The sequence below is a fragment of the Ruegeria sp. YTSA144 genome, from assembly GCF_059610125.1.
Genome location: NZ_JBXWNA010000003.1, coordinates 110053 through 167723, shown reverse-complemented (window position 1 = coordinate 167723; position 57671 = coordinate 110053). Strand labels below are relative to the sequence as shown.

Sequence of the window (57671 nt, the reverse complement as noted above, 5' to 3'; positions counted from 1 at the left end):
CTGCCGCCCATTCCTTGCTGATTTCCTCCGCCTCATTGTGGCTCAGCCCGTCAACACAAGGGCACATGACCATCGCGGTCGGAGCAACCCGGTTGATCCAACAGGCGTCATGCCCCGCACCCGAAATGATATCGGTGTGCGAATAGCCCAGCCGTTCAGCTGCGTTTCGCACGGCCGACACACAAGCATCGTCAAATTTCACCGGATCGAACCCGCCGACTTTCTCGAATTCGATCTGAAGGCCCATCTCGTCAACGATATCCTCGGCAGCCACCCGCAGGCGGTTTTCCATGTCGGTGATCACCTCCAGCTCGGGCGAGCGGAAATCGACCGTAAACACCACCTTGCCCGGGATCACATTGCGTGAGTTCGGGTAGACATCGATATGCCCCGCCGCACCCACCGCATGCGGAGCATGAGACCATGCGATCTCGTCGACCTTCTCCAGGATCCGCGCCATGGCCAGACCGGCATTCTTGCGCATCGGCATCGGTGTCGATCCGGTATGCGCATCCTTGCCCGTTACCGTGATCTGCGTCCAACTCAGCCCCTGACCATGGGTGACGACGCCGATATCTTTGCCTTCGGCTTCAAGGATCGGCCCCTGTTCGATATGCAACTCAAAGAACGCATGCATCTTGCGGGCGCCAACTTCTTCATCACCTCGCCAGCCGATCCGGTTCAACTCATCCCCGAACTTTTTGCCTTCAGCGTCTTCGCGGTTATATGCCCAATCCTGCGTGTGCATCCCTGCAAACACGCCCGACGACAGCATTGCCGGTGCGTAACGTGTGCCTTCTTCATTCGTCCAGTTGGTGGCGACGATCGGATGTTTCGTCTTGATCCCCAGGTCGTTCAGCGTCCGGATCAGTTCCAGGCCGGCCAGAACACCCAGCACACCATCGTATTTACCGCCGGTCGGCTGCGTATCCAGATGCGATCCCACGTAAACCGGCAGCGCGTCCGGGTCGGTGCCTTCGCGGCGGGCGAACATGTTGCCCATCTGGTCAAGCCCCATGGTGCACCCAGCTTCCTCGCACCACTTCTGGAACAGGGCGCGGCCTTCCGCGTCTTCATCCGTCAGGGTCTGGCGATTGTTGCCACCGGCGACACCCGGGCCGATCTTGGCCATCTCCATCAGGCTGTCCCACAACCTGTCGCCATTGATCCTGAGATTCTGCGCCGGAGCTGCCATGTTCATCTTCCCTGTTTGCTTGCGATTTGGCTCGCTTTTGGTGTCTTGATTTGACCATATGGTCAAACTCACGCTATCACGGGTTCGGTATCAGTCAAGAATTTGCGCGGCACGGCTGAAATTTTCAGTGTATTCCGCACCTGTTCGACGAAAAAAGAGACACGTTGAAAACATGCCAAAAGACCGCGCACCGACCCGTATTCAGAAAAAGAACCGCGCCGCGATTCTAGAGGCTGCCCTGAACGTGTTTTCGGCCCACGGGTTTCGCGGTGCAACCGTTGATCAGATCGCGGCAGAAGCAGGTCTGAGCAAGCCGAACCTGTTGTACTATTTCCCATCAAAAGAAGCGATCCACACTGAATTGCTGTCCGGCCTGCTGGATACCTGGCTGGCCCCGCTGCACGACCTGAACGCAAACGGCGATCCGTTGGAGGAAATCCTGGCATACATTCGGCGCAAGTTGCAGATGAGTCAGGAGCTACCACGGGAAAGCCGCCTTTTTGCCAACGAGCTTGTGCAGGGCGCGCCGCGCATTCATGATGCATTGTCCAATGATCTCAAGGCACTGGTCGACGAAAAAATCACGATCCTTACCGGTTGGATGGATCAGGGAAAAATCGCGCGGGTGCATCCCTACCACCTGGTGTTTTCGATCTGGGCCTTGACGCAGCACTATGCCGATTTCGATGTTCAGGTTCGTGCAATTCTGGGCAACGAAGATCCGTTCGAGGGCGCGGAAACCTTTGTTGATACCATGTACCGCAAACTTCTGAGCCCTTGAAAAAAGGGGCCGAAAAAACGGCCCCTTGATGATCTGTCGCAATCCCCTCATTCGGCCGCCTTGGCCATCGGGTTGTTCGGATGCGTCGTCCAGTTCGCATAGGTTGGCTGAACTTCTTTTCCGGTACGGGGGTCAACCTCGCCCGCTGCCATCGGCACCATATCGATGCAGCCTTCGATCGGACAAACATCGACGCAGAGGTTGCAGGCGACGCATTCGTCATCCATTACCTCGAAGACGCGGTCCTCGGACATGGAAATCGCCTGATGGCTGGTGTCTTCACAGGCTGCATAACACCGGCCACACTTGATGCACTGATCCTGATCGATCTTGGCCTTGGCGACGTAGTTGAGGTTCAGATACTGCCAGTCAGTGACATTGGGCACCGCACGTCCGATCACCTCATCAATGCTGGAATAACCTTTCTCATCCATCCATTCCGACAGCCCTGCCGTCAGTTCGTCGATGATCTTGAAGCCATAGGTCATTGCAGCGGTGCACACCTGAACGTTGCCGCAGCCCAGCGAGATGAACTCGGCCGCATCGCGCCATGTGGTGACGCCGCCGATGCCGGAAATGGGCAGGCCTCGCGTCGCCTCGGCCCGTGCGATCTCGGACACCATCGACAATGCAATGGGCTTGACTGCGGGGCCGCAATACCCACCATGGCTGCCTTTGCCGTCAATGGACGGTTCTGGGCTGAACGTATCCAGATTGACGCTGGTGATCGAATTGATGGTGTTGATCAGTGACACCGCATCCGCGCCACCGTTTCTGGCTGCCGCAGCCGGCTTGCGGATGTCAGTGATGTTCGGCGTAAGCTTAACGATGACCGGACGGTCGTAATACTGTTTGCACCAGCGCGTGACCATCTCGATATATTCCGGAACCTGCCCCACGGCCGAGCCCATGCCGCGTTCGCTCATCCCATGCGGACAGCCGAAGTTCAGCTCGATCCCGTCCGCACCGGTTTCGGCCACACGCGGCAGAATGGCCTTCCACGCCTCTTCCTCGCACGGAACCATGATCGACGCGATCAAAGCGCGATCCGGGTAATCGGATTTGACCCGCGCCATTTCCTCGAGGTTCACCTCGAGCGGACGATCCGTGATCAGTTCGATATTGTTCAGGCCCAGCAAACGGCGGTCGGCCCCGTAGATAGCGCCATAACGCGGGCCATTCACGTTCACGACCGGAGGTCCCTCGGATCCCAGCGTTTTCCAGACAACCCCGCCCCACCCGGCTTCGAAGGCGCGGCGCACATTGTATTCCTTGTCCGTCGGCGGCGCAGAGGCCAGCCAGTACGGGTTGGGGCTGGAAATACCCAGAAAGTTTGTCGTCAGATCGGCCATGGCTTCTCCCTTCCCGGCTCAGCCGGTTTTTTTGAATATCATTTCGGTCGGGCGAATACGCCCGGCCTTGAGGTTTTTGACGTAGTTTTGGAACTTTTCGGGCGCCGTTTCGCCCATCATCAGGTGGATACCCAGCGGCGCTGGTCCGGTCTTGGCTATCTTGGCAAACACATCTTCGAAGAACTGGATCGCAAACGCGGTGCGGTCCGTTTCAGCAACCAGCTCAAGACCAGCCGCAGCCGCGGCGTCCTTGTATACATCCGGCGCGTGAACAAAGGAGGTTTCCGGCGATGTGGACCAAGGAAGAGGAAAAGCCAGCGGCTCATCCACCTCTCCGCCCATGACATCGAACAGGGCAAAGGTGCCACCGGTGGCCAGAACCCGTGACACTTCCGCGAACAGCCCCGCTTTGTCTTCGATATTCATGCCCACATGCATCATGACGGCAAGGTCGAACCCGGCATCCGGCACAGGCATGTCCAGCGCACTGCCAACGTGAAAGCTGGTCTTTTCGGAATGCCCGACCAGATCGCTGAGCGCAGTTGCGGTTTCCACGAACTCGGGCGTCAGGTCGACCCCTGTCACCGTTGAATCGTATTTGTCCACTATGTACCGGGATGTGCCTCCGATGCCGCATCCGATATCCAGAACGCGTGTCGCATGGGTCGGCGAAAGCTGCGCAAACAGGTTGTCGGTTGCTAGAACGCCGCCTGTATGGAATTCATCCCCAGCCTTCAGATCCGCAACGGTGGCCGCATCCGGATCGATGCCGCTGGCCTCCAGCGCCGCGCGGACGCGTTCGGTCAGTGCACCGGTGGTATAGTGTTGAGCAACGGCTTGTTCGATCTGGGACATGGGAATACCTCAGCAGCGAAAGGAATGGGGTGAATACCCCACCCTATCACGAAACGAGCGTCGCGTGGATGTCCATTGCCGCGTCCCGACCTTCGGCAACGGCCGTTACGGTCAGGTCTTCGCCACCCGCAGCACAGTCACCACCGGCCCAGACACCAGCCAAGGAGGTTCGGCCAGCCCCGCTGACGGCGATCTTGCCGCCATCCAGCGTCAGGCCTTCGGGTGCGCCCTTCAGCGTCTGACCAATGGCCTTGAGCACCTGATCTGCCGGCAAGCGGATCGTTTCTCCGGTTCCGATGAGCTGACCGTTCTGGCTGGATGTATATTCCAGTTCGATTTCGGCCGCTGCACCATTGCCGTGGATGGCCACTGGCTGAACATTGGTCATGATCCGAACGCCATGCGACGCTGCCAGGTCCTGCTCGTACCGGCTGGCCCCCATGGCGTCGCGGCCACGGCGATAGGCAATCGTGACGTTTTCGGCCCCCAAAAGCTTGGATTCCACAGCGGCATCCACAGCTGTCATGCCTCCGCCGATGACGACCACATTCCGTCCAACGGGCAGATCGGCAAGGTCACTGGCCTGCCGCACGTCCGAGATGAAATCGACCGCGTCCCGCACACCGTCCTTGTCCACCCCGTCTGCACGCAGGGCGTTGACGCCAGCAAGACCAATGGACAGAAACACCGCGTCGTAGTTTTCGACCAGCCCATCCAATGAGATGCTTTCGCCCAAAACCGATCCGGTCTCGATTGAAATCCCTCCGATTTTCAGCAGCCAGTCCACCTCGGCCTGTGCGAAATCGTTGGTCGATTTGTAGGCCGCAATACCGTATTCATTCAGGCCGCCGGGCTTGGGCTTGCTTTCATGGATCACCACATCATGGCCCAGCATGGCCAGCCGGTGGGCGCAGGCCAGACCCGCAGGCCCGGCCCCCACAACCGCAACTGTCTTACCGGTCGAAGGCGCACGTTCGAACGGATGTACACCCGAGGCCATGATTTCATCGGTGGCAAAACGTTGCAGGCGCCCGATTTCAACCGGCTTGCCTTCGGCCGCCTCGCGAACGCAGGCCTCTTCGCACAATGTTTCGGTTGGACAGACCCGAGCGCACATTCCGCCCAGAATGTTCTGTTCCAGGATCGTGCGCCCTGCTGATTGCGGTTGACCGGCCTGAATCTGGCGAATGAACAACGGGATATCGATTTCCGTTGGACAGGCGGTTACGCATGGTGCGTCGTAGCAGAAATAACAGCGATCTGCGGCTACTGCGGCCTCATGCTGGGCAAGCGGCGGATGCAGATCGGTGAAATTCGAGGTCAGCTCATCGCTTGAAAGCCGCCCGGCTACGATACCGGGTGCCATCTGGCCCTGTGCCATCACTCTACTCCCTGTAGATATGTTTGTTATGCTCTCAGCTTGCCACAAATAAATTTTTTATCAATTGGTAAAATTTGCCAAATGGTCAAAAAATGAAAAACCTTGCGAAAACAACTGTGTTTTGGGGCACTTCGCCCGCGGATTAAGCATGAAAAGCGTTGAAACATTGGGTCCAAAGGCAGGATTTGGCCAAGAAAGGGATGTGCGGGGATTGGCAAACAAGGTTCTGTGAGCATGGCTCACCGCCGATTTCACCTTTCGACAGGAACCGGGCCAACCTCGGAAAACCTGCAAAATGACCTTGCTCGCCGCTTCCTTGGCGCGATGAGAGGAATGCCATAGATAACAAGAAATCAAGCTTTCGGCTTTTGACGCCCCACCCCGCTTGCTGTAATCCGGATCAAAGGGTGCCGGTTCCGGCAGCTTTCAGGAATGGGCATAGATGCAGGCAAATTCTCGGAAATTCAACATCGCGGTTGTCGGGCAAAACAACCGTTTGCAATATGAGGCCCTGTTGTTCGCGGCCTCGCTTCGCCATTGTTCGCCCGGGTTCAAAGGCAGGCTGTTTGTCGCCACACCCAACCCGGGCCCGCGCTGGACCCACACCCCCAGCATCCAGGACGAAGACGTTCTGAAGGCCCTGAAACAGTTGGATGCCGAAATCCTGCCCTTCGACTCGCATGTTTTTGGCGAAAGCTACCCTTATGGCAACAAGATCGAGGCTTTGTTGGCCCTGCCGGAAGGGGAACCCTTTGTGTTCTTTGATACGGACACGCTGATCACCGGCGACATCACAAGCGTTCCGTTCGATTTCGACCGCCCCGGAGCGTCATTGAAGGTCGAGGGCACGTGGCCAAAGCCGACGCTGTACGGCCCCGGCTTTGACGGTATCTGGCGGGCGCTTTATGCGCGCTTCGGATTGGATTTCGAAAGCTCGGTGGATCCGGACCAACCCGATGGTTACTGGCGGCGCTACCTTTACTTCAACGCGGGTTACTTCTTTTACAAATGCCCCAGGATGTTCGGTGAACGGTACCTGGACTACGCAAGAACGATCCGGGATGAGAACATTCCCGAACTGACGGGCCAGAACCTTGACCCATGGCTGGATCAGGCGGCCCTGCCACTGGTCATTCATTCTTTCGGCGGCGGGCGGGATGCTTTGCCTGACGGGCTTCTGGATGGGGCCGTCAGCTGCCACTATCGCCTGTTCCCTCTGCTTTATGCCCGCGAAAGCGACCATGTTATCGATGTGCTGGAAACCGTCGTGGCCCCCAACAAGGTCAAAAAAGTGCTCAAGCAATATGACCCGCTGAAAAAGCTGGTTCTTCAGGGCAAAGGCGCAAAAATCCGCGCCCTGTTTGATCAGGACAATCTGCCGCGGCGGGAACAGGCGCTGCGCAATGCGATCAAAAGCAAAGGCCTCTGGTTGCGCTGACAGGATCGTTGTGCGCAGGCGGGCAATGGCCTACAGATTCCGCAAGACAGATACCAACAGGAGATTTTCAAGATGTCTGACGGCCCGACCTACGGTTTCGACACATTGCAAATTCATGCGGGCGCCCGCCCCGACCCGGCGACCGGAGCACGCCAGACACCGATTTATCAGACAACTGCCTATGTGTTCCGTGATGCAGACCATGCAGCGGCCCTGTTCAACCTGCAAGAGGTGGGCTTTATCTATTCCCGCCTGACCAACCCAACCGTCGCCGTTCTTCAGGAACGCGTGGCGACGCTTGAAGGCGGCGTCGGGGCGGTGTGCTGCTCGTCCGGGCATGCGGCACAGATCATGGCGCTGTTCCCGTTGATGGGGCCCGGCTGCAACGTGGTCGCTTCGACCCGATTGTATGGCGGCACGGTCACGCAGTTCAGCCAGACGATCAAACGCTTTGGCTGGTCCGCCAAATTCGTGGACACCGATGATCTGGATGCCGTGAAGGATGCCATCGACGAAAACACCCGCGCCGTGTTCTGCGAGTCCATCGCCAACCCGGGCGGTTATGTGTCTGATATCCGTGCGTTGGCGGATGTTGCTGATGCAGCGGGCATCCCGCTGATCGTCGACAACACCTCGGCCACGCCCTACCTGTGCCGTCCGATCGAGCACGGCGCGACGCTGGTAGTGCATTCAACCACCAAGTACCTGACCGGCAACGGCACCGTCACCGGCGGGTGCATCGTGGATTCTGGCAAGTTCGATTGGTCCGCGAATGACAAATTCCCGTCACTGAGCGAACCCGAGCCAGCCTATCACGGCCTGAAGTTCCACGAGACCTTTGGCCCGCTGGCCTTCACGTTCCACGGTATTGCCATTGGCCTGCGCGATCTGGGTATGACAATGAACCCGCAGGCGGCGCATTACACGCTGATGGGAATCGAAACACTGTCGCTGCGGATGGAGCGTCACGTTGAAAACGCCCAGAAAATCGCTGCGTGGCTGGAAGCGGATGACCGGGTGGAATACGTCACCTATGCGGGATTGCCGTCATCACCTTACAAAGACCGGGTCAAATCGCAGTATCCACGTGGCGCCGGTGCGCTGTTCACCTTTGCGGTGAAGGGCGGTTATGACGCCTGTATCAAACTGGTCAACGCTCTTGAGATTTTCAGCCATGTGGCCAATCTGGGCGATGCCCGCTCGTTGATCATCCATTCGGCCTCGACCACCCACCGTCAACTGACACCGGAGCAGCAAGAGGCTGCCGGGGCAGGTCCGGGTGTCGTGCGGGTATCTATCGGCATCGAAGACGTGAACGACCTGATCGCGGACCTAGATCAGGCCCTCGCCAAGGCCAGCGCCTGACAATGGCCGGGCACGCCACAAACGCACTGGGCCAGCCCATCGGTTTGCCGGTGACGGGTGACTTTCCGCGCCCGACACCGCCTTATACACCGATGGAAGGCCGGTACTGTTCTGTCGTGCCGCTGGATGTGAATCGCCATGCGCCCGGACTTTTCCGGGCGTTTGCAAATGACAAGGATGGCCGCAACTGGACATACCTGCCCTATGGCCCGTTTGACAGTGAGCCGCAGTTTGAAGACTGGGCCCGCGCCAACTGCATGGATGCGGACCCGATGTTTCATACCGTACTGGATGCGGACGAAGTGCCGGTGGGCATGGCCTCATATCTTCGGATCGAACCCGCGGCGGGTGCCATCGAAGTCGGTCACATCCACTTTTCGCCGCTGCTGCAACGCAAGCCGCAATCGACCGAGGTCATGTACCTCATGATGAAACGGGTTTTCGACGAGCTTGGCTATCGCCGGTACGAGTGGAAATGCGATGCACTGAATGCACCGTCACGCAATGCCGCTGAACGGCTGGGGTTTGCTTTCGAAGGGGTGTTTCGGCAGGCGACCCATTACAAGGGCCGCAACAGGGACACGGCATGGTACGCGATCATCGACACTGAATGGCCGCGCATTCGCGATGCATTCGAAGCCTGGCTGTCGCCCGACAATTTTGACAGCACGGGCCAGCAGCGCAAACCGCTGATGGCCCGTGCAAAGGATTGACCCTATTCTGAAATCTCGAATTCCATCGAGACGCTGACGGAAACCGAAACCTCGCCGCCCGCGACGGGAACACCACCCGCATCCGCCATGCTCAGCGCGCGCATTTCTGCCATCGGACGGATACCTGCCGATTGTTCCGAGATCGACTGAACCGGGCCGAGCGTCACGCCCGCGGCCTGTGCCAACTGCTGTGCCTTGGCAGTGGCTTCGCCGACGGCCTTGGCGCGCGCCTGCGCCTCGATCGGTTTGGGATCCTGCACGCCAAAGCTCAGGCCCCCGAAATCATTGGCGCCGCCCTGAATGACCGCGTCCATGACCTTCCCCAGTTGGGTCAGGTCGCGCACACGCACAAACACGCGGTTGGACGCTGTAAAGCCGGTGATTTCAGGCTTCTCGCCATTCTGTCCATGACGACCCGACCAGACGGGCGACAATGAAAGGTCCCGTGTCTGGACGTCACGATCTTCGATACCCATCTCGGTCAGGCGCGCAAGAACTTTGGAAACGGCATCCGACGTCGCCTGCATCGCAGCCGAGGCTTCGGCGTTTTCGTGGGTCACGCCCAGGGTTATCGTCGCCATATCAGGCGCAATCTGCACTGTTCCGGTTGCATCAACGTTGATGCGACGTTCTTCCGCATGAGCGGCCCCGGCAGCCGTAGCCGCCATCATCGCGGCCAGAAAAGCGAATGTCTTCAAGGTTATCACTCCAATTTGTTTTGTACTAAGATGGGTTGGCAGGGCTTGGCCATACAAGAGGAGATACCGCCTTTTTCTTTCCCTCGGCGGGTTCCTGCTTTAATGTCGGCCTGCAAACGCAAAGTCGTTTGCATTGACGTTGATAATTATGGTTCCTCCGGAATATGAAACCCGCCTTTGCGCTGTCTTTTTCTGCGACCGGAATAACACTGCACCACCGTTCCGATGACGACTGGTTTGTCATCGGTACGATTCCGCTGGATGTTCCGGACTTGTCCGGGCAGATGCAGGCGTTGCGGGAAAAAGCATTTGCGCTGGAAAATGATCTAAGCTGCAAGCTCGTGCTGCCAGAAGATCAGGTTCGGTTTCTACAGGTTTCGACTGATGGGTTGCCATCGCAAGACCGGACGGAACGTATCGAAAGTGCTCTGGTCGAAGCCACGCCTTACGCCCTGTCGGAACTGAGTTATGACAGCCAGACCGAAGGCGACACGACCTGTGTTGCTGCCGTGGCGGTTGAAACGCTGGCCGAAGCACGGACCTTTGCCGCAGAACATGGTTTTGTTGTGGTGGCGTTCACCGCCCAAGACAGCAAGGGCGCGTTCCCGCGTGAGGCCTTGTTTCGCGAAACCTCGGACGCTTCCGATCTGTCACACCCGGAAAACCAGCCATCTCCGGTGGAAATGGACGCAGTTGAACAAGCCGATGATTCCGGCCTGCCCACCCATCCGATTGCCGGCACCGCCGCGCCCGAGGCTTTCCGTGCACCCCGGGAAACAGCGAACAATCTTGATACATCTTCAGGGGTAAACCGGTCTGCCATTCCTGTCTTTGCCGCTGTGCTTCTTGTTGGTGGGCTTGTTGGCGTATGGCTGGCATCGGGGTCCGCCCCTGAACAGGATCAGGCGGAACAGAGCCCGGCGCAGATTGCGGTTCCGGCCTCTGAACCAGCAGCAGAGCCCCTGCCTGAACCAGAGCTGGACACGGCTGCGCTGGAAGCCCCGCAACAAGTCGCTCCAAAGCTTGCGACCGATGACGCCGAAGAGCCTGCGAAAGCGGCCTCAGAAACCGAGACCGGCACGCAGCCGGATCTGACTGCAACAGATGCAGCCATTCTGGAGGCCCTCAAGGTTGCCCCCACCGCGGTGGACTCCGTCGCTCGGGATCCCGAGACACTGAAGGATGTCCAGGCCGTTACGGGCGTCAGCACGTCAGCGCCCGCAGCGCCGGAAACACCCGAGACAGTAGAACCGCAGGAATTGTATCTGGCATCGCTCGACAACGCCGATCTGTTCAAGGATGCGGTTGCGCTGCCGCCCGACCCCAGTTTTGACACCGACGCTCCTTTTGAACCCGACGTATCCCCAAACATTGCTGGCACACGATTTGATCTGGATGCGAACGGCCTGGTCGTGCCAACACCGGAAGGCAGCGTGAATCCGGATGGGGTCGTTGTTTATCTGGGACGCCCCTCCAAGGTTCCGCCTGAAACCCCGGTTCGTTTCGAAGAAGAACCGCTGGTTGACGAAGCCGACGACAGATTGGCAGGTATTCGGCCAAAGCCGCGCCCGGCTGACCTGGTCGAGAGTTTCGAGCGCGGTAAGCTGGGTGGCCGGTCATTGGAGGAATTGGCATCCAAGCGACCGAAAGCGCGCCCGGAAAGCCTTCAGACCAAGCCACAGGTCGATGAGGCACCTACGGCCCTGGCTGTCGTAAGGGTCCCGCGCCCCAAGTCCCGCCCAGCCGGATTGACCCCTGCCAAAACATCTGCTTCAAACCGCTCGAATCTGGGGTCTACCGCAGCATTGGATCAGAAATCCGATGACGCAGGATCGTTCCAACCAAAGACCGTCGCACCCAAAATCCCTTCGACCGCGTCGGTCGCACGACAAGCCACGATCGACAACGCAATCAACCTGCGCAGGCTGAACCTGATCGGGGTCTACGGCACGCCAGCCAACAGACGCGCATTGGTGCGACTTCCCAGCGGGCGTTACAAAAAACTGAAAGTCGGAGACCGCCTTGATGGCGGCAAAGTCATCGCGATCAGCGACAGTGAGCTTCGATATCAGAAAAAGGGCCGCAACGTGACCCTTGCGATGCCGCGCAGCTGAAAAACGGCAATCGATCTTCTGACGCACCCACCGTCACATGAAAACGCCGGAGGCAGATGAACTGCCCCCGGCGTGTCAGTGCATTGCAATCAGGCTGCGGAAATCTCGCCGCTTTCGATCTGTTCACGTTCGATGGATTCGAATAGCGCCTGGAAATTTCCTTCGCCGAAACCGTCGTCGCCTTTGCGCTGAATGAACTCGAAGAAGATCGGTCCGATGACGGTTTTCGAGAAAATTTGCAGCAGAATCCGGGTCTCACCACCGTCGACAACGCCTTCACCATCGATCAGGATGCCGTGTTTCATCATCCGGTCCAGCGGCTCTTCGTGGCCGGCCACGCGGGTTTTGGACATCTCGTAGTACGCCTTGTTAGGGCCCGGCATGAATTTCAGGCCGTTTTCCGCAATTGCATCGGTCGAAGCGTAAATGTCGTCACTGCCGACGGCGATATGCTGAATGCCTTCACCTTTGTATTTCTTCAGGTAAGACACGATCTGACCCGTTTCACCACGATCTTCGTTGATCGGAATACGGATGCGGCCACAAGGAGATGTCAGCGCCCGGCTGAAAAGCCCGGTGAACTTGCCCTGAATGTCAAAGAATCGGATTTCGCGAAAGTTGAACAGGTCGCCGTAGAACTTGAACCACTTGTCCATGTTGCCCTTGTAAACGTTGTGCGTCAGGTGATCGAGATAGAAGAAACCCACACCCCGTGGTTTGGATTCTTTGATCCATTCGAATTCCTGATTGTAAGGCGATGTGTCGTAATATTGATCGATGAAATAGATCAACGATCCGCCGATGCCCTTGATCGCAGGTACATTCATGGTCTTGTCAGCGCCGTCGTAAGGCTCCGCACCTTTCGATACCGCATGGTCATAGGCCTTTTGCGCGTCAACAACGCGCCAGCCCATGGATGGCGCGCAAGGGCCGTGCTCGTCCACGAACCTCGCGGCAAAGCTGTCGGGATCCGCGTTCAGGATATAGGTGACATCCCCTTGCTGCCACAGCTCGACGGCGGGTTTTTCCTTGTGGCGGGCCACCAGGTCGAACCCCATCTTTGCAAACAGGTCCCGCAGTTTCTGCGGCTCAGGATGGGCAAACTCGACGAATTCAAACCCATCGGTTCCGGCTGGGTTTTCCTCGCTGATAACAGATTTCGGGGCGTTGTGTGGGAAAGGACCCATGGCGCGTCTCCTTCAAAAACAGGAATTTCTTTGCTGATTCAAAAATATGACTTTTATGACGCTGTTTCTGCGCATTGTTTTCGTGTAAACTGCCAACAGGCGCGCAAAACGCGCATAAAAGTTAATAAAGGCAGGATTTTTCCGCACATGCTGGACGCGACCGACAAGCGATTGCTTTCCGCCCTGCAAAAGGACGCACACCTGACCGCGCACCAGCTGGGCGAAATGCTGAACCTGTCGCCCAGTCAGGCAGGACGCCGCCGCCAGCGGCTTGAGGCCGAAGGGTACATCACCGGGTATGCCGCCCGGCTGGACCCGTTGAAACTGGGTCTGCAAGTGCAAGGTTTTGTTCAAGTCCATCTGGGGACTCATGGCCCTGAACAATCCGCAAGCTTTGCCCGCATGGTCAACACCCGCCCCGAAATTACCAGCGCATGGACGATGACCGGAGAGGCGGATTACCTGCTGCACATCTATTGTGACGATCTTTCCGCGCTCAACAGCTTGCTACATTCGGTCATCCTGCCGCATCCTGCCGTTGCAAGGGTTCAGAGCCAGATCGTAATGGACCAACTGAAACGCGACGCGCCCCTGCCCACCTGAACGGGCCCAAGAGGACATTTATGGACGTTTTCCTATATCAGGCTTCGATCTATCTGGCGGCAGCGGTGATCGCCGTTCCCCTGTCTGCACGGCTGGGGTTGGGATCGGTGCTGGGATACCTGGCCGCCGGGATCATCATTGGCCCTGTTCTCGGGCTTGTCGGCGCGGAAACGGAAAACCTTCAGCACGTTGCCGAATTCGGTGTGGTGATGATGCTGTTCCTGATCGGTCTGGAACTGGAACCGCGCGCCCTGTGGGATATGCGTGACAAATTGCTGGGATTGGGCGGGTTGCAGGTTGCGTTGTCAACGGCTGCAATCGCCGCCGTGGCAATGTACGCCAACCACCCCTGGTCGGTCGCTCTGGCCGTCGGGCTGACCTTGTCGCTTTCATCGACGGCAATCGTTCTTCAGACCCTGTCTGAAAAGGGCCTGATGCAGACAAATGGCGGTCGAGCTACGTTTTCGGTGCTGTTGACACAGGACATTGCGGTCATTCCGATCTTGGCCTTGCTGCCACTTCTGGCCTTACCTGCCATGCCTCATATCGAGTCGGATGGTTCGATCGACCGCGGGGCCAGAGACCTTCACGGTGCGGACCATCACAGCCTTTCTCTGGTCGAAGGTTTGCCGGGTTGGGCCGTCACGCTGGTCACGATCGGCGCAGTTGTGTTTGTCATTCTGGCCGGTGTCTACCTGACCCGCCCGCTGTTTCGCTTCATCCACGCGACCCGCCTGCGCGAGATGTATACCGCCCTGGCGCTTATGATCGTGGTCGGGATTTCCTTCCTGATGACCCTCGTCGGCCTTTCCCCTGCCCTGGGCGCTTTTCTGGCGGGCGTGGTTCTGGCCAGTTCCGAGTTCAGACATGAAATGGAAAGTGACCTTGAGCCATTCAAAGGGCTACTGCTCGGGCTATTCTTCATCACGGTCGGTGCTGGCATCGATGTTGCCTATTTCTTTGATGACCCCCTTGACCTGATCGGTCTGGCGCTTCTTTTGATCCTTGCAAAAGGGATCATCCTGTATCTTGTAGGCAAGGCCTTCAAGTTGCGTGGGCGCGATCACTGGCTGTTCACCCTGGGGCTGGCGCAAGCGGGTGAGTTTGGCTTTGTGCTGCTGGCGTTTTCCACGCAACAGAATGTCATCCCCCCCGACCTGTCCCAAAAACTGCTGATGATCATCGCTTTGACGATGCTGATCACACCGCTTCTGTTCATCATCTACGATCTTCTGTCGCGAAAGATCGGCGACACTTCCAAAGAACCTGTGCCGGACGAAATTGACGAAAAAGGCCCCGTCATCATCGCCGGGATTGGTCGGTTCGGGCAGATTGTAAACCGGCTGGTGCGGGCCAGCGGATTCAAGACGGTCGTGCTGGACCACAACATCGAAACCATTCAGTTGATGCGCCGTTTCGGCGTCAAAGGCTTTCTGGGCGATCCCACTCGCCCCGAGCTGCTGCGCGCTGCGGGGTTGGAAAAAGCGTCGGTCCTTGTCGCCGCCATGGATGACCACAAGCAAGTCACACGGCTCGTCAGTTATGCCAGACGGCAGCGCCCTGACCTGCACATCATCGCCCGCGCCCGCGACCGGACCCATGTGTACGAGCTTTATCAGGCTGGCGCCAACGACATCGTGCGGGAACTGTTCGACAGCTCCTTGCGCGCCGGCCGCTATGTTCTGGAGAATATCGGGCTGAGTGAGTATGAGGCCGCACAAGCGGAACAAACCTTTTATCACCATGACCGGATGTCTGTTCGCGATCTCGCCGAACTATGGGTCCCGGGTCTGCCGACAGCCGAAAACCAGAAATACATCGAGCGCGCCCAGCAGCTGGAAAAGGATCTGGAAACCGCGCTGCTGGAACTGGCTGAAAAACACGCCAAGAAATCCGCCTGACCCAAGCCTGTGCCCGGGTCAGGCAAGGAGTCAACCGTCAGACACTCCTGCCTCGGCAAAGGTGGCCATACCGGAATGGCAGGCCACGGCGCTTTTGAGAATATTGATTGCAAGTGCGCCGCCCGACCCTTCGCCCAGCCGAAGACCAAGGCTCAGCAGCGGTTCCTTGCCCAGCTTCGCCAATACGGCACCGTGCGCGGCCTCGGCGCTTTGGTGGCCCGCCACGGCGTGATCCAGCGCGGTATCCGACAGTCTCCACAGGCAGGCAGCGGCGGCCGAGCAGATGAACCCATCAAGGATCACAGGAATGCGCAATACCCGCGCGGCGGCAATCGCCCCGGCCATCGCTGCGATCTCACGCCCTCCCAGGCAGCGCAGGATTTCAAGGCCATCCTCTGACCTGTGCAACGCTACACCTTCGGCCACAACGCGGGTCTTGTTGGTCAGCCCCGCATCATCGACGCCCGTCCCGCGACCTGTCCAATCGGCCGCGTCACCACCGAACAGCGCGCAGGCAATGGCGGCTGCCGGGGTGGTGTTGCCAATACCCATCTCGCCCACGACCAACAGATCAGCCTGCGGGTCCACGGCCTGCCAGCCGGTGCGCAGCGCATCCAGCAATTCGTCTTCGGTCATGGCCGGTGCCTTGGTGAAATCTGCGGTCGGGTTGTCCAGATCCAGCGCGTGAACATTCATCGCCGCACCGGCCGCCCGCGCCATCTGGTTGATCGCCGCACCACCATGTTCGAAGTTCATCACCATTTGCACGGTCACTTCCGACGGAAAAGCCGAGACCCCCTGTGCGGTGACGCCGTGGTTTCCGGCAAAGACGATGACCTGTGGCGCCGCGATCTGTGGCCGAGCATCTCCTCGCCATCCTGCGTACCAGATTGCCAAATCTTCAAGTCGCCCCAGCGCGCCCGGGGGTTTCGTCAGTTGTCCGTTTCGCTCTGCCGCGCCCTGCGCCGCGGTGGCATCCGGCCCCGGAGCCGCTGCGAGCGCAGCGCGGAACGCGTTCAAATCATTCAGTTCAGGCAACATGAAAGCCTCATTGCATCAGAGTGGTCCTGTGTGTTTAACCGAAGCATTGAATCCAACAAGACCCCGAAAGGCACGGGCGTGCAAAAAAACGACACCAATCCCTTTTCCCTGTGGGATATTCCGCTGGCGCTGGTGCTGCTGACCCGCCTGCCCCTGCCCCGATTGCCCGAACCTGTGTTCAAGCGGCAGGCACAGGCGGCATGGGCCTTCCCCATCGCCGGGCTGGTCGTCGGGGGGATGGCCTGTCTGGTTGGATGGCTGGCAATGGTTTTTCATCTGCCCCCATTTGTTGCCGCGACCTTGTTGGTTGCGACTTTGATCATGATGACGGGCGCGATGCACGAGGACGGTCTTGCCGATACGTTCGACGGGCTCTGGGGCGGATTCACCCCTGAACGTCGACTTGAAATCATGAAAGACAGCCAAATCGGAACCTATGGTGTTCTCGCTTTGGTTTTTTCTCAGCTTGCTCGGGTTTCGGCCGTTGCCACGATTTTGGCAACCGGGTCGATTTGGGCGATTCTGGCAGCCTGCGTGTTCTCACGCGCCCTGATGCCGGTTTTGATGTCATCCCTGCCAAACGCCAGAAAATCGGGGCTGAGCCATTCGGTGGGAACCCCCGGCGCGATTTCGGTCAGCATGTCCTTGGGCCTTGCCGTTCCAATCGCCGTTTTCCTGTGCGGGGGTGCGGCGATCACCGCCATCTTATCTGCTGCCTTGGTTGCAGCCATCTTGGCGCTGACAGCGCGCAAGAAAATCGGCGGCCAGACCGGGGACATACTTGGGGCATCGCAACAACTGGCAGAGATCGCGTTTTTGCTTGCCATCAGCGCGCAGATTTAGGACGCGCCGCCTGTTTCGATCCGCAGTGTCCCACCGCAATGCTTGCAATGCACGGCATCCGGATCATGCCGATACAACCCGCAGCTTGGGCATTTGTGACGTACCTTCTGCGGCATGAAAATCGCCTGCGCCAAACGGACAAACAACGCGACACCCACGACCATTATGAAGACCGAGAACAGCTTCCCGCCAGGGGTGTCCAGCGTGATGTCACCGAAGCCGGTCGTCGTCAGGGTCGCCATGGTGAAATACAGCGCATCTATGTAAGGCGTCTGTACGTCTTCCGGAATGAAGAACACCAAAACCGCCGTAGAGGTGGCAAAGACAAATACCATCAGATTGATTGCTGCAATCACCGCGTCTTCATGGGTGCGAAAAAAGCTGCTGTCGCGTCGCAAGTCCCTGAGCAGATGGTATGAGTGGATCAGGCGCAAGGCCCGCAGAATCCTCAGGAAAGCCAGGTTGCCCGTCAGGAACGGATCCAGAACCAACGACATGATAACGACAATATCCGCCAGTGTATAAATCTGGCGCAGCAACTTCCAGCGGTCTTTTGAAATCCAAAGCCGCGCAGAGAAGTCCAACAATATCAAGAAACCGATCAACTGGCTTGCAAGAACCAACCCGGGACCATGAGGGACGTGAGCCGTCGCGACAAAGAAAACGATTGTCGCAACATCGAACAGGATCAGCGCGTACCGAAACCAGACCGAAATCGGGTCATGCCCGATATACAGATATCTAACTGTCTGCTTCATGTCCGCCCTGTAGCTTGCTGCATCTACAGTGAAATTAGCGGCACTCGCGGAATTCACCAAGCCACGAAAAAAGGCCGCCCCAAACTTGGAGCGGCCCGTTTTATCATAGAGTTCGCTGTCAGGCAGCGCGTGAGGTCAGAACTTCGTCCACCTGTTTGGCGGCGGATACCTCGCCCGCACCAGAAACGGCCGCGACCTCGCGGGTCAGACGTTCCAGGGCAGCTTCGTACAACTGACGCTCGGAATAGCTCTGCTCGCGCTGATCGTCCGTGCGGTGCAGATCGCGGACCACTTCCGCAATCGAGATCAGATCGCCCGAGTTGATTTTCTGCTCATATTCCTGAGCACGGCGCGACCACATGGCGCGTTTGACCTTTGCCTTTCCCTTCAGCGTTTTCATCGCCTGACTGATCACGTCGGGCGAGCTGAGCGACCGCAGACCGGATTCGGTAACCTTGTTGGTCGGCACGCGCAGAGTCATCTTGTCTTTCTCAAATGAGATGACAAACAGCTCCAGAGAGAATCCCGCGACTTCCTGTTCTTCGATCGAGATGATCTGGCCTACGCCGTGGGCGGGGTAGACAACATAGTCGTTCGGGCGGAACTCGAGCTTTTTCGACTTTGTCATTCAGTTTTTTCCTTGCTTACGGACGGGACACGGACAACAAAAACACCACATGCGGGGACTGTTTCAGCCCCGACAGGCGGCGATATTGTCACAAATTCAAATCTCCAAAGTGAGCATACTTTTGGAGCGCATCCCAATCTCGGTCATCATACAAGAACCGAGTATATCACAAAAATACGACACCCGAAAGTTTACCCTGCGGTAAATTTTCATATTCAACCTGTTTTCAACAGGTTGCGCCGTGTTCTTTGCACATCAAACAGGGGTTTGAGCGCGAATCGTTCAACCACCCTCGCCCGGTGCTTCCGAGAAATACTTCTCCATCTTGCCTTCTTCACCGTCGCGTTCTTCCGCATCGGGCAGCGGATCTTTCTTGGTGACGATCACGGGCCACATTTCCGAATACTTGCGATTGAATTCGACCCATTGATCCATGCCCGGTTCAGTATCGGGGCGGATCGCGTCGGCCGGGCATTCCGGTTCGCAAACACCGCAGTCGATGCATTCATCGGGATGGATGACCAACGTGTTCTCACCTTCATAGAAACAGTCCACCGGACATACTTCGACACAGTCGGTATATTTGCAGGCGATACAGTTTTCGGTGACAACATAGGTCATGATCGGATTCCCGTTTGCGGTTTGAGCGTTTAGCTAATTCAGTCTGGCCTACTCTTCAAGATATGATCAGCGATCTTTGGTGCGAGAAAGATCAAGTGAGCGGCGATCTTTCTTGGTCGGGCGACCTTTTCCCTCAAACCCCGGATTTTTGGGCGGGACGTCCTGTTTTTCGGTCATATCGAAATACAGCGTTTGCGCTTCGGGGGCCGGACCACGGCGATCCCCGATTCTTTCGATGCGCACGACGCGGACGATACGGCCCTGAGGAAAGGTCAGAACGTCGCCCGGGGCCACGACCTGCGCCGGTTTCAGCACCCGGTTTCCGTTCAACCTGACATGGCCGGCGCTGACCTGTTTGGCGGCCAGGCTGCGGGTCTTGAAGAACCGCGCCTGCCACAACCATTTGTCAACCCGCAGCCTGGCCTCGGCCATTTCGGATCAGTTACCGTCCTTCAAACCCATCAGCGCAGCAGCAAACGGGTTGTCGGGATCAATCGCCTTTTCCTTTTTCGGAGGCCGTGACGAGAAGGTCTTGGCGCCCTGAGGTTTGCCGCCCTTCTTGCCGTGAGGTTTACCACGGCCATCCTGCGGTTTTCCACGCGGTTTTCCCTTGCCCTGTCCCTGTTCGCGACGCGGGGCCCGGTTGGACTGTCGCTGACGGGCCCAGGTGAAGGTATAGAACACTTCAACCTCGGGTTCGTCAGAAACTGGTTCTGCGGGATGGCTTTCCGCGCCAGCCTCGGCTGCCGCCTCGGTGCTTTCGGTGGCCTCGGCTGCCGCCTCGGCGGGTGCTGCGACCTCTTCTGCCGCGACTTCACTTGCCGGGGCTTCTTCGGCGGTCGGTTTGTCAGCCTCATCTGCCGCAGGTCGTTCGACCGGTGCAGGTTTGACTTTCGGCCGCTCGCCGCGTTCTGCCTTGTATCCCAGCCCCTGCATCAGATCAGCGAACTGATCCAGCGTCATCCCGGTGATCGACAGCATATCGGGTTTGGCTTCGAACCCGCCGCGGCTGTCTTCAGCGCGCAGCATGTCCGCCAAACGTTCCAGCATGTCGATACGGATCGAACGCTCGCCCGCATCGCGGTAGCCACACATGGTGTCATAGCCCTGCGGTGCATCCTTGGCGACCGGCACGGTCACCAATCCCGGAGGCGGTGCTTCGGGGAATTCCTGCAAACCGCTGGACAGCGCCCAAAGCACGAGACGCAGACGAGTGGGGGCCGGTTTCAGCAGCAGCGGCATGAAGATGGTGAACTGGCCAAACCGGATACCATGCTTGCGCAAGGCGCCACGGGCGTCCTGATCAAGATCCTTGACCTCTTGTGCGACCTGTGCGCGGGGCAGGATACCCAGCGCTTCGACCATGCGGAAAGCAAAACCCTTGGCAAGGCCGCTGAGTTCCTCATCGCGGGACAGGTTCAGCAGCGGCTCGAACAGAGCGGCCACCTTGCGGTCGATGAAGTGCTGCAAACGGCGCTGCACTTTCTGCTCGACATCCGGCCCTGCGGCTTCATCAACGAAAACTTCGACCATAGGTTTGAGAGGTTCCGCCCCGGCAACCAGCTTGCCGACGGCGTATTCACCCCACATCAGGCCACCCTGATCTGTGAAATCAATTTCAGTATCGGGCGCATTGTAGAAGCGATCGGCGCGCAGATGGAATTGCGGCGCGAGTGCTTGCAGAGACGCCGATTTCAGAGCTTTCGCCTCGGTTCCCTGCGCGCTTTTGTCCGGGATGAACCGGAACCCTTCCAGACGACCGACGAATTCGCCTTCGACGGTCACTTCACCCTTGTCATTTACTTCGGCCAAAAGGGCCTCCTTCTGCTTGAGCCGGCGCAACAAAACGGATGTGCGCCGATCCACAAATCTTTGCGTGAGACGCTCATGCAGAGCGTCGGACAGTCTGTCTTCTACAGTGCGGGTTTCGTCACGCCAATGTGATTCGTCACGAACCCACCCTTTTCGCTGCGCAACATATGTCCACGTGCGAATATATGCCAATCTTTTAGATAACGCGTCGATATCGCCGTGGGTCTGATCGATCCGTCTGATCTGACGTGCCATGAACTCGTCGGGAATAGTTCCCCGTTCATGCAGATGGCCATAGATCACCTCCAGCAAACTGGCGTGTTCCGCATGGCTGATACCGCGAAAATCAGGGATTCTGCACACATCCCACAGCAACCGGATGGACGGGCCGTCGCCTGCACGGGCGACAACCTCGGTCACTTGCGACAGCGATTTCAACGCGTTCAGGTCGTCGGCAGGGCGGGCCTTGATCAGGTGTTCATCATCCGGGCTGACCTCAAGCGAGTCGATCAGCGCTTCAATCGATCCGAACCGAAGGGCGGCATTCCGCCAGTTCAGCTTTTTCATCGGCGTAAACCGGCTGTCCATGATCGCCTGCGCCACGCCCTCGTCCAGCGGCGGGGCCTCTCCGGTTACGCCGAAGGTGCCATCCGACATCCCGCGACCTGCCCGGCCAGCGATCTGCGCCAGCTCGTTCGGCGCAAGTGGACGCATCCGGCGCCCGTCGAACTTGGACAGGGATGAAAACGCAACGTGGTTCACATCCAGGTTCAACCCCATCCCGATAGCGTCCGTAGCAACCAGGTAGTCAACCTCGCCGTTTTGGTACAGGTCTACCTGTGCATTCCGGGTCCGCGGGCTGAGCGCGCCCATAACCACCGCAGCACCACCTTTCTGGCGGCGCAACAATTCGGCGATGGCATAGACGTTTTCGACCGAGAACCCGACGATGGCGCTGCGCGGGGGCATCCGGCTGATCTTCTTGGAGCCAGAGTAGACCAGTTGCGACATCCGCTCTCGCCGCACGAACTGTGCCTGGGGGACCAGCGCCGCAATGGGGCCACGCATTGTGTCCGAGCCCAGGAACAATGTCTCGTTCGTACCGCGAGACCTGAGCAGACGGTCGGTGAAGACGTGACCCCGTTCCGGATCGGCGCAGAGCTGGATCTCATCGATGGCAACAAAATCAGCGCCCATGCCTTCCGGCATCGCCTCAACCGTGCACACCCAATACTGGGCGCGGGGTGGTACGATCCGTTCCTCGCCGGTAACCAGCGCCACCACCGACGGACCACGGATCGCAACGATCTTGTCATAGACCTCGCGCGCCAGCAGGCGCAGCGGCAGACCGATCACGCCTGTCCGATAGCCCAGCATGCGCTCGATAGCGTAATGGGTTTTGCCGGTGTTGGTCGGGCCAAGTACGGCCACGATTCGGGATGACCCGCTCACATTCGCCCCCTGCCCCGAGCCTTACAGCGCCTTGCCTTCAACCTGAGGCTTCAGCCGATTCACGGCATTGGTTACTTCTTCGTGATGGGGATGTATAGCCAAGGCCCGAGAATAAGCCTCGTAGGCTTTCCGAGGTTCCCCGATAACTTCGAAGATCAGCCCCAGACCGTAAATCGCCTCATAGTGATTTGGATTCAACGTCAGCACATGTTCCAGATCGGCGGCCGCCATACCAAACCGCTCGACTCCGAAAAAGGCAGATGCGCGCAGATGCCAGCCTTCGGCAAAATCAGGCGCGTGATCCGTCAGCGCCGTCAGGTGATCCAGAGCAGCGTCGACATCGCCCTCCTCCAAGGCCTCGCGTCCCCGCTCCAGCAACAGATCAGCCGACGGCGAGCCGGATTGCGACCACAACGCCTGCAACTGCCGATCCAGTGCAATTGCCTGGTCGGGAGTCGACTGTGCCAGCTTTTGCAGCAGTTCATCCTCGTCCCGTGAGTCCGCCTGTTGCGCGAAACAACTGGTGGAAAACGTGACTAGGACAAAAAGTGCCGCAACGGTACCTTTGAGATTGTGAATTGCAATGCTCATAACAATAGTCAGTGTAGCGTTGCGACCGGGGATGTCCATTCACGGCGCACTAACAATATGAGGAAAAGCATGAGCGAGACTCTTGAAAAGGCAGCTGCCGCGCTGAACGAAAAACTGGATGGCGGCGCGTTTGATGACACGGCCAAGTTTGCCATCACCGATCTGGGTTCGATCGTTCTGGACGAAAACGGTGCGCGGGTCAGCGATGAAGAGGCCAATGTCACCATGAGCGCTGACGTAGAAACGTTCGAACAGATCCTCAGCGGTGAACTGAATCCGACCGGCGCGTTCATGTCCGGAAAGCTGAGCATTGATGGCGACATGGGCGTTGCCATGAAGCTTGCCTCGGTGCTGGCCTGATGGAGTTGTCGCCGGCCCCCTTTTTTGAAGACGTGGCCGGCGGACCTGCCGGTGGACAGGCCCATTGGTTGATGACGTCTGACCAAAAACGCATTCGCGTGGGTCACTGGCGTCCGGTTGGTCGCGCCCATGGCACCGTCATGGTGTTTCCCGGACGCACCGAATACATCGAAAAGTATGGCAATACCGCCCAAGAATTCGTGAATCGTGGCTTCGCGGTGCTGGCCGTCGACTGGCGCGGTCAGGGTCTTGCGGATCGGCTGCTGGAAAACCCACGCATCGGCCATGTCGATCATTTCACCGATTACCAGCACGATGTTCAGGCAACCCTGGACCTTGCAGACGCTTTGGATTTGCCGAAGCCGTGGTACGTCGTGGGGCATTCGATGGGCGGCGCCATCGGGTTGCGTGCCGTCATCGAAAAAGGGTGCTTTGCCGCTTGCGCGTTTACGGGCCCGATGTGGGGAATTTTCTTCACTCCGGTGATGAAACCCCTGAGCCGCGTTACGGCCTATTGGGGCACGGCGCTTGGCCTTGGCGAACGCACCCCCCCGACCACAACGCTTGAAAGCTATGTCCTGTCGCAACCTTTCGACGGGAATATGCTGACCCGCGACCCCGACATGTACCGGATGATGCAAGAACAGCTGAATGCGCATCCCGAACTGGCACTTGGTGCCCCCTCAAACCGCTGGCTGCGCGAGTCGCTGGACGAATGTGAATGGTTGATGGAACAGCCCGCGCCGAAGACACCCTGTCTGACTTTTCTGGGCAGCCACGAACAAATCGTCGATCGCAAGGCCATACGGGCACGTATGGCCAATTGGCCGAACGGCACATTGATCGAAATCCCGGACGGGGAACACGAGGTGTTGATGGAAGCACCCGACGTTCGGGGGCCGGTTCTGGACCAGCTTGCCAAGCATTTCCTGGCCAACCAATCAAATGGGGCGTCCAGGCTGGTTTCATCGTAAACCTTTTCACCTTCGGGACTGGCCGCTTGTGATCCGGGCGCGCCAGCCCTAGATGTTTGCAAAAGCAGTCTACAAAAGGTGATCCATGCGCGACCTTCCCTTTCCCGTCCGTGACGCAAACGCAATGGGCGGTGCCGACAATCTGGGCAATCTGCCCGAATGGGATCTGACGGATCTCTACGCATCCGAAGAGGCGCCCGAACTGGCGCGCGACCTGGACTGGCTGGAGGGCGAATGTGCGGCTTTCGCTGCTGACTATGAAGGCAAGCTGGCAGAACTGGACGCCGCGGCCCTTTTGACCTGCGTTCAGCGCAATGAAAAGATCAACTCCATCGCAGGCCGGATCATGTCCTTTGCCGGTTTGCGCTATTATCAGCTGACCACTGACGCAGAGCGGGCCAAGTTCCTGTCGGACATGCAGGAAAAGATCACCGTTTTCACAACGCCTCTGGTGTTTTTCACGCTCGAGATCAACCGGATTGAAGATGATGTGCTTGGGGCGCATTTTGCTGCCAACCCGGATCTCGCCCGATACGAACCCGTGTTCCGCCGCATCCGCGCGATGAAGCCCTATCAGCTGTCTGATGAGCTTGAGAAATTCCTGCACGATCTGGGCGTTGTCGGCGACGCGTGGGAGCGTCTGTTCGACGAAACCATCGCCGGTCTGACGTTCAATGTGGACGGTAATGAACTGAACATCGAAGGCACCCTGAACCTGCTGACCGAACAGGACCGCTCCAAACGCGAGGCTGCGGCGCGCGAACTGGCCCGCGTGTTTCAGGAGAACATCAAAACATTTGCCCGAGTCCACAACACGCAGGCCAAAGAGAAAGAAATCGTCGATCGCTGGCGCAAGATGCCGACCGCGCAAACAGGACGTCACTTGTCGAACGATGTCGAGCCCGAAGTGGTCGAAGCCCTGCGCGAGGCGGTCGTGGCCGCCTATCCCAAACTGAGCCATCGTTATTATGAGCTGAAGCGCAAATGGCTGGGTCTGGACGTCATGCAGGTCTGGGACCGCAATGCACCGCTGCCCATGGAAGATACGCGCATTGTCAATTGGGACGAAGCCGAAAAGACGGTAATGGATGCCTATAACGCCTTTGATCCCCGCATGGGCGACATCGCGGCCCCGTTCTTCTCGAAAGGCTGGATCGACGCTGCGGTGAAACCCGGCAAAGCCCCGGGCGCCTTCGCGCATCCCACCGTGACCGACGTGCACCCCTATGTGATGCTCAACTACCTGGGCAAACCGCGCGACGTCATGACTCTGGCGCATGAGCTGGGCCACGGTGTTCACCAGGTTCTGGCCGCCGATCAGGGTGAGATGCTGTCGTCAACGCCATTGACGCTGGCCGAAACCGCCAGCGTCTTCGGCGAGATGCTGACGTTCCGCAAGATGCTGGACAAGGCCGAAACCCCCGAACAGCGCAAGGTGCTGCTGGCGGGCAAGGTCGAGGACATGATCAACACGGTGGTCCGCCAGATCGCCTTCTACGACTTTGAATGCAAGCTGCATGCCGCCCGTCGTGAGGGGGAACTGACCCCGGACGACATCAACGCCCTGTGGATGAGCGTTCAGGCCGAAAGCCTTGGCCCCGCATTCGAATTCATGGACGGGTACGAGACCTTCTGGGCCTATATCCCGCACTTTGTTCACTCGCCCTTCTACGTCTATGCCTATGCCTTCGGCGATGGGTTGGTGAACGCGCTGTACTCGGTCTATGAAAGCGGCGCCGAGGGGTTCGAGGACAAGTATTTCGAAATGTTGCGCGCAGGTGGATCAAAGCACCACAAGGAACTGCTGGCCCCGTTCGGGCTGGATGCCAGCGACCCGAAATTCTGGGACAAGGGCCTGTCGATGATCTCGGGCTTCATTGACGAGTTGGAGGCGATGGAGAGCTGAGACGCCCGTGACAGTGGGTAGCGACATCCGCCGTGCGGAAACCCTCCATTCTCGGCGATGTCGCACCCAAGGAGCTCTTGAATGCCCGCTACGCGGGACGGAGCGGGCCTTGCCTTCAGCAAAAACAAACGTCTGCTCAGCACGCCGTGCGGACGAAGTCGTGTGTTCGAAAAGTGGTGTCTTCACGATTGAAGTTGCTGAAAAGTCGGTGCCGTGCATGATCACGAAAACTGATCATGAGATTGAAGATGATAAAAAGCCGGATCACACTTAAGCAGCTCGAAGCCTTTTCATTTGTTGTGGACATGGGAACCTTTAGAGCGGCAGCCGCTGCCCTTGGCACAACTCAACCCAACATCTCGTCGCGGATCTCTGCATTGGAAGCTGCCTTGGATGTCACGCTTCTTTATCGCGACGCCGGTTCCGTACGTCTGACCACCAAAGGCAAAGAGCTTCTTGAGCGGACGCGGGACGTGCTGCGCGCCGGAGAGGCGTTGCTGGAAGCGGCCGGTCGGCAGGCGCTTATCGAAGAACGCCTGCGCCTTGGCGTGACAGAATTGGTCGCCTGTACTTGGCTTCAACCTTTCCTTCGTGAACTGCGGCGGGAATATCCCAACCTTCGGGTTGAACTTCAGGTCGACTTGTCCCGCCAGATCGAGGAGCGCCTTCGCGAAGGTCAGCTTGATCTTGCCCTGCAGAATGGCCCGTTTACGTTGCGGACCTCGGGCGAAAGGCGGCTGTCCAGCGAAACATATGTCTGGGTAGCGAATGAAGAAGTTGCCGATGGCCTTGCCGGCGGCGCCTCGGTCGGGCGGTTCTTTGGCCGCGCTGTATTGACCCATGCGCGTCACACGGCGGCGGGGAATGCCTTGCATGACCTGGCGAAGGAGCGTGGCTACGATGCTGGCAAGATCGTCCATTCCAGCGCGCTGTCTGCGTGTCTGCCGATGGTCAGCGAGGGGATGGGTGTGGCGCTTCTTCCCAGGTCGCTTGTGCAAGGCGAGTTGGACGCAGGCCGGTTGAAATCGCTCATTTCGGATTGGACTGCGCCGCCTTTGACCTTTTTCGCGCGCTTCAACGCGGACCGGGCGCCACGGTTTGTCGAAAGGGCGAGTGACATTGCGGCGGCTCTTCGGCCAAGCGCAGTAGAAGATTAATAAATTCTATGGGGTCGAGAAAATCAATTGATTTGATTTCTGATCGGCCATGGTCCCATGTGGACATGCTGACCTTGTGTGCATGTGGAGAGACAGATGAAGGCCGAATCCATTCGAATGGGCGTCGATATTGGCGGCACATTCACAGATGTCGTTCTGGAAAAGGCGGGCGAACAGTATTCGGTGAAAGTCCTGACGACCTACGCGGCCCCCGAAAACGCGATCATCGACGGAATGCACCAAGTCTGCACCAAGGCGGGCATTGACCCCAGCGAAATCGAACAGATCATCCACGGAACAACTCTGGCCACCAACGCGCTGATCGAGCGTCGCGGGGCCAAAACTGCGTTGATCACGACGGAAGGCTTCCGTGATGTGATCGAGATGCGGACCGAAAGCCGGTTTGAGCAGTATGATCTGAACCTCAATCTTCCTGATCCGCTGTTGTCGCGCCACATGCGATTCACCGTCCCCGGACGCGTGAATGCCAAGGGAGAAATCCTGGTAGAGCTTGAACGTGCGGATGTCGAAGCCGTTGTGGACCGCATTGCAGAAGCGGGCTTCGAAAGCGTCGCGGTTGGTTTGATCCACTCTTACCTCAACCCCAAACATGAGCAGTTGGTACGTGATGTTCTGGTCGAAAAGCTGCCGAATGTTTCGGTGTCGATCTCGTCCGAGGTATCGCCGCAGATGCGCGAATACGAACGGTTCAACACGGTCGTGGCCAACGCCTATATCAAACCGCTGATGGCCTCCTACCTTGGACGGTTGGAGGACCGGCTGCGCGGCGAAGGTGTCGCCTGTCGCATCTTCCTGATGCATTCGGGTGGCGGGATCATCTCGATCCAGAATGCCGCGGATTTCCCTGTCCGGCTTGTCGAAAGCGGTCCGGCGGGTGGCGCGGTATTCGCGGCCCATATCGCGGCCCGCTATGGTCTGGACAAGGTTCTCTCCTTCGACATGGGCGGGACCACAGCCAAGATCTGCCTGATCAAGAACCAGACACCCAAGACCAGTCGCGTTTTTGAGGTCGCGCGGACCTACCGGTTCAAAAAGGGCTCTGGCATGCCGATCTCGATCCCGGTGATTGATATGGTCGAAATTGGTGCGGGCGGCGGAAGCCTTGCCCATGTGGACGGGATGCGGCAGATCCGCGTCGGCCCCGAAAGCGCCGGGTCCGAGCCCGGGCCCGCCTGTTATGGGCGCGGGGGTGAACGACCAGCTGTCACGGATGCCGATCTGGTCCTGGGCAAACTGGACCCGAAGAATTTCGCCGGTGGCTCGATCGCCCTTCATCCCGATAAATCGGAACAGGCGTTGCGCGCACATGTGGGCGACAGGCTGGATATGGACGCGGTCGAGGCGGCCTTTGGCGTGGCAGAGGTGGTGGACGAAAACATGGCCAATGCCGCCCGCGTTCACGCTGTCGAAAATGGTGAAGACCTGAGCGAATACACCATGATCGCCTTTGGCGGCGCGGCCCCGCTGCATGCCGGGCGACTTTGCGAAAAGCTTGGGGTTGAGCGGTTGCTTGTGCCGCCCGGTGCCGGCGTCGGCTCGGCCATCGGCTTCCTGCGCGCGCCGTTCAGCTTTGAGGCCAATCGGTCGGTCTATATGAAGCTGAGCGATTTCGATGCGGACAAGATCAAGGGCCTGCTGACTGATCTCAAGGCCGAGGCGACAGGCTTTGTGCGCACCTGCGATGAAGTCAGCCCGATCCTGTCCGAGTTCAAGGTCTACATGCGCTACACCGGTCAGGGTTGGGAAATCCCGATCGCCTTGACCGAAGAACAGGCGATGAACCCCGACGCCGCGACCTTTCAAGCGCGGTTCGAGGAGGATTACACAAAGCTCTTTGGCCGCCCCGTCGCAGGCATGGATATCGAGATCACCGTCTGGTCGGTGAACGCCACGACGCCGCCCGAGGACGTCGCGCGCATTGAAACGACAGACGGCAACGCGCCTGTTGCCCTGAACGGCACGCGGCAGCTTTTTGATGCGGCGGCGGGCAAATACCTTGAGGCCCATGTCATCGACAGACGCCGCATGGAGGCAGGCCAGCGCGCACATGGACCAGCCGCCGTAACCGAAGCTGAGACGACCATCATCGTGCCCGCCAGTCGGGATGCGATCCGGCAGCCTGACGGCTGCATCGACGTCGTCGCTCGCAAACCGAGCGCATCAGAAGGTGCCAAGGGAGCCCAACAATGACCCAAGAATACTCGAAAGTCGCCTATCAGGTCATGTGGAACCGTTTGATCTCGGTCGTGGAAGAACAGGCTCAGGCACTGGTGCGAACGGCCTTTTCGACCTCGGTCCGCGAGGCCGGGGACCTGTCGGCAGGCGTCTATGACACGCATGGCAACATGCTGGCACAGGCGGTGACGGGCACTCCGGGTCACGTGAACGCTATGGCCGATGCCGTCGCGCATTTCATCCGTCGGATCGGGCGACAAAACATGTTCAAGGGTGATGTCTACATCACCAATGACCCGTGGGAGGGCACAGGGCACCTGCACGACATCACGATGGTTACGCCCTCTTTCCATAACGGCACCCTGGTAGGGTTCTTTGCCTGCACGGCGCATATCGTCGATATCGGCGGGCGCGGCTTTGGCGCGGACGCACAGAGCGTTTACGAGGAAGGTCTCTACATCCCGATCATGAAGTTTGCTGAAAAGGGCGACGTGGATGAGACCTTGGTGCGGATCATCCGGGGCAACGTGCGTGAACCGGACCAGTTGATCGGCGATATTTACGCGCTCGCCACTTGCAACGAGATCGGCCACCGCCGCCTGGTCGACATGATGGAGGAGTTTGGTCTCGACCATCTGGACGGTATCGCCGAATTCATCCTCGACAACTCGCGCCGGGCCACGATTGAAGCCATTGCCGCCCTGCCGCAGACATCGGCAACGGGCGAGATGACGATGGACGGCTTCGACGTGCCGATCACACTCAAGGTCAAGGTCAGCGTCGAAGGCGACCGGATCGTGACCGACTTCGCCGGCACCTCCGGCCTGGACAAGAAGGGGATCAACTGCCCGCTGGTCTATACCAAGGCCTATGCCTGCTATGCGCTGAAGGTGGCGATTGCGCCGGAAATCCCCAACAACGCCGCCTCACTTGCGCCGTTCGAGGTCACAGCGCCGGAAAACTCAATCGTCAACGCGCTGCACCCCGCGCCAGTCGCCCTGCGCCATATCGTGGGGCATTTCGTGCCAGACGCGGTCTATGACGCCTTTGACAAGATCGTGCCGGGCCTGGTGCCTGCCGAAGGCGCCGGATGTCTGTGCAATTTCCAGGTCAGCCTGCGCCCGCGCAGCGATGCACCGGCACCCGCGGACGCGCGCAGGTCCGAGGTTTTGACCTTCAACTCAGGTGGCTCTGGTGCACGGCCCGAACACGACGGCATGAACGCGACAGCCTTCCCTTCGGGTGTGATGACGATGCCCATCGAGGCCACGGAACACGCAGGTCCCGTCATCATCTGGCGCAAGGAATTGCGCCCCGACAGCGGCGGCGCAGGCAAGACGCGCGGCGGTTTGGGGCAGTACATGGAAGTCGGCGCGCAGGAAGGCCACGAGTTTGACATCCAAGCCATGTTCGACCGCAGCCAGCACCCCGCTCGGGGCCGCCGAGGAGGCCAGAACGGTGCACCAACGACCATCGCTCTGGACGATGGCTCGGCCATGCGGGTCAAGGGCAAGCAGTTCGTCCCACACGGGCGTAAGGTGGTGATGGCCTTTCCGGGAGGCGCTGGCTACGGTGATCCGGCCGAACGCCCGAAAGAGCTTGTCAAACGCGATCTGGCGCGGGGATATATTTCTGAAGAAACGGCTCGGACGGACTATGGCTTGTCCGCTGAGGACATCGCGGCGGTGCAATCTGCCGTCGCCAGGGGGGAACAGATATGAGCAACCAAAGCCCATCACAGCAAAGCTATGACGTGATCATCATCGGAGGCGCCATCATGGGGGCCTCGACCGCTTGGTTCCTGTCGGACAACAAGGATTTCGATGGCTCGGTCCTCGTTGTCGAACGGGACATGACCTATGAGAACTGCTCGACCACGCACACGAACTCCTGCATGCGGCAGCAATTCTCAGCCGAGTTGAACGTCCGTATCAGCCAGTTTGCCGCCGACTTCGTCAAAAACATCCGCAGCTATATGGGCGGCGATGAACGCGTACCGGAACTTGGCATCCGCTCTTTCGGCTACATGTATCTTGCCGACAACGACGCCTTTGCCGATGTGCTGCGCGAAAATCAGCAAGTGCAACTGGCTGCCGGTGCTGCCACCCAGCTTATGACGCCCGAAGAGATCAAGGCCGCTTATCCCTTTTACAATGTTGATGACATCGTGCTGGGGTCTATCAACCTGGTGGACGAAGGCTATTGGGACGGGGGCGCCGTAAATGATTGGTGGCGACGCCAAAGCCGCGAGCGTGGTGTCGAATGGATCCAGAACGAAGTTGTGGCGATCACCTGCAACGCCGCCGGAACACAGGTCGAAAGCGTCACTCTTGCCTCGGGCGAGGTGGTCGCCTGCGGTCAGGTCGTCAATGCCTCGGGTCCCCGTGCTGCGCGCACCGCCCGGATGGCGGGCATCGACGTGCCGGTCGAGCCGCGCAAACGCTATTCCTGGATATTCAAGGCCGAGCAGCCGCTGGATCAGGACCTGCCGCTGACCATCGACCCCTCGGGCGTGCATGTCCGCGAAAACGGCGGCGGAACATATCAGTGCGGCGGCCATTCCGACCATGACCCGGCTGTGGGCTATGACGACTATGCGATGGACCATTCCCTCTGGGAAAACCACGTCTGGCCCATCCTTGCGACCCGTATCCCGCAGTTCGAAGCCATCAAAGTGCAAGCCGAATGGGCCGGACACTATGCCATGAACACCTTTGATCACAACGCGATCATGGGGCCGCACACCGAGCTTTCGAACTTCATCTTCCTCAATGGCTTCTCCGGCCACGGGCTTCAGCAGTCGCCTGCGATGGGGCGCGGGACGGCCGAATGGCTGACCTATGGCGAATACCGCACACTTGATCTGTCGCCGTTCAACTACGAGCGGATCCCGGCAAACAGGCCGATCATCGAGAAAGCCATTATCTGATGAAGCTTCCTGCCAATCCATTCACCCGCGCCATTGCAGCCGGAGAGAAACAGGTTGGCCTTTGGATCTGCCTGTGCAGCAACTTCGCCGCAGAGGTGGTCTCGACCGCCGGATACGACTGGGCGCTGATCGACATGGAACACAGCGCCAACGACTATTTCAGCGTGCTGGGTCAGCTTCAGGCCTTTGCGGCGTCCCCGACCACGGCCCTTGTGCGTGTGGAATGGAACGACGCGGTTGCCGTCAAGCGGCTGTTGGATCTGGGTGCGCCGGGCCTGTTGTTTCCGATGATCCAATCGGTGGAAGAGGCCGAACAAGCGGTGGCCGCAACACGCTACCCGCCTCACGGCATTCGCGGTGTCTCAGGGGCAACCCGGGCAACAGCCTTTGCGCGCATCCCTGATTATGTGGCGCGCGTTGAAGAAGAGACCACGGTGCTATTGCAGCTTGAAACCCGCGCAGCCGTCGAGCAGGCCGAAGCCATCGGCGCGGTCGATGGTGTCAGCGGCATCTTCTTTGGACCCGCAGATATTGCGGCCGATATTGGCAAACTGGGCAAACCGATGGACCCGGATGTTTGGGCATTGATCAAACCGGCTGCGCAAAGACTGATTGCCAAAGGCATGCCGGTCGGCACCTTGGTCACGGACCCCGCTTTTGCGGCTGAGCTTTTGAACGAAGGCTTCACCTTTGTTGCCATTGCGACAGACACGGGGTTATTGGCACGGGCCGCAGATGCGGCACTGGCGCAAACAAAAGGCGGGTTGCAATGAGTTTCGCGGCATCGCGTCTGAAACCGGTCAAGCCGTCCGCCTCAGCCTGGGTCAGCCAGGCTGCGAAAGAGGCCAAGGCGCGTGGTGAAGATGTCATTGATCTTGGTCTTGGAGAGCCGGATTTCGACACGCCCGACCATATCAAGGAGGCGGCACATCAAGCCGCTCTCAGGGGTGAGACGAAGTATCCGCCCACGAATGGCACGCTTGCGATGCGGCAGGCCGTCGCGGACAAGTTCAAACGCGAGAACGACCTGGACTATGCGCTTGACGAAGTGATCGTGTCGAACGGAGCCAAGCAGGTACTGTTCAACGCCTTCATGGCCACGCTGGAGCCGGGTGACGAGGTGTTGCTCTCCGCGCCCTATTTCGGTCAGTGCAAGGACATCGTGCTCATCCTCGGCGGTGTGCCGGTGCCTTTGGAATGCCCGGCTGAGGCTGGCTTTCTGCTGACGCCAGAGCAATTGCGCGACGCCATCACGCCCAGGACCCGGTGGCTGCTCTTGAACCAGCCGTCGAACCCGTCTGGCGCGGTCTATTCCGATGCCCAGATTGCGGCACTTGGCGACGTGCTGGCCGATCATGACCGCGTGCTGGTTCTGTCGGACGAGATATATGAACATATTCTGTTTGACGGGCGCGTGTTCCGATCGTTTGCGGCGCTTTGCCCGGGCGTGAAAGACCGCACCTTGACGGTCAATGGCGTGTCCAAAGCCTATGCCATGACCGGATGGCGCATTGGCTATGGCGCAGGGCACAAGGATCTGATCGCGGCGATGACCAAGGTGCAAAGCCAAATATCGTCAGGACCGTGTTCTATCGCCCAAGCGGCGGCGGCGGCGGCTTTGAACGGGCCGCAAGATGACATCCGCAATTTCTGTCGGGCTTTCGAAGCACGCCGTGATCTTGTGGTCGCGCGTGTGGCAAAAATCCCGGGGCTGACACTCGACGCGCCAGGCGGCGCTTTTTACGGCCTGATCGGCTGCGCGGGTCTGATCGGGGCAAAGACCCCTCAGGGCAAGACGTTCGCAACCGATACGGATGTCACAGCCTATCTACTGAAGGCCGCTGGCGTTGCCGCCGTTCCGGGCAGCGCTTATGATCTTTCACCGTTTTTCCGCATTTCAACAGCCGCCTCGGAAGAGGTGTTAAGCACCGCGATGGATCGCATCGCCCGCGCTGTTGGCGACCTGAAAGGACTTAACCCATGAAAAAGATTGTACTCACCGGCGCGGCTGGCCGCCTTGGCTCGTACCTGCGCGAGCCGCTGTCCAAACTTTGCGATGAATTCGTCTCGTCGGACATTGCCGACAGTGTGGCGAAACTCGCGTCCAATGAAACCTACATCAAGGCGGATATCACCGACCTCGATGCCATGGTCGCCCTTCTGGAGGGGGCGGACATGGTGGTGCATTTCGGTGCAATTGGCGACGAAGCCCCCATGGAGGTGCTTTGGGCGCCGAACTTCTACGGTGCCTATACCGTGTGGGAGGCCGCCTATCGCAACAAGCTGCGCCGGGTTGTCTATGCGTCGTCCATCCACGCGGTTGGCATGCACAAGAAGACGGATTTCATTGGCATTGATGCCCCACACAAACCCGACACCTTCTACGGGCTTGCCAAGTGTTTTGCCGAAGACCTCGCCTCTCTCTACTGGGACAAACGCGGGTTGGAAGCGGTCTGCATGCGCATCCTGTCTTGCGCGCAGCCGACCAATTCACGCGCTGTGGGAACCTGGCTCAGCTATGACGACCTGATCCACCTGGTGGAACGCGCGATCACCACGCCCATCACCGGCTTCAGCGTGGTCTATGGCGTCTCAAACAATGACCGTGCGCCGGTCGACAACGCCAAGGCGCAACATTTGGGCTACCGACCCAAGGACAATGCCGAACAATTCGCCGAAGAAATCTATGCCGCAGATGGCCCGCTCGACCCGCACGATCCCGCCAACACGCACCATGGCGGCCCATTCGCGGCTGTGCCGCTTGGCAACAGCGGGATGGCGCATCTCAACCTCGACGAAAACGACACCGGAAAGGACTAGGGCCGTAGATACCGTTGCATTGATCACAGCGGGCGGATCCGGCATGGGCGCAGATAGTGCGGGCCTTGGCCGCAGATGGCTTTAAGGTCGGAATTCTGTTGGCTTCCGGCAAAGGCGAAGCGCTTGCCAAAGAACTTGGCGGTGCTGGCGTCACGGGCACCAACAAGTCCGAAGCAGACCTGCAAAAGCTGGTCGATGCGGCCATGTACCACTGGGGCCGTATTGATGTTTTGATAATCTCCGCCGGTCACGGACCGCGCGCACCGGTCCTCGAGCTCACGATGAGGACTGGCACGAGGGCATGGAGGCCTACTTCCTGAACGCCGTGCGCCCCTCGCGTCTCGTCATTTTGATCACGCAAAAACAGGGTGGCGGGGCGATCATCAATATTTCGACCTTTGCCGCGTTTGAGCCGAACCCGGTGTTTCCAACCTCAGGCGTGATGCGCGCCGGGCTTGCCGCCTTCACAAAACTCATTGTCGACAAATACGCAGCCGAAAACATCCGCATGAACAACGTGCTGCCAGGATTCTTAGACAGGCCGCCAGAAAAAGGAAGAATTCCGCTAAATGATCCCGATGGGCCGCTACGGCAACTCGCTTGCCGAAATCGCAAGTGTCGTGGCCTTTCTGGCTTCGGATGGCGGAGCCTACATTTCCGGTCAGAATACCCGGATTGATGTGGGAATTACTCGGTCGGTTTAGGTCCAATGATAGTGAGGCTGAGAGCACCGCTGGTCGCCGGCGCGATTTGAGCTTGTCATCGACGATGTCGGCTTTCCGTGCTTGGTTGCCAGTTATGCATCTTGCTGCATCGGTGGTTTCGGGCTCTTTGTGGACCTCTGATGCGGCGCGGCATCTGATCAATCTTGACGTCAGTTGGCGACAAGAACGGCCCATACCGGCCACTCGACATGCCCCTAGATTGCAGCAACTGCAGCCCGCTTTCCAGACATTCGCTGTGTTTGCGAGCTGCTCGGACAGATTAGGGCATGCGTACAGAAAATACTCCACTGCCCAAAGGTTCACAGGAGACCCGAGAAAATGTAGGTTTCTTGTGAATAGAAAGGGAAAAGGGTGTAGATTAGAATGGCACGACAGCTCCTAAACGAAGGTGACAAGACCTTTCTGGTTTATGCCGGTACTGGCACCGACCTGGTATTCAATCATGGACTTGAGCTACCCGGATTTGCCTCGTTTCCTTTGCTCGAACAGCCTGACACTAGAGCGATACTTGCCGGTCAGATGCAGGCTCTTGTCGATCTCGCCAGCGAAATGAATGTCGGATGTATTCTTGATGCGCCCACATGGATGGCGAATGCCGACCGGGCGGCACCTTTGGGGTACGATGCAGAACGGCTTGTAGAGGTGAACAAAGATGCGGTCAGTCTAGTGGAAGACGTGCGCCGGGCCGCCGCTCGCGAAGATGTTTTGTTGTCGGCCTGTATAGGCCCACGCTTTGATCCTTACGCCGACATCCCGCCGATATCCGTCGAAGATGCACGGCAATACCATGCCGCTCAAATGCACAGCCTGAAAGGCACAACTGTCGACCTGGTTACCGCTTATACATTCAACCGTCCAAGTGAGGCAACAGGATGCATCCTCGCCGCCCGAGATGCTGGTCTGCCGATCATCATGTCTCTGGTTGTTGAGACAGATGGGTGCTTGGCGGACGGAACCAAACTTGTGGATGCAATTGACCAGATCGATGGGGAATCGGACACGGCGGCAATGTTTTTTATGGTCAATTGCGCTCATCCGACCCATTTCGCCGGAGCGCTTGGCAACCACCCGAGGCTGAGAGGTATTGTGGCGAACGCTTCAACTTGCTCTCATGCGGAACTTGACGAAGCAGATGAACTGGACGAAGGCGATCCCGTTGAACTTGGTAAGCAGATTGCCAAGATTGCTCGGAACAATCCTTCGGTTCAAGTATTCGGAGGGTGCTGCGGAACAGACATGCGCCATCTGAAATTGATGGCCAGCGAGCTTGCGTAGCTAACCTACTTCTACGGCCGACAAGAGACATTCGGCACCCAGCTGGCATTCTGCGGTCGCAGCCCGCATTCCGGTCATTCGCCGCATGTGCAAAATTTGGCACTGCTCGAACTCACAGATCGCGGACATCGCGCCAATTCGCAGCACGAGCCGAAGCGACGGCTCAGCCCGCCTTTGCGGTCCTTCGCTTCACGGCTTCTCCGCGATACTCCAATGCGTCAAATGTCCTGTGATCTCCTCAGTTGTGGTCTCTGGGTCCAGGAACCCGACCAGCTTCAACGTCTCCTCCACTTCCTGAACGCTCGGGAAACGATAGACGGCGTCGGGGAACCCATGCACAGCCCGTCTGTCGGCGGTCGATCGGTAACAGAGCACGAATCGCCCACCATGGCGAAGAACGCGAAACGCCTCGGCAAGATGGGTCGCCGGGTCCGGCCAAAAATAGACCGTATGCACCGAAAGCGCCTTGCCAAACCGCTTGTCCGGAAAGGGCAACGCAGCAGTGTCGGCAGAATGAAACGTCAGGCGCGTGTCCCAGACCGCATCACGGTTCCTGGCACGAGCACGCTTCAGCATAACCTCGGAGAAATCCACGCCGGCGCTGTCCGAAAGACGTACCATCGCGTCTGCCTCGAAAAGCGTTTCGCCGTGGCCGCAGCCGATGTCGATGAGGCTGTCGCCATCTGCCAGATCGAGGAGGTGCAGCGCGCGTTCGTTCTCGGGACGAGTCTCGCGCGCCATGACCCGGGCGACAATTGCACCAAGCAGACCTGTAGGTCGGCGGCTCTGACGGGCGATGAATTCCGGTTTCCTCATCTCTGTTGCTCCAGCAGGGGGATTTCATTCGGCGTTGTCCAGGGCACGCCGGAGTGCCCTACGGACGCCCTGTGCCGGAACCGGTTTGGCCGCCCGGCGGAAAGCTTCGCGATAGCCGGGGTGCTCCGTCCCCATCAGCCGGTCCCACCATGTGAAGTAGAGGCCGAGGTTATAGCCGGCATGGGCGTGGTGCAGGTCATGATGGGTGACGGTCGTCATCCAGTCGAACAGCGGCCTGCCGGACCGGTTGGCCGGGAAAAGTTCGTAGCCCGAATGCCCGATCGCATTCCGCAGCATCATGTGCGTGGCGAATACCAGGATCGCCGCCGGATGCGCGGGCAGGACAAGCAGGATCAGTGGCAGGTAGACCGCATTCACCACCGCCTCGCCCAGATCGAAGCTGTAGGAGGTAAAGGGCGTCGGGTTGTGCGACTTGTGATGCAACCTGTGAAAGCGCCGGAAGAGCGGCGGGTAGTGCAGCAGCCTGTGCGACCAATAGAACCACGTATCATGGGCGACGATCAGAACCACCGTGCTGAAAATGAGATAGGTCAAGCCGTAGGTGGCGATTTCGGTATAGATCGGGACGAGTCCCGCCTCCGCTCCGACAACGATCAACGTCCCGTTCAGCGCAAAGATCAGAACCGTACGCAGGCTTGCGAGGATTTCGCGGCCGATCTGGCCTTGCGGCGGTTCATCGGCCCGGATCTTCCGCGCCCGGAGCCGGGCCGCCAGCGCCAGATTCACTGTCAGATAAACGCCACCTGCACCGACGGCGTAGCGCAGAAGGTCCGTGGCAAGAACGCCGGAGAAAATCCCGGCGAGATGGCTGATGATGCATTGATCTTCCATGATGGTCTCCGGTCTGAAATGCCGACCGATACATTGGAGCGCATCGGTTTACCGCTCTCGCTGTCTTTGAAAATCGTTCAATGATTTCAGGAATCGACGCGGCTTTTCCGGAATCGGTGCGCCCATACCAGTTGACTGGATCACTGGTCTCGGCTTCGCTCGATCCATGGATGACTTCACGGTGAGAGCTGATCTCTTCTTGAGGGGCGGCGCGGTGACGGCGCTGGCGACTTGTGCGCTGATCTTCCTGGCCAATCGTGCCCTTTGGCCCAGGGGCCTGTCGGTGCCTGCCCTCTGCCTCGGACTTGGTGCCTACTTGCTTGTGTCGTCGCCGAACCTGGGGCTCTCCGGAACCAGGGCCGAGACCGGTCTCGTCATGATGGCGGGTGTGGTGCCGGTCCTGGCGTTCTGGGCCGGGGCCGAGATATTCCTCGACCGGCCGGTTTACCGGCCGTGGCACGGCGTGCTGGCAGTCTTGGTCACCGTAGGTGCCTGGCTTGCACCCATCCTGCCCTTCGCGGCGACGCTCCGGGGCATCCTTGTCGTCTTGCTCTATGCGGGCTTGCTCTATATCGCGCTGTCCACCGCCGCCGACGATCTGGTCGAAACCCGCCGCCGGTTCCGCAGGTGGTTCGTGGCGCTCATGGCCCTGACCGGCCTCGGAATCTCGGTGGTCGAGTTCCTCAAGCTCGATGCCGATCTGCCACCCGTGATGTACCCGCTCCATGCCTCGGGATTTCTGGTGCTGACGCTGCTGTTCCTGTCCTGGGCCGTGCGGATCGCACCCGATCTCTGGCCCCTTCGGCGGGAGCCCGAACCGCGACCTGCCATGCCACTGTCAGGCGCCGATGCCGCAGTTCTGCAAAGGGTAGAGGCGGCGATGGCGGATGGTATCTGGCGACAGGAAGGGCTTACAATCGCGCGGCTCGCAGCAGCCGTGGATGCGCCTGAGCACAGGGTCCGACGCGTGATCAACAAGGGGCTCGGGTATCGCAACTTCGCCCAATTCGTGAACGAACACCGGATAGGGGCGGCGTGTGAGGTTCTGTCCGATCCTGCGCGGGCCGATACACCTGTGCTGTCAATCGCCTACGATGTCGGGTTCGCCTCCATTGGGCCGTTCAACCGTGCGTTTCGAGAGAAACATCAGCAATCCCCGACTGAATACCGTAAACTGCATGGCGTATCGAACGGATGACGCAGTTTGCGATTTGTCGCGCTCACAAGGCTCCGTCCTACCCTTGCATCACAGGCACCTTCCTGAACTTGGAAATTGAATGGCTGCTCTGGCGCATTTGCGTGCCTCCATTTGGCCTGCAGCATCCGGCAAAATGGGCTCGGAGCGGCCAATTTCTGCGTCAGCACCAATCCATGATAGGTTGCCGTGTCAACGTCGGGTTGGCGTTGTGGAAGGGCGTGGTGGATTGGAAGAACCACCATGCAAATACCAAACTTACCTGCCATTCGAGCCCGCCGCCCCGCTTGGAACAAGGGACGCATTATAGGTCAGAAACGCCCACTTATGCCCAAACATGTCTGGGCGATCCGAGTGCGCCTGGAAATTGTCGCGTACCATCGCGATCTGGCGCTGTTCAACCTGGCGATCGACAGCAAACTACGCGGGTGCGATCTGGTCAAACTGAAGGTCGCGGATGTCTACGCCGCTGGTCAGGTTAAGGAACGCGCCTCAATCATTCAGAGCAAAACACAGAGGCCTGTCCGTTTTGAGATCACCGAGGGCACGCGAAAGTCGCTGCTGTGCTGGATGGAACAACCGCTGATGACCGGATCGGAGTACCTCTGGCCTGGGCGTTTCCACGAACGGCTTCACATTTCCACGCGACAATACGCGCGCCTGGTTCGGGATTGGGTGGAACCGATCGGTCTGCAGCCGAGTGCGTACGGAACACATTCGATGCGCCGGACCAAGGTTGCGCAAATCTACCGAAAGACAGGAAATCTGCGAGCGGTACAACTTCTGCTTGGTCACACCAAGATGGACAGCACCGTCCGGTACCTTGGCGTCGAATTGGAGGATGCATTGGCGATCGCAGAGGCGGTAGAAATCTGAAGGCTTGGGCCGTCTTCACGGACGGCCCTGCGCCGCCGTTGGCCACCACTTCAGAATGCTGCAATGCGATACGCCATTGCGGTCATTCGTCCATGGCGCAGAATTTTCGGAGGATGACGGTCAGCGAAGCGGGCTTTAATGCCGTTGGCTGTGTTCGAATTAATGCCTTCCATAGGCACATTGCGGTAGACCCCATTGTAGAAAAACACTCTGGATCTGGAGCGCCACAGATCATGAGATACCTCTGGGCACGGCGTTTTCAGCATCAAAAAGGCAGGGTGGACAGACTGTGGCTAGAATGGTTTCGCCAATGAGCAGAACCTCAACTTCCGTGCCGGTTTCGGCATGAGTCGGATCGATGTATGCGATGGCAAGGTTCGTCCCGGTGCGATAGCCCCACGCGGCAGAGGTTATCGATCCGATTGGATTACCATCAGCGAACACTCCTTCGCCGGGACGTGCTGTTCCCTTGGCGCTGTGGATTTCCAGAACTACACATTTCTTGCGGGTACCTGCGTCAATTTGCGCCTTAAGCCCTGATTTTCCTGGGAAATCCTTGTTCATGTCTACGTAGCGATGCAGCCCTGCCTCGATCGGATTGAACTCGGTGATGAAATCAGCTTTCCAGTGGCCATACCCTTTTTCCAGGCGCATCGAGTCAATTGCGAACATGCCAAAATGCGACAGCCCAAACGCTTCGCCCGCCTTGGTCAGGATGTCATAGGCGGCATAAAGCTGAGTGTTGGGTATGTGCAGTTCAAACGCCTGCTCTCCGGAAAAGCTGATGGCGATAGCCAGCGCCTCGACATGGCCGATAAAAACACGCCGCGCCGTCAGCCAGGGGAAGTCAGACTGCCCCCATTTGGTGCGCGGCGACACAGAGGCCAGCAGGTCTCGGGTTCTGGGGCCTGCAATCACCATCAACGTATGGGTGTTGGTGCGACTTTCGATGCGAATATCCGAACCTTTGGGAAGGTGCTCGGTCAGCCAGTCCATGTCATGATACTCGGCAGACGCGGCGGAGCCATAGAAGATGCTCCCGTCCGGAAGTGGCACAATTGTCGCCTCGCCCGAGATATTGCCTTTCGGTGTCAGGAAATAACACAGGCTTGCCCTGCCGGTTTGGGTCGACACCTTGGAGCAGGTTAGACTGCTGAGCCAGTCGAGCGCATCGGTTCCGCTGATGCGGCAATGGTTGAAACCTGACAGTTCGGCCAACCCGACACCCGAACGTAGCGCCTCGATCTCGGCCCCCACAACATCGTGCCAGTTCTGGAATGCGTATCCGTGAGTGGTTTGGAAATCCGCGTCAGGTTTGTAGAACTCTGTCCGCTCCCAGCCATTGACGACGCCGAACTCGGCACCTTTGGCTTTCAGCACCGGGTAAAGCGGAGATGCCTTGGCCGGGCGACCGGCCGGGCGGTGTTCATGCGGCAGGTGCCAGCGGAACTCGTGCTGGTAATCCTCGATTGATTTCAGCGCGGTGAACTCGGTATTGGCAAAACTGGTGATGCGGCGCGGATCAAGCTGCCAGCTGTCCCACTCGGTTTCACCATGCACCATCATCTGCGCCAGCATCTTGCCGTAGCCACCGCCTTCGCCGATGCCCACTCGCAACCCGTTCATCGACCAGCAATTGCGCAGGCCAGGTTGCTTGCCCACCAGCGGCCCGGCATCCGAGGCATAGGCAATCGGCCCGTTCACTACGGATTTGATGCCGGCCTCCTGCAAACAGGGCAGACGGTCAAAGATCGGTTCCATCTTGGGCAGCAAGCGGTCCAGATCATCGGGGCAGAGCGCATTGACGAAATCGGGGTCGATCCCGTGCATCCCGAAGGTCTTGCAGTCATGTTCGTAGATGCCGACCAGAAGCCCCTTTTTTTCTTGCCGCATATAGAACGTGTCACGCGGGCAGCGCACCATGGGCACGCGGGTGTCGCGCTCGACCAGTTCAGGGATGTCTTCGGTCACGAAATACATGTGCTCCATCGCAATGACGGGGTATTCGATGCCCATCAGCGCGCCGACTTCGTTGGCGCGATAGCCGGCCGCGATCACGATATGCTCAGCGGTGATCGTGCCGCTTTCTGTCGTCACCAGCCATTCGTCATTGGGCAGTTGTTTCAGCGCAGTAACGGGTGTGTTGCGGTGAATTTTCGCACCCATCCTGCGAGACCGGGCGGCCAAGGCCTGGCACAGTTGTGCCGGATCAATGTCGCCGTCCTGTTCATCCCACATCGCCGCCAGAACACCGTCGATATTCAGCAAGGGATTGCGCCGCTTTGCTTCGGCCGCATCAAGCAGATCGAACTCGATCCCCAACCCCTTGGCCACGGACATGATGTGATGCACTTCGTCAACGTGAGTGGGGTTGGTCAAAAGCCGCATGCCACCCGTGGCATGGTGATAATTGATCGGATAGGCCGGATCATCGGCCAGTTCCTTGTAAAGCCTGATGGTGTAATCCCGCAGCAACAGCAGCAGTTGATTGAACGCCACACTGGGGCATTGCGCCGCCGAATGCCAGGTGGTGCCGCTGGTCAACTCGTTACGCTCCAGCAGGACTGCGTCGGTCCAGCCTTCCAGACAAAGGTGATAAAGCGCCGACAATCCACCAATGCCACCACCAACAACGACAACCCGCGCATGGCTTTGCATGAGCCACCTCCAGAAATTCAGATTTCTGGATAGTATCAGCCGGATTATATCTTTTGAAAAACTGAATATTTGAAATACAAAGATCATAAATAGTGAATTATGAGCGAGTATGGATATTAGTCTGAAAGCCCTTCGATATTTCATGGCGGCCACTGAAAGCGGCAGCCTGACAGAGGCGTCCAAGAAGATGCACGTGGTGCCATCCGCCGTGCTGGCTGCGGTCAACCAGGTGGAAGAGGCCTTTGGGATGCAGCTCACCATCAGACACCGGTCCAAGGGGATTGCGCCGACATCCACGGGGAAAATCATCATGGCCCGTGTCCGGCATCTGCTCGATGAATACGAGGCACTGATGAGCCAGGGCGCCGAGATGCGTACGCAATTGATCGGCACATTGCGGGTGGGATACTACGCGCCTGTTGCCCCAGCTTTTTTACCTGCCATCGCGCAAAATCTTTTGGCGGACAATCCACGTGTCGATATCAAGTTCATCGAATGTGACACCCAATCCGCCCAGGCCGGTTTGCTGTCCGGTGACTTCGACGTCATACTTTGTGTTGCCGAAAGCTTGGCCCCGGAAGTGGCCTTTGAGACCCTGATAGAAGTGCCCGGCTACCTTCTTGTCCCAAAACAGCACGCGTTTGCATCCAGAAGCAGCGTCTCCCTTTCCGAGCTGGATGGCGAGCCCATGATTCTCCTCGATCAGCCTGTGATCAGCGACTACTACAGCCGTATGTTCCAGGCCGCCGAGGTCACTCCGCATGTGGTTTGCACTGCAACGACGCTCGAAATGGTTCGAAGTCTGGTTGGCATGGGCGTAGGCTGTTCACTGTTGCACATGCGCCCCAAAACGCATGAGACCTACGCGGGCGAAAACGTCCTGGAGGTGCCGTTGTACCCGGCCACCGACCCGTTGAAAATTGTTCTTGGATACCTGCCAGACAATCCACGCCGCATCGTGAAATACTTCACCGACAGCCTGCGGGATCTGTTTTTGCAGGACGCGGCAAACCGCTTTCTGGTCATATCACAAGCCGAAAAATGACTGGTACGGCGATAGCTATATGTCGCTTCATGCCAGTTAATACGTATCGCAGCATTAGACGCTTTGGGCTCATAGCAGCCATACCCAAGATCACTTCAACTGACTGTCTTTCGACCCCCGCCGATTGACACCGCCACGTGCCTTGAACGCGCCGTCCCGTTCCTGCTGGCAATCCAGACACAGCTTTACTCCCGGCAACGCGACGCGACGCTTTTCCGGTATGGGTTCTTCGCATTCGGCACAATGGGTCAGGCTTTCGCCCTGGGGCCGCTTTTGCGCCTGCATCCGCGCCAGTTCATCTGAGATCGACGCTTCGATCTGTTCGCTCACAGCGCCGTCGCGTGCCCAACCTCCGGCCATCGGTCATCTCCTGAAATTGTGACACTCAGGATAGCTGAGCCGTTGGCCGCAACGCAAGTTACAGTGAAACCGCGCCTTCGAATACACGATCAATCACCTTTTGCGTTCCGCGTGAGAATTCCAAAGGACAAGGGTATTCCGCCCCATCCCTGATTGATCGACAAAAGGCCTCGACCTGCAACTTGTAATGGTCTGCTCCGGGGAAGCGCGTGACCTGAACTTCAAGCCCCGGCCGGTGCAACTCGACCCGCGCCTCTCCGAACACACGTGCATTGAACGGGGTCGTCAGACGGACCAAACCACCTTCGCCGTGAAACACCATCTCCTGATGGGGATGCATCCGTATGGACACATAGCTCGAATAAGTGAAATCGGGGAACTGCGCGCGTATTTCGGTAAAGATGTCGATGTCATCCTGCCACCGGATCGCTGACTGCACTGACACAGGCTCTTGCCCGGTTGCAAAGCGCGCTCCACCGATCACGTAGACCCCGATGTCACGCAATCCTCCGCCGCCCGTTTCCGCACGGTTTCGAATGTTCCGAGTGTCAGAGCGATTGTCGAAACTGAATGCACCGGTCACATGTACCAAATTGCCGATGGCACCATCAGCGATCAGTTTCCTTGCAAGCTGCCATTGAGGGTGATGGACGATCATGTATGCCTCGGCGGCCAGCAGGCCGCTTTCATCCCGCTTTTGAATCAACGCGTCGAATTCATCCGCCTTCATGGTCATGGGCTTTTCGCACAGAACATGCTTGCCAGCTTCCAAGGCCTTAAGGCTCCATTCCGCATGCATATGGTTGGGCAACGGGATGTAGACTGCGTCGATTCCGGTGTCTGCCAACAGCGCATCATAGCTGTCATACACGTGTAAATCCGGGCAAAAAGACTGGAACGGTTCGGCCTTTGCGGCATCGGACGTTGCCAGCCCGGCCAAGCGCGCCCCGTTGGCGGCATGTATCGCTGGGGCCATGTACTCACGGGCAAATTTCGCGGCACCCAATACACCAAATTGAACCGGTTTCTGCATTGCGCCCTCCGTACTCGGCTTGTTTCAGATTGTGCGCATCCAAAGGGTCCCCGAAGGCTTGACCTGCCACAATATCAAAGAAGAAAACTGTACTTTCTCGTAGCACAGCTTCCGGTCTTCAGCCACTTTTTCGCGCCTCAGCGTCAGTGGCTGCCAACATTTGCAAAAAAACGCCCCCTGATCTTCAGAGAGCGTTTTCTGTCTTCGCGTAAACGCGACAGGGTCGGCCCCGAGGGCCAGTCTGTCAGGCGGTGCCCAGCATGCCTTTTTCCCGCGCCAGATCCCGCATTTTCTTTTGCAGTTTCTCGAATGCGCGCACTTCGATCTGGCGAATGCGCTCGCGGCTTACGTTATACTGTGTGCTCAATTCCTCGAGCGTGACAGGCTGATCCATCAAACGGCGCTGGGTCAGGATATCCTTTTCCCGATCATTCAGCACATCCAAAGCCGCCGCTAACAGTTCCCGTCGCGCTTCCAACTCATCGCGCGCTTCGTAATCACCGGCCTGATCGGCATCCTCATCCTCAAGCCAGTCCTGCCATTGCATTGTGCCTTCGCCTTCGGACCCGACCGTGGCGTTCAGGGACGCATCGCCACCGGACATCCGGCGGTTCATGCTGATCACTTCCTCTTCGGTCACGCCCAGATCAGTGGCGATCCGCTTGACGTTTTCCGGGCGCAGGTCGCCCTCTTCCAATGCGCCGATACGGGCCTTGGCCTTGCGCAGATTGAAGAACAGTTTCTTCTGCGCCGAGGTCGTGCCCAGTTTCACCAGAGACCAGGACCGCAGGATGTATTCCTGAATCGAGGCACGTATCCACCACATGGCATAGGTCGCCAGACGAAAGCCTTTTTCAGGGTCAAACCGTTTGACCGCCTGCATCAGGCCCACATTGGCCTCGGAAATCACTTCGGCCTGCGGCAGACCATAGCCGCGATAGCCCATGGCGATCTTGGCCGCCAGACGCAGGTGAGATGTCACCATCTTGTGCGCGGCTTCAGTGTCCTGCTCTTCGACCCAGCGCTTGGCCAGCATGTATTCTTCTTCCGGCTCCAGCAGAGGAAACTTGCGGATTTCCTGCATATAGCGATTCAGGCCGCCCTCGGGCGTCGGTGCGGGAAGATTTGCGTAGTTTGCCATTATTGTGTCCCTCCGACAAATGTTTAGGTATTTAACATAGGATATGGGTAAGGAACCCTTCCCATTCAAGAGGTGCTGCTAACAGTCTGAAATTAATCTTGCGTTAAGGAAAGGTAAAAAGCCCCTATTCACAGGACTTTGCTAATTATGACAGCGGTGTGCGCAGACGTTCGACAAGGCATTGCATATCTTGCGGCAAATCAGCCTCGAACCGTAGGGATTCACCGGTGACAGGGTGCTCGAACCCCAAAACGGCGGCATGAAGCGCCTGACGGGGAAAAGCGCTTACAGAACCCGCGGCGGCGGCGGAAAAAGCCTTGGCGGACAGCTTGCGTTTGCCGCCATAAACCGGGTCGCCCACCAGCCCGTGTCCCGCGTGGGCCATATGAACCCGAATCTGATGGGTTCGGCCCGTTTCAAGCCAGCATTCGATCAGGGCAAGACCCGCCGGAGTTCCAAAGGTTTCGACAACACGCGCACGCGTTACGGCATGGCGCCCACCGTGGAACAGAACCGCCTGTCTCTGACGGTCGGTCTTGTGCCGCGCAAGTTGCGTTGTCACGCGCATAATGTTGCCGGGTTCAAAGCTGATCCCTTTGACACCGCGCAAACGAGGATCGTTGGCATCCGGCACCCCGTAACACACCGCGCGGTAATACCGTTCGACGCTATGCGCCGCGAACTGCGCGGCCAGACCGTGATGCGCCGCATCTGATTTCGCGACCACCAGAAGGCCACTTGTTTCCTTGTCGATGCGATGCACGATACCGGGGCGTTTCACCCCGCCGACGCCCGACAGATCGTCTCCGCAATGGTGGAGCAAAGCATTCACCAGAGTACCGCTGGGTGATCCCGGCGCAGGGTGTACGACCATGCCTGCGGGTTTGTTGACGACGATTACGTCCGCATCCTCGAATACGACCTCGAGCGGGATGTCCTCGGGGCCGATATGGCTGTCTTCGGCCTCGGCCACGACAATCGTGACCCGCGCCCCTTCGACCACCTTGGCCTTGGGATCGCGTGTCTCGGCACCGTCGATCTGAACCGCACCTTCTTCGATCAGACGCGCCAGCCGGGTGCGCGACAGGTTTTCCCCGTCTGGCACATCCCGGGAAAGCGCCTTATCAAGGCGAGGCGGCGGATCGGCCGCGATGTGAAACTCAATCTGGCGGGTGCCCATGACTGTCCCTTCCGAACCTCAAGAACCGCAGGAAACTCCGCAACTGCGATTGCTGCGGCGGATGGTCATGCTGTTGACCGCGGTGATGATTGGCGGGGTTCTAGTGACATTCGCCCTGATTGTCATCCGCCTATCGGACCGCACCCCCACCTTGCCGGATCAGATCGAGCTGCCCGACGGCGCCCGGGCGCAGGCCCTGACCATCGGGTCGAACTGGTATGCCGTCGCAACCGATGACAATCGCATTCTGATCTTTGACAAAACAACAGGAAAACTGCGCCAGGAAATCGCAGTCGAATAGGCCCTGCCGCCTGTTCCGGCGGCATGAAAGATCAGGGGATCGTCCAGCCTCAGCCGGGAAACAGCCGAGTTCCGGTCCACGCAGCACCCAGACGCAGATCCAGCGCATCCGACCGTATCTTGTGCTTGCCCGACACCGGCGCCAACATGATGTCGCCCAAGCAAATCCTGTCACCGGCCGGGAGAAGCTCTATGCAGGCGCATTCAAGGTCTTGCCCCAGGGTTTCAGCGATCCGGATCATGTCTTCAAAGCGCTCGGGTCGGGGTTCGACGGTGTTGCTGGTTGGTGAATACAACTCATCTGCAAGGTAATCGTAGTCGCGATCATGGAGCATTTGAATGCGGCCTCGCCCCCGGTCACGGTCAACCTGCACCAGCTGCACGCGTCCGGCGATCACCCAGAATTTCCAGCTGCCGGCCTGTCGATCCCCGGCGGACAAGTCTTCTTCGATGTAATAGAGGGGCTTTTGCGTGGCGCGCCACCATTCGCCTGTCCAGAACCCTTCGGGCGTTTTCGTCTTGTGCCACGCGGCCAGTTTCTGGTTGGCATCGTCGCGCTGCGTGCCATCCAGCGGAAACGACAGGGCCAGCTTGTGACCAGGACTCATCGTTCCTTTCAACCAATACTGGCCTGGCCCGAGGTCGAGTGTTTCGGGCAATGCCGGAATATGCGCCTCCCACATGCGCTGTGGGCAGGCAAGCAGTTCCGAGGCGTTGCCCACGTATTTGGACCGGTCAGAGGTCAACGCATCGGGGACTTCGCCAAACAGCTTCATGACCACCAGTTTTTCGGCGAATGTCTTTGGCGCGCGCAGGTCAGGCAAAGACCGATGGCTATCCGCATAATTGTACAGAGACATGCCAAGCGCATTCAGCCGTGCAGGGCCACTGCCATAATGTTCCCAACCGCGCGAAAAACCGACGCGTGGCGGGGTGTTGGCACCGTACAGATTGTCAGTTGCAATCGCGTCGAGATCAGCCTGCGCCGCCTTGAGATAGTCTTCCCGGTCAGAGAGCAGAGCAACGGAAACAACGCCGCCGGTGGCGTCGTGGATTTCTTCGGTCGTTGCGCGCAACGTGGGCAGGTTTGCCGGAAACTCCACCGGTTTCAGGCCCCCTCGGCCATGGCGTGGCAAAGGCGCGTCGCCGGGTCGCACACCCAGGTTCCGCAAACGTCGATCCAGAAACGAATGCCGCTTGATACCGTTTGCAATCCACCATCGCATCCGACGCCCCCACAGATGTACGGCAAGCGTTTCCTCTTTGATATACGCGTCCCTGAACTCTCGGACGTGAATATCATTGGCTTGTCCTGCCCGTCTGAACGGCAAAGGATAAAAGACCGGTATGGGGCTGGCATGTTTCAGTTCGTCGTGGTGGCGCAGAAACCACGTCATGACACCGGGGCCGTACACGCTGTGTTCCTGATCTGACGCATGCGGCAATTCACCCGCGCGTTTCTGGCGTTCCAGTTCTTCCCGTTCTTCCCCTTCAACCCAGGGGCGGATCGGATAGGGATCCTGGCAGTATTCGGAATACGCATTCAACGTGGGGCTGTCGGATGGCAGCCGCATGACGGCATTGCAGATGGTATCACGGTTGAAATACCCAAAGACATGATCTGCCCTTGGTATCGGGGCAAGCGCCAACACATCCGTGTCGCACCACAGAAAGTCCGTTTTCTTCATCAGATGCAATCTGAAGATATCGGATTGGGGCACGGGCGTCTTGAACTGGTTGTTTACGATGAACTGCTTGGGCTCGTGGATTTCGTTTGCCGACACCAGTTCGATACCATCCGGAACGTTGTCGACTTGCCCATAGTGGAACAAAACGACCCTGTGCCCACATTCCACGAAGGACAGCATGCACATCTGCTCCAGAAAGCTCAGGCTGCCTTCCATCCACAGCATCCCAATCGTCGGAAGAGAGCGATCCGCAACCATTCGTCTATTTCTCCAGGGGCTGTGTTGTCAGGACTCTGTCCGGTTTTCGTCAGAAGAAGATGGAGAGCCTGCCGACAGGCGCTCCCTTACGCCGCGGTCCTTTGCGACAAAATCCACAGCCGGTTTTTCAAGAAGTTTCTGGTACAGCTCATCATACTCTGGCAGTTTCAGCAGATCGTTGATCAGCGCCTTGTGCCAGCGGAACGCTCTTCTATGCAGCCGTCGAAGCCTGTCATCAGCGCGAAACTCTTCCAGCACCGCATCCACTTCATCCTTGTACCGCAGGATTGTTTCATCTTTGGCACCGCCACGGTTCCAGCGGTCCCAATATTCGGTTCCAAGTGTCTGCGAGGAATGATTTGCCCGACCTCGGCTGCGCTTGGCCAGATAGGCCTGCGTGGATCTGACGGCATAGTGGTTGATCTGTGCAACTTCAAAACCGAACGGGGGCGAGACATGGTTGCCGAATGGGGCAGGTTCCGTGGCATGCCCTCCGGGCACGGACCGGAACACGCCAGCCTGAAGTTCGGGGCGGGGGTGCGGGTTGTGCAACCCGAAGCGAAGATAGAAATCGCCCTGCCGGAACAGGGATTTGACAAACCGGCGCCCTGCCCCGCCTTGTTCGAAATCCAGTTCACAATCGTAGAACTGCCGCGTCACCAGCGTATCGCGCATAACATGCCGACCACTGTTCGAGAAAATCTTCCAGGGGATGGAAATGACGTCAACGCCGGGCGTTGCCTCGATCAGATCATCGACCCTGTGATTTCCAACGTGAATATTCAGGAATTCATCCGCGTCGCCGACATATATCCATTTTGCGTCTTTCACCACCGGCAAGCGCCGTGCCTGCCTCAGCGCAGATCGATGTATCCCACCGGTTCCAACCCGGTTCCTGTGAAACTCTACATGGCCCAAGTCCTGCAAGCGTCTCAGAATCTGGTTGGTGCCGTCTGTACAATCATTGGTGTAGACAATGATCCGGTCAAACCCCAGCACCTTGTGATGGGCCACCCATTCCAGAATATAGGGGCCCTCGTTCTTCATCGCAGTGATGAGGATCTTTTCAGGCTTTTCCATCGCTGCCACTTATCCCCGCCGCCTAGTCGTTCTGACCTTTGCTGTCATCTTGCGGGACAATCTTTTCGATGGCGATCTGCGCGCCGGCTATCGCGCGGATGCGCAGCTCTCGGGGGTGCTGGCCCAGAAACTCGTTGACCGCACGGATCACGCCGTCGCCCCACCAGCCGCGGCGGTGGTAGTCGTCGAATGCCATGATCCCACCGGGTTTGATCTTGGGAAACAAAGCGGCCAGATCGGCGGTCACGCCTTCATATGAATGATCCCCATCAACATAGGCAAACGAGATGCTGTCATCATCGAAAAGCTCCAACGCGGGTACCGAAAAATCGCGTATGATACCAACCTTGCCTTCTTCGATCTCGGCCTCGAAAGACTTTACGACCTTCTGGAAGATGGCCTCCATCTTTTCATCTTCGGTCCGGCCCACAAACGCGGTTGTGTGTGATTCCTCACCAATATGTTTCCATGGGTCGATCAGAAAAAGCTGACTGGGCTCGATCAGTTTCAGAATGGTCGGAGAGAACTCACCCTGCCAGACACCGATTTCAACGGCCAAGCCCCCCTTTGGCAAACGCGAAAGGAATGTGCGACGGATTGCTTCCTTGCTGTTCTTGCGCTTGGTCGCCTTGTCAGCCTTCGGTTTCTTCTGGCTGCCGGGCGCAACACCGATAACCTTGGATTCGTTTGACATCTCGACCTCACTTGCAGACGGGTATCCTGTTCACGCAGAACCCGTTTTGTTTATTGAAACATGGCTACCACGCCGTCGGCGCAAGAACCAGAAGCTATGCATCCTTTTTGTCAAGTGGTGGCAACTTGTCGATACCAAGCCACGGTGGCTGCAAGCTGGTTACTCGGTACCGCGCAGCATTGCGCCCCAGAAAACTGTTTATTGCCGCATTCATACCCGTATACGACCCGCCACCATGACGGCGATAAGATGTGAATGCGATACTGCCCCCGGGTGCAAGAACCCGGTCGATGCGGCGCAACAGCTGGGTCATCACCTGCTCGGCCCGCACCCCGCGGATGATGACGACGCCGACGCTTTCGTCTTCAAACAGCTTCAGCATCAAGGGGGGCAGCGCCCGGTAGACACGCAATCGTCCGGCAAGAATGGGGTCGCGGAAATATTCCAGCAGTGCATAGAACGTGCGGTCCAACGCCTGTAGCTCGGGATCCTGGGTTGCATCCGGGCAGGTAAAACCGTCCCATGACAGCCCCCACGGCCCTATGACCGTCAATTTCTCGACAGCGTCAAGGTCAAGTATTTCTTCAATGATTTCAGTCTCAACATGTCCGATCAGCACCCAGTTCTTCTTGCCACTGATCGATCGAAGAAAACTCTGCCGCTGGTCTTTTGTTCTTTCAACTTCCGGGGGGACAGCAGGCAGGTAGACAGGATCCTTTGGATCAAACGGCACCGAAACTTGTTTGGCATCCGTAATTTGCGCGTGCTGCGCGGCGGCCTCTTCGTAATCGAACGAGGTTTCGAGGGAGTCGAGCCGAACAAACCAGGGGAAATTGTATGGCCTGGAGTTCTCGGGCTTGGACATCTTGCCAAGCCGCGTCCATTTCGCGACCTGGGCAAATGTGATTTCCGGGTCCTTGTACATTTCGGCGTTGAAGGACAGATCGCCGTCTTCCATCACGCCGAGGTCCAGCGCCTTGACATAGCGCCCGCTGCGAAAGCGGCTGAACTTTGCAACGAAATCCTGCGCCACCTCAGTTTTTCTGAGGCTTGCGATACGTTCCTTGTGAAATGCAACCGCCTGATGATGCAATTGCCCCAGAACAGGATCGGATCGCAGTTTTTCGTAGACCTCCCGCAGTCGCGCGACTTTGGACAGGATCGAGGTTTCTTCGATGTCGTTATAGCAATGCAGCTTCCAGTAAGCTTGACCGGTTGCCTCCATCTTCGGATGAAAGCTCGAGGTGTTCACATCCCCGCGCAACCGTTTCATCAGATAGCTTTCCACAGACCTCACCGCATAGTGGTTCATCCGAAAAAGCCTGCGACCAAACCCGGCGCCCGTTGATGAATACGCCCACCCGCGTCTTCGCATGGCCGGCGGCAACGGATCCCCGTCCCCGTCGACCCAGGCAAATCGATCCGCCTTGTTGGGTATCGGGCCGCGCGGTCGATGCGTGCTTATCGTGCGATACGATCCGTTGTTGCGGAACAGCGATTTGAACGCCCGCAAGTTATGGGGGCTGACGGCGCCAAGCTCGCCCGCACGGGTGAATTGCTCGACAATGAACCTGTCTTCGAACTCGACGATTCCGTTGTGCCCGAACAACTGCCAGATCGCGGCAAATCCGTCCGCATGCGGCAATGCACGAAACAAATCGTCCAGCGTCCCGTCGCCGACGCGAATATCAAGAAATTCATCCACGTCGCAGACCAATATCCATTCGGCCTCTTTGCTCCAGGGGTGTTCCATGGCGTTTGCATAAGCTGAAGCCTGAGGTCCAAATTCCCACGGGCCGGGATTGTCGATATGCGCCAGAAACCCCAGTTCCTGGCATCGCCGAAGAATCGCGTCGGTGCCATCGGAACAATCGTTCGAATTGACGATAAAATGCGTGAAGCCGATCGAAAGATAATATGCAATCCATTCCAGGATGAACGGCCCTTCGTCTTTCATCGTGGATATGACAAGTCTCATCGCGTCTACCTGTACCCGTGGCCCGCAAATTCAGGATAGCGGGAAAAAACGCATCTTTGCAGATGTATAGCGCGCATCCCTGCCTGCGGCTTTGTTACGGGCCCCGGAATTGCATTGCAAGTGGACGAGCCCGCCGGTTCAGTGACTGCCAACTGCAAAACTCCGCGGACGGCCACGACGCCGCAGACAGCGATCCCGCAGCGTGCCTCTGCCTTGAAACCGTCATTCGGATTGCCTTCGCGCGCCAGACATCTATAGCTGGTGTTCACTGCTGCCGAAGTCATTTGGCGGCAAGGTTGCGGCATCTCGAGTAGATCATGACAGGTAATCTCAAAGACCAAAGGGCGCATGGCCTTGATGCTCTGCGCGGTATCGCAGCGGCTGCGGTCGTGTTTGTACACGCAGTGCTCATTCATCCACTTGGAGTCGATTACACAGACTGGGGCGTCGACTATTTTTCGATGGGGGTGCCGCTGTTTTTCATAATCAGCGCGATGTCCATGTCGCTGGCTTATCCAAATGGAGTTTCCATTGATCGAAGTTGGGCCTATGCCTTGCGCAGGTTTTTTCGAATTGCCCCGCTCTTTTACCTGATGCTTTTCGCCTGGCTGTATATAGGTGTCCAAGCCGAAACGGGTACGATCATCAGGAATATGACATTTCTGTTCGGGTTTGTCCCCAGTGAACAAACCAGTCTTGTTCCGGCGGGTTGGTCAATCGGCGTCGAAGTCATCTTCTATCTTCTGTTCCCCTTCCTTTGGATTTGGCGGAATATTTGGTCAGCGATAATTCTCTTCTTGCTCGCCTGCTTGGGATGGGCGTCTGTAAACTTGTCTGGTCAGGGCGAAGTTCCCGATTACTACTATTGGACCAGCTTTTTCACGAACGCCCCGTATTTTGCGTTGGGCCTGATCGTCTGGTGCATCTACCGTTTGACACCGACTTCGCACGCGGGCCTTCTTGGCTATGCCACCCTCGTCGCGGGTCTGGCCGGGTTGGTTTTCATGTTTCTGTTCGGGCCGATCCCTGATGAGGCACAGAAACTGTACAAGCCGGTCCCGCTCGAGTTTGTGTTGGGCTGGGGCGTTGCCTCTGCAAGTCTCGTGCTATCGCAAGCGCTTCGACCTGTCTCTGCACTGTACAACTCTGCAACGCGTTTTCTGGGAAAGATCAGTTACAGCCTGTATCTGATGCATCCGTTTTTGATCTATAAGACACATCTGACCAGATGGGCCGCAACGCTTACGGACAACCCGGATCTTGTGGTGCCCGTGGTCTGCGCAGTTACCCTTGCCGTGGCAGTACCCATTGCAACTGTTATCTATTATGCCGTCGAAGTTCCGTTCATGCGTCTGGCCCGCCGGATAACCAAACCAGAACTGAGAGATACAGTGTCACAACGACTGGCGTCGTGACGGCAGAGCGCGCCCACCGACACAATGCGGATCTATAGTACCAGGGGAATAGTCTCGCCTCGATTGCGGGCGATCTCGGTAATGTCAAAAACACCGCTTTGCAGTTCAGCCTCGCCCCGAACAACCATAGCTGAGTGATTTTTCACGATGACTTCGCGAACGATATCTGGCCGGCAGGCGCAGGACATGACGCACTGAAGCACCAGGTTGGCCAGCGCCTTTTTCCCGTCGAAATAGTCGGAGTTGTAATGTTCGTCCATCGTGGACCATTGCCAGTCTTCAATGACGAAGACGCCCCCTTCAGACATGCGCGGAAAAACGAGGTTGAACGACAACAAGGTTTCCAAATACTGGTGCGAAGCGTCATCTATGACGAGGTCAATCTTCTCGTTGCCGAACTCTGCATCCAGCAATTCCCCGAACCGATTGACGTCAGCCTGACTTACCCCCTTGTAAAGGCGCACGTTATCCTGCCGAGAATGCCTTTCTATATAGGCGTCAAGGTGAGGCAGTTCGCGCGTCGAATACTCAACAGCAACCAGTTTGTCAGGCCGAAAAACACGATCGAGGAGTACGACGCTCCCGCCCTGCCATACTCCGATATCGACGATATTGCGAACATCGATCTTCGAGGTGCAATCCAGTTCGGCCTCGATCATTTCGCGGGTTTTCACCAGCAGAAACTCGCTATCGTTCGATGTGATTTCGTGGTATTCCGCGATGTCGACCGTGGCGAAAAAATTGACGCCGTCAACGGTACATCTGTTCCGCTCCGACCAGACTACCGGTTGAATTATCTTCTTTTTTGAACCGCCCGAAACCGAGCGCAAGACAGTCGAGACAATTTCCGTAAATCTGCTCACCACTATGCCCTTACCTGATGGCTTGCGTGCTTCATCTCCTGAAAGGCACGGGTTTACAAGCTTCCTTTACATCAAACGCAGAAAGAAGCGCGAGGCAGGCGTTGCACGGCCCCGAAAATGGGCTGGGCCAGAGCATAATCGCCGAAATCGCTGCAAGCTTTCATGTATTGCCCAGCGTTGAAAAAGATATGTTTCATTCTGCACGCCGAAGCTGAATAAAACTGCATGCCTGAGTTGAACAGGGCACATTTTGCCGAAAATGTGACTCTGATTAGCCATGCCCCCAGGCCATTTCCCGCGATTCTTGTTGAATCTTTACAGTAGAAAGGTCAGAACCAGCCCGACATCTATGCAAGGTTTTTTTCTATGCTCGCGGAACTTCGGGAACAATATCTGACCACGGTTGCCCGTGCCCTCGATGGCACGATCTATGAAGACCCACCAATTCTGTTTGGAGACACCAAACCGGATTACAACTCCAAAAACCGTGAATACGGCTGGGATTGGCCGTCTGTTGCGTTCACTATGGTAGGCAGCAAGCGATTGGCCAATGTTCGCGCCATGGTGG

The 57671-nt window shown here is 58.0% G+C and carries 50 protein-coding genes and 1 pseudogene (2 of these 51 only partly in view); 26 read left to right on the top strand and 25 right to left on the bottom strand.

Translation table 11 applies throughout. From position 1 onward, the window contains the following. Positions 1–1195 carry the 5' portion of a Zn-dependent hydrolase gene (locus AC2FF8_RS09635; RefSeq protein WP_170344675.1) on the bottom strand. 56 nt of this gene lie to the left of the window's left edge, so 1195 of the gene's 1251 nt are visible here — the first part of the coding sequence; it begins with the start codon at positions 1193–1195; its stop codon lies off the left edge, out of view. A 172-nt stretch (positions 1196–1367) separates the two neighbouring features. Here AC2FF8_RS09635 and AC2FF8_RS09630 point away from each other — a divergent pair, with 172 nt between their 5' ends. Further along, complete coding sequence (locus AC2FF8_RS09630) at positions 1368–1976, top strand: TetR family transcriptional regulator C-terminal domain-containing protein (protein WP_496879561.1); 609 nt, start codon at positions 1368–1370, stop codon at positions 1974–1976. A gap of 47 nt (positions 1977–2023) precedes the next feature. Here the strand turns inward: AC2FF8_RS09630 and preA are convergent, their stop codons facing one another. The 3 genes from preA to AC2FF8_RS09615 are packed head-to-tail and all read right to left on the bottom strand — an operon-like array spanning position 2024 to position 5564. Then, entirely contained in the window at positions 2024–3328 is a 1305-nt protein-coding gene (gene preA, locus AC2FF8_RS09625; protein WP_170344677.1) for an NAD-dependent dihydropyrimidine dehydrogenase subunit PreA, read from the bottom strand. A gap of 18 nt (positions 3329–3346) precedes the next feature. Beyond that, entirely contained in the window at positions 3347–4183 is an 837-nt protein-coding gene (locus tag AC2FF8_RS09620; protein ID WP_496879560.1) for a methyltransferase domain-containing protein, read from the bottom strand. Between the two features lie 46 nt (positions 4184–4229). Beyond that, on the bottom strand, positions 4230–5564 hold the full coding sequence (locus AC2FF8_RS09615) for an NAD(P)-dependent oxidoreductase (protein WP_496879559.1): 1335 nt from the start codon (positions 5562–5564) through the stop codon (positions 4230–4232). 442 nt (positions 5565–6006) lie between these two features. On the opposite strand from AC2FF8_RS09615, the gene AC2FF8_RS09610 reads away from it, so the two are divergent. The 3 genes from AC2FF8_RS09610 to AC2FF8_RS09600 all read left to right on the top strand — a co-directional run bounded on the left by AC2FF8_RS09610 (position 6007) and on the right by AC2FF8_RS09600 (position 9080). Beyond that, positions 6007–7002 carry a GT-B fold glycosyltransferase domain-containing protein gene (locus tag AC2FF8_RS09610; protein ID WP_496879558.1) on the top strand — a complete coding sequence of 332 codons (996 nt, stop codon included), beginning with the start codon at positions 6007–6009 and terminating at the stop codon, positions 7000–7002. 72 nt (positions 7003–7074) lie between these two features. Then, entirely contained in the window at positions 7075–8367 is a 1293-nt protein-coding gene (locus tag AC2FF8_RS09605) for an O-acetylhomoserine aminocarboxypropyltransferase/cysteine synthase family protein (protein WP_152457691.1), read from the top strand. Between the two features lie 2 nt (positions 8368–8369). Continuing rightward, the gene (locus AC2FF8_RS09600; protein WP_480684532.1) at positions 8370–9080 is read left to right on the top strand and encodes a GNAT family N-acetyltransferase; all 711 of its coding nucleotides are present in this window, start codon (positions 8370–8372) and stop codon (positions 9078–9080) included. Between the two features lie 2 nt (positions 9081–9082). Here the strand turns inward: AC2FF8_RS09600 and AC2FF8_RS09595 are convergent, their stop codons facing one another. After that, on the bottom strand, positions 9083–9787 hold the full coding sequence (locus tag AC2FF8_RS09595; protein WP_496879557.1) for an SIMPL domain-containing protein: 705 nt from the start codon (positions 9785–9787) through the stop codon (positions 9083–9085). Between the two features lie 155 nt (positions 9788–9942). Between AC2FF8_RS09595 and AC2FF8_RS09590 the strand changes: the two genes are divergently transcribed. Further along, positions 9943–11892, top strand: coding sequence for a hypothetical protein (locus tag AC2FF8_RS09590; RefSeq protein WP_496879556.1), 1950 nt, complete (start codon positions 9943–9945; stop codon positions 11890–11892). A gap of 89 nt (positions 11893–11981) precedes the next feature. Here AC2FF8_RS09590 and hppD read toward each other — a convergent pair whose 3' ends face one another. Then, positions 11982–13079: a 4-hydroxyphenylpyruvate dioxygenase gene (hppD, locus tag AC2FF8_RS09585; protein ID WP_170344684.1), complete on the bottom strand. Its 1098-nt coding sequence runs from the start codon at positions 13077–13079 to the stop codon at positions 11982–11984. Between the two features lie 147 nt (positions 13080–13226). Between hppD and AC2FF8_RS09580 the strand changes: the two genes are divergently transcribed. Beyond that, on the top strand, positions 13227–13682 hold the full coding sequence (locus AC2FF8_RS09580; RefSeq protein ID WP_170344685.1) for an Lrp/AsnC family transcriptional regulator: 456 nt from the start codon (positions 13227–13229) through the stop codon (positions 13680–13682). Between the two features lie 20 nt (positions 13683–13702). After that, complete coding sequence (locus AC2FF8_RS09575) at positions 13703–15583, top strand: monovalent cation:proton antiporter-2 (CPA2) family protein (protein ID WP_496879555.1); 1881 nt, start codon at positions 13703–13705, stop codon at positions 15581–15583. 30 nt (positions 15584–15613) lie between these two features. Here AC2FF8_RS09575 and cobT read toward each other — a convergent pair whose 3' ends face one another. Then, the gene (gene cobT / locus AC2FF8_RS09570) at positions 15614–16624 is read right to left on the bottom strand and encodes a nicotinate-nucleotide--dimethylbenzimidazole phosphoribosyltransferase (protein ID WP_496879554.1); all 1011 of its coding nucleotides are present in this window, start codon (positions 16622–16624) and stop codon (positions 15614–15616) included. Between the two features lie 78 nt (positions 16625–16702). Here cobT and cobS point away from each other — a divergent pair, with 78 nt between their 5' ends. Next, positions 16703–17467 (top strand): adenosylcobinamide-GDP ribazoletransferase, encoded by a 765-nt coding sequence (gene cobS / locus AC2FF8_RS09565; RefSeq protein ID WP_170344688.1) that lies wholly within the window; start codon positions 16703–16705, stop codon positions 17465–17467. Here the strand turns inward: cobS and AC2FF8_RS09560 are convergent. From AC2FF8_RS09560 to AC2FF8_RS09535, 6 genes are all read right to left on the bottom strand, one after another. Next, positions 17464–18225, bottom strand: coding sequence for an ion channel (locus tag AC2FF8_RS09560; protein WP_496879553.1), 762 nt, complete (start codon positions 18223–18225; stop codon positions 17464–17466). The genes cobS and AC2FF8_RS09560 overlap by 4 nt on opposite strands. A gap of 118 nt (positions 18226–18343) precedes the next feature. Then, positions 18344–18853 (bottom strand): CarD family transcriptional regulator, encoded by a 510-nt coding sequence (locus tag AC2FF8_RS09555; RefSeq protein WP_152457681.1) that lies wholly within the window; start codon positions 18851–18853, stop codon positions 18344–18346. Between the two features lie 282 nt (positions 18854–19135). Continuing rightward, positions 19136–19474: a ferredoxin FdxA gene (gene fdxA / locus AC2FF8_RS09550; RefSeq protein ID WP_152457680.1), complete on the bottom strand. Its 339-nt coding sequence runs from the start codon at positions 19472–19474 to the stop codon at positions 19136–19138. A gap of 66 nt (positions 19475–19540) precedes the next feature. Continuing rightward, positions 19541–19906: an RNA-binding S4 domain-containing protein gene (locus AC2FF8_RS09545; protein WP_496879552.1), complete on the bottom strand. Its 366-nt coding sequence runs from the start codon at positions 19904–19906 to the stop codon at positions 19541–19543. 6 nt (positions 19907–19912) lie between these two features. Next, positions 19913–22738 carry a helicase-related protein gene (locus tag AC2FF8_RS09540; RefSeq protein WP_496879551.1) on the bottom strand — a complete coding sequence of 942 codons (2826 nt, stop codon included), beginning with the start codon at positions 22736–22738 and terminating at the stop codon, positions 19913–19915. A 21-nt stretch (positions 22739–22759) separates the two neighbouring features. Continuing rightward, a complete protein-coding gene (locus AC2FF8_RS09535; RefSeq protein ID WP_496879550.1) occupies positions 22760–23368 on the bottom strand; it encodes a tetratricopeptide repeat protein in 609 nt (202 codons plus the stop codon). Between the two features lie 30 nt (positions 23369–23398). Here AC2FF8_RS09535 and AC2FF8_RS09530 point away from each other — a divergent pair, with 30 nt between their 5' ends. From AC2FF8_RS09530 to AC2FF8_RS09475, 12 genes and pseudogenes are all read left to right on the top strand, one after another. Then, positions 23399–23689, top strand: a complete 291-nt coding sequence (locus AC2FF8_RS09530; protein ID WP_170344693.1) for an SCP2 sterol-binding domain-containing protein — start codon at positions 23399–23401, stop codon at positions 23687–23689. After that, positions 23689–24663 (top strand): alpha/beta fold hydrolase, encoded by a 975-nt coding sequence (locus tag AC2FF8_RS09525; protein ID WP_480684547.1) that lies wholly within the window; start codon positions 23689–23691, stop codon positions 24661–24663. The genes AC2FF8_RS09530 and AC2FF8_RS09525 overlap by 1 nt, the downstream gene beginning before the upstream one ends. 85 nt (positions 24664–24748) lie before the next feature. Next, complete coding sequence (locus tag AC2FF8_RS09520) at positions 24749–26569, top strand: M3 family oligoendopeptidase (RefSeq protein ID WP_257600522.1); 1821 nt, start codon at positions 24749–24751, stop codon at positions 26567–26569. Positions 26570–26817: 248 nt separating this feature from the next. After that, on the top strand, positions 26818–27726 hold the full coding sequence (locus AC2FF8_RS09515; protein WP_496879549.1) for a LysR family transcriptional regulator: 909 nt from the start codon (positions 26818–26820) through the stop codon (positions 27724–27726). Positions 27727–27822: 96 nt separating this feature from the next. Continuing rightward, positions 27823–29937, top strand: a complete 2115-nt coding sequence (locus tag AC2FF8_RS09510) for a hydantoinase/oxoprolinase family protein (protein WP_496879548.1) — start codon at positions 27823–27825, stop codon at positions 29935–29937. After that, positions 29934–31643 (top strand): hydantoinase B/oxoprolinase family protein, encoded by a 1710-nt coding sequence (locus tag AC2FF8_RS09505; RefSeq protein WP_496879547.1) that lies wholly within the window; start codon positions 29934–29936, stop codon positions 31641–31643. The genes AC2FF8_RS09510 and AC2FF8_RS09505 overlap by 4 nt, the downstream gene beginning before the upstream one ends. Then, positions 31640–32851, top strand: coding sequence for an NAD(P)/FAD-dependent oxidoreductase (locus tag AC2FF8_RS09500; protein ID WP_496879546.1), 1212 nt, complete (start codon positions 31640–31642; stop codon positions 32849–32851). Before AC2FF8_RS09505 ends, AC2FF8_RS09500 begins: the two co-directional genes overlap by 4 nt. Beyond that, positions 32851–33624 (top strand): HpcH/HpaI aldolase family protein, encoded by a 774-nt coding sequence (locus AC2FF8_RS09495; protein WP_496879545.1) that lies wholly within the window; start codon positions 32851–32853, stop codon positions 33622–33624. Before AC2FF8_RS09500 ends, AC2FF8_RS09495 begins: the two co-directional genes overlap by 1 nt. Continuing rightward, complete coding sequence (locus tag AC2FF8_RS09490; protein WP_496879544.1) at positions 33621–34835, top strand: pyridoxal phosphate-dependent aminotransferase; 1215 nt, start codon at positions 33621–33623, stop codon at positions 34833–34835. Before AC2FF8_RS09495 ends, AC2FF8_RS09490 begins: the two co-directional genes overlap by 4 nt. Beyond that, entirely contained in the window at positions 34832–35671 is an 840-nt protein-coding gene (locus tag AC2FF8_RS09485; protein WP_496879543.1) for an NAD-dependent epimerase/dehydratase family protein, read from the top strand. The genes AC2FF8_RS09490 and AC2FF8_RS09485 overlap by 4 nt, the downstream gene beginning before the upstream one ends. Positions 35672–35714: 43 nt before the next feature. Beyond that, positions 35715–36375: pseudogene (locus AC2FF8_RS09480) on the top strand (SDR family oxidoreductase). 384 nt (positions 36376–36759) lie between these two features. Beyond that, positions 36760–37671 carry a homocysteine S-methyltransferase family protein gene (locus AC2FF8_RS09475; protein ID WP_496879542.1) on the top strand — a complete coding sequence of 304 codons (912 nt, stop codon included), beginning with the start codon at positions 36760–36762 and terminating at the stop codon, positions 37669–37671. A gap of 189 nt (positions 37672–37860) precedes the next feature. On the opposite strand, the gene AC2FF8_RS09470 is transcribed toward AC2FF8_RS09475, so the two are convergent. Both AC2FF8_RS09470 and AC2FF8_RS09465 read right to left on the bottom strand, forming a co-directional pair. Then, on the bottom strand, positions 37861–38487 hold the full coding sequence (locus tag AC2FF8_RS09470; RefSeq protein ID WP_496879541.1) for a class I SAM-dependent methyltransferase: 627 nt from the start codon (positions 38485–38487) through the stop codon (positions 37861–37863). Between the two features lie 24 nt (positions 38488–38511). Next, complete coding sequence (locus AC2FF8_RS09465; RefSeq protein WP_170346644.1) at positions 38512–39339, bottom strand: sterol desaturase family protein; 828 nt, start codon at positions 39337–39339, stop codon at positions 38512–38514. Between the two features lie 214 nt (positions 39340–39553). Here AC2FF8_RS09465 and AC2FF8_RS09460 point away from each other — a divergent pair, with 214 nt between their 5' ends. Together AC2FF8_RS09460 and AC2FF8_RS09455 are read left to right on the top strand one after the other, a co-directional pair. Then, positions 39554–40537, top strand: a complete 984-nt coding sequence (locus AC2FF8_RS09460) for a helix-turn-helix domain-containing protein (protein WP_496879540.1) — start codon at positions 39554–39556, stop codon at positions 40535–40537. Positions 40538–40777: 240 nt separating this feature from the next. Next, positions 40778–41410 (top strand): tyrosine-type recombinase/integrase, encoded by a 633-nt coding sequence (locus tag AC2FF8_RS09455; RefSeq protein ID WP_496879539.1) that lies wholly within the window; start codon positions 40778–40780, stop codon positions 41408–41410. Positions 41411–41641: 231 nt separating this feature from the next. Here the strand turns inward: AC2FF8_RS09455 and AC2FF8_RS09450 are convergent, their stop codons facing one another. Then, the gene (locus AC2FF8_RS09450; RefSeq protein WP_496879538.1) at positions 41642–44068 is read right to left on the bottom strand and encodes an FAD-dependent oxidoreductase; all 2427 of its coding nucleotides are present in this window, start codon (positions 44066–44068) and stop codon (positions 41642–41644) included. Between the two features lie 109 nt (positions 44069–44177). Between AC2FF8_RS09450 and AC2FF8_RS09445 the strand changes: the two genes are divergently transcribed. Next, positions 44178–45113 carry a LysR family transcriptional regulator gene (locus AC2FF8_RS09445; RefSeq protein WP_496879537.1) on the top strand — a complete coding sequence of 312 codons (936 nt, stop codon included), beginning with the start codon at positions 44178–44180 and terminating at the stop codon, positions 45111–45113. Between the two features lie 90 nt (positions 45114–45203). On the opposite strand, the gene AC2FF8_RS09440 is transcribed toward AC2FF8_RS09445, so the two are convergent. From AC2FF8_RS09440 to AC2FF8_RS09425, 4 genes are all read right to left on the bottom strand, one after another. Next, positions 45204–45473: a DksA/TraR family C4-type zinc finger protein gene (locus tag AC2FF8_RS09440; RefSeq protein WP_170346639.1), complete on the bottom strand. Its 270-nt coding sequence runs from the start codon at positions 45471–45473 to the stop codon at positions 45204–45206. A gap of 58 nt (positions 45474–45531) precedes the next feature. Beyond that, positions 45532–46506: a Gfo/Idh/MocA family protein gene (locus AC2FF8_RS09435; protein ID WP_496879536.1), complete on the bottom strand. Its 975-nt coding sequence runs from the start codon at positions 46504–46506 to the stop codon at positions 45532–45534. A 244-nt stretch (positions 46507–46750) separates the two neighbouring features. After that, positions 46751–47647, bottom strand: coding sequence for an RNA polymerase sigma factor RpoH (gene rpoH / locus AC2FF8_RS09430; RefSeq protein ID WP_170346637.1), 897 nt, complete (start codon positions 47645–47647; stop codon positions 46751–46753). 145 nt (positions 47648–47792) lie between these two features. Next, positions 47793–48827 carry an RluA family pseudouridine synthase gene (locus AC2FF8_RS09425; protein WP_257600506.1) on the bottom strand — a complete coding sequence of 345 codons (1035 nt, stop codon included), beginning with the start codon at positions 48825–48827 and terminating at the stop codon, positions 47793–47795. On the opposite strand from AC2FF8_RS09425, the gene AC2FF8_RS09420 reads away from it, so the two are divergent. After that, positions 48826–49128: a DUF6476 family protein gene (locus AC2FF8_RS09420; RefSeq protein ID WP_224855318.1), complete on the top strand. Its 303-nt coding sequence runs from the start codon at positions 48826–48828 to the stop codon at positions 49126–49128. The two genes, AC2FF8_RS09425 and AC2FF8_RS09420, sit on opposite strands and share 2 nt — an antisense overlap. Before the next feature lie 49 nt (positions 49129–49177). On the opposite strand, the gene AC2FF8_RS09415 is transcribed toward AC2FF8_RS09420, so the two are convergent. The 4 genes from AC2FF8_RS09415 to AC2FF8_RS09400 form a co-directional block, all read right to left on the bottom strand. Beyond that, complete coding sequence (locus tag AC2FF8_RS09415; protein WP_496879535.1) at positions 49178–51073, bottom strand: hypothetical protein; 1896 nt, start codon at positions 51071–51073, stop codon at positions 49178–49180. Positions 51074–51100: 27 nt separating this feature from the next. Continuing rightward, positions 51101–52153, bottom strand: coding sequence for a glycosyltransferase family 2 protein (locus tag AC2FF8_RS09410; protein WP_170346633.1), 1053 nt, complete (start codon positions 52151–52153; stop codon positions 51101–51103). A gap of 22 nt (positions 52154–52175) precedes the next feature. After that, positions 52176–52847: a class I SAM-dependent methyltransferase gene (locus AC2FF8_RS09405; protein WP_170346632.1), complete on the bottom strand. Its 672-nt coding sequence runs from the start codon at positions 52845–52847 to the stop codon at positions 52176–52178. A 94-nt stretch (positions 52848–52941) separates the two neighbouring features. Continuing rightward, positions 52942–54825 carry a glycosyltransferase family 2 protein gene (locus AC2FF8_RS09400; RefSeq protein ID WP_496879534.1) on the bottom strand — a complete coding sequence of 628 codons (1884 nt, stop codon included), beginning with the start codon at positions 54823–54825 and terminating at the stop codon, positions 52942–52944. A 317-nt stretch (positions 54826–55142) separates the two neighbouring features. Here AC2FF8_RS09400 and AC2FF8_RS09395 point away from each other — a divergent pair, with 317 nt between their 5' ends. Beyond that, complete coding sequence (locus AC2FF8_RS09395; protein WP_496879533.1) at positions 55143–56240, top strand: acyltransferase family protein; 1098 nt, start codon at positions 55143–55145, stop codon at positions 56238–56240. Positions 56241–56272: 32 nt separating this feature from the next. Here the strand turns inward: AC2FF8_RS09395 and AC2FF8_RS09390 are convergent, their stop codons facing one another. Beyond that, positions 56273–57103 (bottom strand): class I SAM-dependent methyltransferase, encoded by an 831-nt coding sequence (locus tag AC2FF8_RS09390; protein ID WP_496879532.1) that lies wholly within the window; start codon positions 57101–57103, stop codon positions 56273–56275. A gap of 366 nt (positions 57104–57469) precedes the next feature. Between AC2FF8_RS09390 and AC2FF8_RS09385 the strand changes: the two genes are divergently transcribed. Then, positions 57470–57671, top strand: the start of a protein-coding gene (locus tag AC2FF8_RS09385) for a TylF/MycF/NovP-related O-methyltransferase (RefSeq protein ID WP_257600501.1). Its footprint extends 551 nt past the window's final position; only the first 202 of its 753 coding nucleotides appear in the window; it begins with the start codon at positions 57470–57472; its stop codon lies beyond the right edge, outside the window.

Coding starts and splice junctions, on each gene's coding strand:
- AC2FF8_RS09630 (WP_496879561.1), top strand. CDS start 1,368: ATGCCAAAAGACCGCGCACCGACCCGTATTCAGAAAAAGAACCGCGCC.
- preA (WP_170344677.1), bottom strand. CDS start 3,328: ATGGCCGATCTGACGACAAACTTTCTGGGTATTTCCAGCCCCAACCCG.
- AC2FF8_RS09620 (WP_496879560.1), bottom strand. CDS start 4,183: ATGTCCCAGATCGAACAAGCCGTTGCTCAACACTATACCACCGGTGCA.
- AC2FF8_RS09615 (WP_496879559.1), bottom strand. CDS start 5,564: ATGGCACAGGGCCAGATGGCACCCGGTATCGTAGCCGGGCGGCTTTCA.
- AC2FF8_RS09610 (WP_496879558.1), top strand. CDS start 6,007: ATGCAGGCAAATTCTCGGAAATTCAACATCGCGGTTGTCGGGCAAAAC.
- AC2FF8_RS09605 (WP_152457691.1), top strand. CDS start 7,075: ATGTCTGACGGCCCGACCTACGGTTTCGACACATTGCAAATTCATGCG.
- AC2FF8_RS09600 (WP_480684532.1), top strand. CDS start 8,370: ATGGCCGGGCACGCCACAAACGCACTGGGCCAGCCCATCGGTTTGCCG.
- AC2FF8_RS09590 (WP_496879556.1), top strand. CDS start 9,943: ATGAAACCCGCCTTTGCGCTGTCTTTTTCTGCGACCGGAATAACACTG.
- hppD (WP_170344684.1), bottom strand. CDS start 13,079: ATGGGTCCTTTCCCACACAACGCCCCGAAATCTGTTATCAGCGAGGAA.
- AC2FF8_RS09580 (WP_170344685.1), top strand. CDS start 13,227: ATGCTGGACGCGACCGACAAGCGATTGCTTTCCGCCCTGCAAAAGGAC.
- AC2FF8_RS09575 (WP_496879555.1), top strand. CDS start 13,703: ATGGACGTTTTCCTATATCAGGCTTCGATCTATCTGGCGGCAGCGGTG.
- cobT (WP_496879554.1), bottom strand. CDS start 16,624: ATGTTGCCTGAACTGAATGATTTGAACGCGTTCCGCGCTGCGCTCGCA.
- AC2FF8_RS09560 (WP_496879553.1), bottom strand. CDS start 18,225: ATGAAGCAGACAGTTAGATATCTGTATATCGGGCATGACCCGATTTCG.
- AC2FF8_RS09555 (WP_152457681.1), bottom strand. CDS start 18,853: ATGACAAAGTCGAAAAAGCTCGAGTTCCGCCCGAACGACTATGTTGTC.
- fdxA (WP_152457680.1), bottom strand. CDS start 19,474: ATGACCTATGTTGTCACCGAAAACTGTATCGCCTGCAAATATACCGAC.
- AC2FF8_RS09545 (WP_496879552.1), bottom strand. CDS start 19,906: ATGGCCGAGGCCAGGCTGCGGGTTGACAAATGGTTGTGGCAGGCGCGG.
- AC2FF8_RS09535 (WP_496879550.1), bottom strand. CDS start 23,368: ATGGACATCCCCGGTCGCAACGCTACACTGACTATTGTTATGAGCATT.
- AC2FF8_RS09530 (WP_170344693.1), top strand. CDS start 23,399: ATGAGCGAGACTCTTGAAAAGGCAGCTGCCGCGCTGAACGAAAAACTG.
- AC2FF8_RS09525 (WP_480684547.1), top strand. CDS start 23,689: ATGGAGTTGTCGCCGGCCCCCTTTTTTGAAGACGTGGCCGGCGGACCT.
- AC2FF8_RS09520 (WP_257600522.1), top strand. CDS start 24,749: ATGCGCGACCTTCCCTTTCCCGTCCGTGACGCAAACGCAATGGGCGGT.
- AC2FF8_RS09515 (WP_496879549.1), top strand. CDS start 26,818: ATGATAAAAAGCCGGATCACACTTAAGCAGCTCGAAGCCTTTTCATTT.
- AC2FF8_RS09510 (WP_496879548.1), top strand. CDS start 27,823: ATGAAGGCCGAATCCATTCGAATGGGCGTCGATATTGGCGGCACATTC.
- AC2FF8_RS09505 (WP_496879547.1), top strand. CDS start 29,934: ATGACCCAAGAATACTCGAAAGTCGCCTATCAGGTCATGTGGAACCGT.
- AC2FF8_RS09500 (WP_496879546.1), top strand. CDS start 31,640: ATGAGCAACCAAAGCCCATCACAGCAAAGCTATGACGTGATCATCATC.
- AC2FF8_RS09495 (WP_496879545.1), top strand. CDS start 32,851: ATGAAGCTTCCTGCCAATCCATTCACCCGCGCCATTGCAGCCGGAGAG.
- AC2FF8_RS09490 (WP_496879544.1), top strand. CDS start 33,621: ATGAGTTTCGCGGCATCGCGTCTGAAACCGGTCAAGCCGTCCGCCTCA.
- AC2FF8_RS09485 (WP_496879543.1), top strand. CDS start 34,832: ATGAAAAAGATTGTACTCACCGGCGCGGCTGGCCGCCTTGGCTCGTAC.
- AC2FF8_RS09475 (WP_496879542.1), top strand. CDS start 36,760: ATGGCACGACAGCTCCTAAACGAAGGTGACAAGACCTTTCTGGTTTAT.
- AC2FF8_RS09470 (WP_496879541.1), bottom strand. CDS start 38,487: ATGAGGAAACCGGAATTCATCGCCCGTCAGAGCCGCCGACCTACAGGT.
- AC2FF8_RS09465 (WP_170346644.1), bottom strand. CDS start 39,339: ATGGAAGATCAATGCATCATCAGCCATCTCGCCGGGATTTTCTCCGGC.
- AC2FF8_RS09455 (WP_496879539.1), top strand. CDS start 40,778: ATGCAAATACCAAACTTACCTGCCATTCGAGCCCGCCGCCCCGCTTGG.
- AC2FF8_RS09450 (WP_496879538.1), bottom strand. CDS start 44,068: ATGCAAAGCCATGCGCGGGTTGTCGTTGTTGGTGGTGGCATTGGTGGA.
- AC2FF8_RS09445 (WP_496879537.1), top strand. CDS start 44,178: ATGGATATTAGTCTGAAAGCCCTTCGATATTTCATGGCGGCCACTGAA.
- AC2FF8_RS09440 (WP_170346639.1), bottom strand. CDS start 45,473: ATGGCCGGAGGTTGGGCACGCGACGGCGCTGTGAGCGAACAGATCGAA.
- AC2FF8_RS09435 (WP_496879536.1), bottom strand. CDS start 46,506: ATGCAGAAACCGGTTCAATTTGGTGTATTGGGTGCCGCGAAATTTGCC.
- rpoH (WP_170346637.1), bottom strand. CDS start 47,647: ATGGCAAACTACGCAAATCTTCCCGCACCGACGCCCGAGGGCGGCCTG.
- AC2FF8_RS09420 (WP_224855318.1), top strand. CDS start 48,826: ATGACTGTCCCTTCCGAACCTCAAGAACCGCAGGAAACTCCGCAACTG.
- AC2FF8_RS09425 (WP_257600506.1), bottom strand. CDS start 48,827: ATGGGCACCCGCCAGATTGAGTTTCACATCGCGGCCGATCCGCCGCCT.
- AC2FF8_RS09415 (WP_496879535.1), bottom strand. CDS start 51,073: ATGGTTGCGGATCGCTCTCTTCCGACGATTGGGATGCTGTGGATGGAA.
- AC2FF8_RS09410 (WP_170346633.1), bottom strand. CDS start 52,153: ATGGAAAAGCCTGAAAAGATCCTCATCACTGCGATGAAGAACGAGGGC.
- AC2FF8_RS09405 (WP_170346632.1), bottom strand. CDS start 52,847: ATGTCAAACGAATCCAAGGTTATCGGTGTTGCGCCCGGCAGCCAGAAG.
- AC2FF8_RS09400 (WP_496879534.1), bottom strand. CDS start 54,825: ATGAGACTTGTCATATCCACGATGAAAGACGAAGGGCCGTTCATCCTG.
- AC2FF8_RS09395 (WP_496879533.1), top strand. CDS start 55,143: ATGACAGGTAATCTCAAAGACCAAAGGGCGCATGGCCTTGATGCTCTG.